This is a genomic window from Veillonella sp. R32 (assembly GCF_010093125.1).
Lineage (GTDB): Bacteria > Bacillota > Negativicutes > Veillonellales > Veillonellaceae > Veillonella_A.
In genome coordinates this window covers 57,672-115,342 of the sequence record NZ_NMZQ01000011.1, presented here as the reverse complement: position 1 = coordinate 115,342, position 57,671 = coordinate 57,672, and the positions used below count along the sequence as shown (strand labels likewise).

Here is a 57,671-nt window from a genome sequence, read left to right as displayed (position 1 = left end):
CGACAGCTTGTGTACTACTAATTTTTAGTGTCAAGATTTCTGCGCCCATAAACAACGCCTCCTTTAAGCAATACGAAAGTCCCATTCTTATGGTTAAAATGGGCGTTTCATAATACCGTTGCGTTGTATTGGATATAGAGTATTAAACCGTGAAGTATGAATACGTTAAGCAAAGCGTATTATGAAACAAAAATATGAGAACTTAGTAAAGTTAGTATCCATTAGAGGGGTACTTTCTTACACGTAATTCTGGAACTGACTTCATTATACTATGTTGTTGCTTAAAAATACAATAGCTTTACGAATATTTTCTATGTATACAAAAATCATGTATACCACTATAGAGTTGTAGATTGTGGTTTTATACTGTCTTTGATATTTTTGGGAAAATAAAAATATATTCTATATCTTGTGTATTCATTGCATTTAAAGTGACTGTTTATACGCATAATTTCAGAAATATTTCATAAAAATAAACATTTTAGAATACATATGTAATTTAAGAAAAGACTGATTGTAGTGCTAGATTAGAAAAAAGTACGGTGAAGCAAATGAATTATGTTAAGGCATCTAAGTATTGTACTAATTCTAAGAGGTATTCGGTGCCGGCCATTAAATCATCGAGGTTAATGGCTTCAGCGGGATTATGACTAATACCTTTAGCACAAGGAATGAAAATCATACCAACTTCTGTATAATCGCCCCAGTTCATCGCATCATGACCTGCGCCACTAGGTAAGGTCATGTAGTTATAATGATGACTTTGAGCAACAGTTTCCATGGCGTTTAACATGGTGGCATGAATCATGAGGGGTTTTTCATTAGCGATGAGGTTAGTTTCAATAGGGATTTGACGAGTGGCACTGATTTCTTTAATGGCTTCTAAAATAGCGTTGGTTGCTTCCTCTTTGGCCGTTTCTGAAATGCTACGAATATCCAGGCCTAAGGAGACTTCGCCAGGAATCACATTCATTACGCCTGGTGTAGCCTCAATTACACCAATAGTAGCCACTACCGGCACTGGGCCAGAGGCCTTGGCGATGCGTTCGGTAGCTAAAATAATATCAGCGGCCGCACAAAGACCATCGTGACGATGGTTCATAGGGGTAGCGCCACTGTGACCAGCGGTGCCATGTACTTGTAATTTATAGCGAGTAGGGGCAGCAATACCTGTGACTATGCCAATTTGATGATTGGTAGCTTCCAATACAAGGCCTTGTTCGATATGGAGTTCCAGAAAGGCTTTTAAAGGCTTAGGGTATGAGCCACTTGGTACGGCTTCGGGGTTAAAGCCTCGTTGTTGTAATACTTCATATAGGCTAAGTCCTTGTTTATCTTTTAATTGATGAAGCCGCTCTTTCGTGAGTTGGCCGCGCATGGCTTGGCTTCCTAAGGTAGCCGAACCAAAGCGACTGGATTCTTCGCACATGAAAAGGGCAATATCGATAGGTGTTTGTAACCGTATATTAGCTTCTTTTAAAGCCGTGACGACTTCGATGGCTGCGACAATCCCGGCGAGACCATCATAATGACCGCCTTGGGGGACGCTATCGGTGTGAGAGCCAAGCATGATGGCGGGTGCCTCTGGTTGTAGACCTTCATAGCGCCCTACTACATTGCCAAAATTATCATAATGTAATGTAAGGCCCAGTTCTTGTAAACAGTTAATGAGATAAGCTCGTCCTTGCCAATCTTGCTCGGTGAAGGCTACGCGATTAATACCAGGTACAGCTGGAATTGTGCTGAGGGCATACATCTGATCTAGGTGTTGTTGTAGTCGGGCTTTGTGTATCATAGGAGCTCCTTTGAGTTTAATAATAAGTATATATGGCAAGATAATGTATATAAAAAAGCAGTATTTAATTCGTAATAGATAATGTCGAACCTAGGGGATGGATTGGTTTGTGTCTAAAGGGCACACCGATGCAGGCCTGTCAAAGGTACGGCGTTAGCGAAATTAAATACTGCTTTTATTATTTATATTTTTTACGATAGGAATGAGGTGTCTCTGAGGTAGCCTCTTTGAATACTTTACAGAAATAACTAGGCCGATTGTAACCTAGATTACGGGCAATCGATTCAATAGAAGAATCAGAGCCACGTAACATGAGTTTAGCTTGATCTAATTTGCGCTCATTAATGTATTGCACTAAGGATAAGCCTACTTCTTGTTTGAAAATCTTCGAGAGATAGGACTCACTTAGGTATACATGATTGGCAATATCCCGCAAGGATGGATTATGGCATAAATTTTTATCAATATAGGTTAAAGCGCGTTTAATTTCTGGGCGGTAATTCGTTTTCATTTGCTGACAACTGCTACAATTGGTGCTTTGTAGTTCAGGTAAATCTAGACTCATATTGAGGATGTCAGGGAAATGATGGCCTGCCATGAGATTTAATACTTTGGTAGCGCTAGTTACTTCCTCCGAGGAGTAGGTTGGCAATTGACGATAGTAACTTTTTAAGGTGCTATCGTTATGCCATTCGCTACGGGCAGAGATTAACGGCATTTGTGAATCCGTTACGATAGTTTGCCCCGCAACGATGTAGCCTAAGAGATGACCGTTGTGAATGATAGGCACGGAAATATCAATTAGGCCTGCATGGCAGCGATAGGCTGATGGACAACGTCCTTTAGAGGCTTCCAGGCCACCATAGGCATCGCAGTAGGCGCAAAGGCGCGACAAGGTTGGATGACTGCGAATATATTTACAAAAATTGCTGAAATTGTATTTACTAGACAGTACGCGGCCTCGTAAATCTACATATACGGCAGCTAAGTCCGTAATGTTGGTGAAATCGCGCATGATTTCATTAATCATGGTTGATTCGGTCTTAAAATTATTGGTTGGCATCGTTGCCACCCCCTTTTTCTGTTGTATGGGCGTACAAAGAAAATAAAAGATTAAGAAGTGGTAATACTTAAAATGATAAAAAATCATGATAGATACAGAACTTACTATAATTTTATGACTCTTAATTATATTAATTATAACAAAAAATTGTTATTTGCAGAATAAAATAATAAAATTTGGCAAAAATGTGTTAAAAAATGGAATACTGTTATTTTGTATACTAAATTTACACAGAACCGCATTCATTGTGGTAAAAAAATAGGATTGCGCCAAAGATAGGAGATGAATTGTATGTCGCAAGAAGCATTAGGCATGGTTGAAACGAAAGGCCTCGTAGGAGCTATCGAAGCAGCTGATGCCATGGTAAAGGCCGCTAATGTAACATTAATTGGCACTGAAAAAATTGGGTCTGGTTTGGTAACAGTTATGGTACGTGGCGATGTTGGTGCTGTTAAAGCCTCTGTAGATGCAGGTGCTGCGGCAGCAGAACGAGTTGGCCAAGTCGTATCTACCCATGTAATTCCACGCCCTCATAGTGAAGTGGAACGCTTACTCTTAAAGGAAAAAGGTGATGCGTAATGAGTAATACGGACAAAATGGTAGACGAAATTCTAAAACGTGTATTAAGCAAAGCTGATACTTTATCAGCAACAGCAGACAAGCAAAGTGAAAGCAAAGGAGCGGAACAAGTTATGGCGAATAGTTGCAGTTTAACAGAATTTATCGGCACAGCTAAATTCGGTGACACAATTGGTTTAGTAATAGCAAATGTTGATCAGCAAGTTCTTGATGCAATGAAATTGACAAAAAAATATCGTTCAATTGGTGTTGTAGGTGCTCGTACTGGTGCAGGTCCACACATTATGGCAGCTGATGAAGCGGTAAAAGCAACCAACACAGAAATCGTAAGTATTGAATTAGCTCGTGACACTAAAGGTGGCGCTGGTCATGGTTCTTTGATTATCTTTGGTGGCGATGATGTTTCTGATGTAAAACGTGCTGTAGAAGTAACACTTAAAGAAGTGGAACGCACATTTGGCGATGTATATGGCAATGAAGCAGGTCATATTGAATTACAATATACAGCTCGTGCTAGTCATGCAATTAACACCGCTTTTGGCGCACCAGAAGGTAAAGCTTTTGGCCTTATCGTAGGCGCTCCTGCTGCTATTGGTGTAGTTATGGCTGATGCTGCTGTGAAAGCTGCTAATGTTGATGTAATTGGCTATGCATCCCCAGCTAATGGCACAAGCTTCTCCAACGAAGTAATTTTACAAATTTCTGGTGATTCTGGTGCTGTTCGTCAAGCCGTTATTACTGCTCGTGAAATCGGTAAAGAATTATTAGGTACCTTAGGTAGCGAACCTAAAAATGATGCCCCTTCTTATATCTAAACCTTATACAGAAAGGAAGCTTGAAATATGAGATCAAAACGTTTTGAAGTATTAAGTCAGCGCCCTGTTAATCAGGATGGATATGTAAAAGAGTGGGTAGAAGAAGGCTTTATAGCTATGGAATCCCCACAAGATCCAAAGCCTAGTATTCGTATTGAAAATGGTAAAATAGTTGAACTTGACGGCAAGCGTCGTGAAGATTTCGACTTAATTGATACATTTATTGCTAACTATGCAATTCGCTTAGAACGAGCTGAAGAAGTTATGGCTATGGATTCTCGTCAAATCGCTAATATGATTTTGACACCAACTGTGCCACGCAGTGAAATTGCTAGTTTAGCTAAATCTATGACACCAGCTAAAATGGTAGAAGTAGTAAGCCATTTCAATGTTGTTGAAATGATGCAATGTATGCAAAAAATGCGTGCTCGTCGCACTATGGCTAACCAAGCTCATGTAACGAATGTAAACGATAATCCTGTACAAATTGCAGCGGATGCGGCTGAAGGGGCTTTCCGTGGTTTTGCAGAAGAAGAAACTACAGTAGCTGTTGCTCGTTATGCACCATTAAATGCTATTAGTATTCTTGTTGGTTCCCAAGCAGGTCGCCCCGGCGTATTGACTCAATGCTCCTTGGAAGAAGCCACTGAATTAGAACTTGGTATGCGTGGTTTCACAGCTTATGCAGAAACTATTTCCGTATATGGTACAGAAGATGTATTTACTGATGGCGATGATACACCATGGTCTAAAGCGTTCTTAGCCTCTGCGTATGCTTCTCGTGGTTTAAAAATGCGTTTCACCTCTGGTACTGGTTCGGAAGTACAGATGGGCCAAGCGGAAGGTAAATCCATGTTATACCTTGAAACACGTTGTCTCTATATTACTAAAGGGGCTGGTGTACAAGGTATCCAAAATGGTTCTGTAAGTTGTATCGGTATTCCAGCAGCTGTACCATCTGGTATTCGTGCGGTTATTGCAGAAAACTTAATTGCTGCTATGCTCGATCTTGAATGTGCTTCTAGTAATGACCAAACATTCAGTCATTCCGACTTACGTCGTACAGCACGTACACTTATGCAGTTCTGCCCTGGTACAGACTTCATTTGCTCTGGTTATAGCTCTACACCAAACTATGACAACATGTTTGCTGGCTCTAACTGGGATGCAGAAGACTATGATGACTGGACAATTATTCAACGTGACCTCAAAGTTAACGGTGGTTTGAAACCAGTGCGTGAAGAAGAAGTGGTAGCAGTTCGTAATAAAGCGGCTCGTGCTCTTCAAGGCTTATTTGCTGAATTAGGGTTGCCAGCTATTACTGATGAAGAAGTAGAAGCAGCTACTTATGCTCATGGTTCTAAAGATATGCCAGAACGTGATAAAGTAGCCGATATTAAAGGGGCTGCTGATATTATGGCTCGTGGTGTAACAGGTATTGACTTTGTTAAAGGTCTTGCTAAACGCGGTTTTAATGATATCGCCCAAAGTGTACTTAATTTGTTAAAACAAAAAATTGCTGGTGACTATTTGCAGACGGCTGCTATTTTTGACGATAAATTCAATGTAAACTCCGCTATTAATAATCCAAATGATTATGCTGGCGTAGGCACTGGTTATCGTTTGGAAGGCGAAGATTGGGAAACCATCAAAAATATTCCAAATGCAATTGATCCACGAGATATATAAGGAGGAATCCACATGGCTGAAGTTAATGAGCAAGTTTTACGTGCACTCATCATGGAAGTGCTTAAAGAAATGGGCACTGCTAGCGAGCCTGTAACATTCTCTGGCTCCTCCGCAGCACCTGCTTCGCGTCCTAAAGAAGAAGATACTGATGATACTTGGATTCAAACAGGTGGTCCGGCTGAATCTCATACAGCCCCTGATGAAGTAGTTATCGCAGTAGGTCCTGCCTTTGGTCGTAGCCAACGGACTACGATTGTAGGGGTACCTCATCGCAATGTAATCCGTCAATTGGTAGCTGGTATTGAAGAAGAAGGTTTAAAAGCACGGGTTGTACGTGTATATCGTTCTTCTGACGTGGCGGCTGTAGCAGTTGAAGGGGATAAATTATCTGGTTCCGGTATTTGTATCGGCATTCAGTCTAAAGGAACGACAGTAATTCACCAACGTGATTTACAGCCCCTTTCCAACTTAGAATTATTCCCACAAGCTCCATTACTTACGGAAGAAGTATATCGCGCCATTGGTAAAAATGCGGCTAAATATGCTAAAGGGGAATCCCCAACACCAGTAGCGACCTTAAATGACCAGATGGCACGGCCTAAATATCAAGCCTTGTCAGCCCTATTACATATTAAAGAAACAAAACGGGTAGTTAAAGGTAAACCGGCTGATGAATGCCGCGTGAGCCTATAAGGAGGCCACTATGAGTACAGAAATGGAATCTATGATTCGTAAGATTTTAGAAGATATGCAAAAAGGAACGCCAGCACCAACTACAGCTAGCACAACGCACACATCTTCCAGTGAACGTGTGGCTACCGTAGCTGACTATCCAATTGCTAAAAAACATCCTGAATGGATTCGCGTAGGCGATAAAGGGCTGGATGATATTACCTTAGATAGTGTTATGAATGGCCAAGTATCTATGGAAGATATGCGTATTAGCCCAGAGATTTTGAAGGCACAAGGTCAAATTGCTAAAGCAGGCGGTCGTGACCAAATCGAATTCAACTTCTCCCGTGCTGCTGAAATGACAAAAGTAGGGGATAAACGCTTACTTGAAATGTACAATGCCCTTCGCCCTTATCGTTCTTCTAAACAAGAATTATTGGCGATGGCTGATGAATTAGAAAGAGAATATGGTGCTGTGATTTGTGCTGATTTCGTTCGTGAAGCAGCTGAAAATTATGAACGCCGTAAAAAATTAAAAGGTGATAACTAAGAGTTAGGAGTTAAGCATATGAAGCGAGTCGTTGGTATTGATATAGGAAATTCTACAACTGAATCAGCCTTAGCGGAAATTCACGAGTCTGGTGAGGTTCGTTTCCTAGGGTCGGCCATTGCTGATACGACTGGCATCAAGGGGACGAAGGATAATATTCAAGGTTTATTTGCTTCCCTTCGGCAATTAGTTGCTAAAACGGGCTTGTCCTTGCAGGACATCGATTTAATACGTATCAATGAAGCTACCCCGGTTATTGGCGATGTGGCGATGGAAACAATTACGGAGACTATTATTACTGAATCAACGATGATTGGTCATAATCCGAAAACCCCTGGTGGACTTGGTATTGGTGTGGGTCAGACGGCTCATATTTTACAACTGCTAGATAAACCTATGACTGAGGACTACATCGTAGTAGTACCGAAAGAAATAGATTTTCAGCTAGTCGCTGAATTGATTAACGTCTATGTAGTTAAAGGGTATCGCATTACAGGCGCTATATTACAAGCCGATGATGGCGTGCTCGTAGCTAATCGTTTACAACAACCTATTCCTATTATTGATGAAGTAGCCTTTGTAGATAAAGTACCACTTGGTATGTTAGCGGCTGTAGAAGTAGTTGAGCCAGGTAAAGTTATTTCCCAATTGTCTAATCCTTATGGCATTGCTACCGTGTTTAAACTGTCTGCTGAAGAGACCAAAAATATTGTACCTATAGCAAGAGCGCTTATTGGTAATCGGTCAGCCGTAGTAATTAAAACCCCGGCTGGGGATGTAAAAGAGCGGGTAATTCCCGCTGGCTCGGTGGTTGTTAGTGGTGATGGTCGCACTGTATCAGTGGATATATCGGCAGGGGCGGAACAGATTATGGCCACCCTTGGACAAGTATCGAAAATTGAAAATGTATGTGGCGAAGCTGGCACTAATGTAGGCGGTATGCTTGAAAAAGTACGTCAAACTATGGCTAATTTGACGAATAAATCACCGAATGAAGTGTTTATTGAAGATTTATTAGCTGTAGATACATCAGTACCAATTAATGTAAAAGGGGGGCTCGCTGGAGAGTTCTCCATGGAACAAGCCGTAGGCATTGCATCCATGGTAAAATCGGACCATTTACAAATGGAGATTATCGCTAAAGAAGTAGAACGAGAATTGCGCATTCCTGTTGAAATTGGTGGTCAAGAAGCGGAGTCGGCTATTCTGGGTGCACTAACAACACCAGGCACAGAAACACCGCTGGCGATTCTTGACTTAGGTGCCGGCTCAACGGATGCTTCCATTATGGGGCCTGATGGCAAAGTAAAAGCCATTCACTTAGCTGGTGCCGGTAATATGGTAACTATGTTAATTAATTCAGAGCTTGGCTTAGAAGATATTCATTTAGCGGAAAGTATAAAAAAATTCCCTCTTGCCAAAGTAATCAGTGTGTATCACATTCGTCATGAAGATGGCAATGTGCAGTTCTTTACGGATCCATTACCCGCCTCTTTATTTGCCAAAACTGTGATTGTAACAGATGAAGGTCTTGTTCCGATTGAAGGGGACGTGTCTATGGAAAAAATAAAGATTGTGCGACAGACGGCTAAAGAACGTGTATTTGTAACTAATTCCTTACGTGCCCTTCGCGCTGTAAGTCCAACGCACAATGTACGAGATATTCCATTTGTAGTTATTGTAGGTGGTTCTGCATTAGACTTTGAAGTACCACAACTAGTAACCGATGCCTTATCTCATTACAATTTAGTGGCTGGACGAGGCAATGTACGGGGCACAGAAGGAGCTCGTAACGCAGTAGCTACAGGACTTATCTTAGCCTATGCGAAGGAACGGAGGCGATAAATATGGAACTTGTCATTACGGCAAAGCCAACCATTATGATTTATTACCACCGTGGTGTAGGGATGGATCAATTTCAAGATGTCTTATATGGCATTGAAGAAGAAGGGATTCCCTATACTTTAGAAGAACGAGCTACTAGTAGCGAAGTGCTTACTATGGCTGATGAAGCATCACATGTATCTGCTTTGTCAGTAGGCTTAGGTTGCACAGCGGATACTTTGGTATTGAGTTATAAAAATTTGCCACCGGAACAGTTTATGTATCGGTTGCAATCGTATAAAAATGAGCGGCAAGCCATGCGGGCGTTGGGGGCCAATGCAGCTCGCTTAGTTAAGGGAAATCCCTTTAAGTCCGACCCCAGATTGGAGGTGGTATTTTGAAAGACGCATTAGGACTCGTAGAAGTAGCTGGTTTAGCAACGGCGATTCATGTAGCGGATGCCATGGTAAAGTCAGCTAATGTAACTATTATTGATATAGAAAAAGCGAAAGGTAACGGTTGGATGACCGTGAAAGTTCGTGGTGATGTAGGCGCAGTACAGGCAGCCGTTCAAGCTGGGGCAGCGCAAGCAGAACAATTTGGTCATTTAATAGCACAGAAAGTGATTCCAAGACCGGCTGAAGGCTTGGATACGTGGTTGTTAGCGAGTGGTGGCAATGCTGTATTGCAAGGCCTTGCTGAAGAAACTACAGCTGTTGAGGCCAAGGCAGCTAAAACAGATATGCCAGCGAAGTCAGAAACTGTTACCAAACTCGATGAAACAAAGAGTGCTCTCTTAGAAGTGTTTAAGCCAGGTAGTACGGAGAGTCAAGCGAACACTGGGGCTAAGGCACCAAGTAGTGCGGCTAAAGGAAGTCCTAAAAAACGACCTAGTATAAGCCTTAGGTATATACAAAGGTACAATGTTTTAAAGGAGGATTTACAATGAATAATGCATTAGGCATGGTAGAAACAAAAGGTTTAGTAGGCGCTATTGAAGCGGCTGACGCAATGGTAAAAGCAGCGAATGTAACGTTAACTGGCTATGAAAAAATCGGTTCTGGCTTAGTAACTGTAATGGTTCGCGGTGATGTAGGGGCTGTTAAAGCAGCCGTTGATGCTGGTTGTGCAGCAGCTAGCAAAGTGGGCGAAGTGGTATCCACTCATGTAATCCCTCGTCCTCATGGTGATGTTGAAAATATTTTAGTCAAATAATAGCGAAAAAAGGATGTAATTATGGATAGAGATGCTTTAAAAGCGCTCATTCGTCAAGTTATCCAAGAAGCACAAACACCTGTCATTCCCATTGGTATATCTAATCGACATATCCATTTAAGTCAAGCTGATTATGATCATTTATTTCCGCATGTAACATTGAAGCGAAAAAAAGATTTGAAACAGCCAGGCGAGTTTGCTTCCGAACAAATGGTAACCTTAGTGGGACCTAAGAATGAAATCACTAAGGTTCGCCTTTTGGGGCCATTGCGCAAAGAGTCACAAGTAGAAATTTCTATGACCGATGCTCGTACGCTAGGTGTGAATCCACCTATTGTCTTGTCTGGTCATTTAGAAACGGCTGTGCCTATAACGCTCAAAACAGAGCATGCGCAATTGACTTTACCTTGTTGTATTGTGGCGAAACGTCACATTCATGTAAAGGCGGAGGATGCACCTAAACTTGGCGTTACCAATGGTGAATCGGTGGCTGTGCGAGTGCGGACTGATCAACGAACAACGGTGTTTGAAGATGTGATTATTCGCGTATCTCCTAACTATGTAACCGAGATGCATTTGGATACGGATGAGGCGAATGCCGCACAAGTAGGCAATGACACGACAGCAACTATTATTAGGTAGGAGGCAAGTATGCGCAGCATAGACGAAGTAAACGAATTATTGGCAGCTTTTAATCAATGCGTAGCGACTGGGGCTACACGGACAATTTCGGACAAAGAAGCACCTACCTTACGGGTGGGCGTTGACCTAGGAATCTCGTCCATCGTTATTGCCGTTGTAGATGAAGATGGTTTGCCAGTATACGGTGCTTTGGAATATGCAAAAGCAGTACGGGATGGGTTAATAGTAGATTACATTGGCGCCGTGACGATTACTAGACGCTTAAAGGCACAAGCGGAAGCCGCGTTAGGCTGTACACTTACGCGAGCAGCGGCAGCGGTGCCACCAGGCACATTAGGCAAGAATAAAGACGTAGTAGGCCATGTGCTAGAAGGGGCTGACTTTACCGTATCCGCTATCTATGATGAACCAACGGCGGCGGCCAAGGTATTAGGCCTAGTGAATGGGGCCGTTGTTGATGTAGGTGGTGGTACTACAGGCATTACGATTATTAAACGGAGCAAAGTTAGCTATACTGTGGATGAACCGACTGGGGGCTCTCATATGACCTTGGTGTTAAGTGGGAGTTATGGACTTTCTCAAGATGAAGCAGAGGCATTAAAGCGTGATGCTTCACGGGAGCGGGAAGTGTATCCGTTAGTACGACCAGTGGTTGAAAAGATGGCTACTATTTCCGCTGATGCATTAGTGGCCGGTAAATATCGTAAGAATGGCCCCGTATATGTAGTCGGTGGTGCTACTAATTTCACCGAATTTGCTGATACGTTTAAAAAAGTGCTTGGTCGTGAGGTAATTAAGCCTCTATATCCGGAATTTGTAACGCCTTTGGGAATTGCGTTAGGCAGTTTTTAAAGGCTCTGAACAGAGGTATTTATGGACGATATTATTGCAGTAGTACTCAAACGCTTGCAGGCGCGAATGGAAAGCCAAGCCATAGTAGACTTGGCTGACGAAAGCCAGCTCGTTGAAACTACCTTACTCCGTCATCAGTACATTGAGGTGCGAGGTGTAACGCAGGCTCATTTAGATGCTTTACAACGGCGTGAAGCAAGTCCGTGGTTACGTTGGTTAGATCAGGCTATTGCTTATGGCTGTGATCTAACACTCGTTACAACGATGACAGCCAATCAACAATGGGACCCGGTCATGGTGCTTATGTGGCCCTTGCGTTTCACTGATAAACAAGGACGGCTCGTATATAGTTTCAAAGAGCGCATAATCAGTGCGTCAGCGATTCGTACCTGCAAGACAAAGTCCGTTATTCTTAAATTTCGTGGACAACGATTCACCGCCTTAGGGTTTGACGAATTGCGGTCCCGCCAGCTGGAATGTGTAGAAGGGACGAAACGATATGCAGACTGGTAGAGTAATAGGCAGTATTGTATCAACACAAAAGCATGATTCCTTAGTGGGATTAAAACTTATGATTGTACAATACGTAGATGGCAACCAAGAACCGTTACCTTCCTATGAAGTGGCGGCCGATACGGTTAGCGCGGGGATTGGTGAATATGTATTATTAACACGAGGCTCGTCAGCACGTCATGTGTTTGGAGATGGGCAAAATAGCAATAGTGCTGTGGATTGCGCTATTGTAGGTATTATTGATAGTTTTGATAAATGAGGAGGCGGCCATGGCCATTTACACAAAAACGGGCGACAAAGGTACGACAGGACTCTTTGACGGCACGCGTGTAGCTAAAAACTCAGAACGAGTAAATACCTATGGTACGCTTGATGAGTTGAATGCGCACTTAAGTGTGTGTGAAAAACTGGTCCGTTATCCAGAAACCAAAACTATTTTACATCGGTTGCAAGGCTTGCTCTTCCAGCTTTGTGCGGAAGTGGCGACAGTGGACCAAGTTAAATTGAAACAATATAGCACCCTTGTAAGCGAGGCGGACATCAAAGAACTGGAAACAATCATTGATAGCTATACGCAAGCCTTACCACCGCTTAGAAGTTTTATTTATCAAGGTAATAATTTAGCGGCTGCAGAATTGCATGTAGCCCGTACAGTATGTCGTAGAGCGGAGCGTATGCTCAATGGTATGCGACAAGGCGAGCCGGTTAGACCAACCGCGTTAGCCTTTGTTAATCGGTTATCGGATTGCATTTATACTTTGGCTCGCATGGAAGATTTTATCTTTCATGTAGATGAAATCGTGACTAAAGTAGTGGCTAAGTTGGAACACTTACCGGCGTCGGTAACCACTGAGGAAACGGCTAGTAAAGCCGTACAAACAGCAAGGACTACGAAAGGCGTAACCGTAACTAACTTTGGGGAGGCCAGTGCCTTAGATAGTCAACAAGAGGCGCATGTATTGCGTCGTATGGCACAACAATTATTAGAAGGGGCTACGGCGAAGAGCGAAGCTATGGGGGTACCTGTAGTAATAGCAGTAGTAGATCGTCATGGCAACCCTGTATTAACGTATCGTATGGTAGATGCTTTGTTAGTAAGTACTGATATTGCCGAAGGCAAAGCGTATACAGCAGTAGCACTTAAATGTAAGACTGAACAACTAAATGAAGTAACTCAGCCGGGAGCTGAGTTATATCAAATAGAATCTATGGTTACACGCCCCTTAGTAACATTTGGTGGTGGGTTTCCCTTGACAGTGGCAGGGCGAATTATAGGCGGTCTCGGTATTAGTGGCGGGACAGTGGCTGAAGATATTGCTATTGGAAAGTATGCCATGGATTACATGGAGGCTAATTATGGAAAATAGACAAGAATTAGAACGCATGATTCGCTCAATGGTAATGAGCATGATGAACGGCACCGATACAGGTGCTGCTGTTAGTGAAGGGGCGTTACCTGACGAACCAGGTGTTTTTACAACGGTAAATGCAGCGGTAGCAGCGGCGAAACAAGCGCAAATTCAATTTGAAGAATGTACCTTAGCAACGCGTAGCAAAGCGATTGAAGCGATTCGTCAAGGTATGCGTCCGCTAGTAAATAAATTGGCACAAATGACCTATGAAGAAACGGGTATGGGTCGTGTGGCCGATAAAATTATTAAACTAAATTTAACAATTGATAAAACGCCAGGTGTAGAAGATTTAAAGACAGAATGTGAAACGGGCGATAATGGCATGACTTTGTATGAATTATCTCCTTATGGCGTTATTGGTGCTGTTACGCCAAGTACTAATCCTAGTGAAACTTTGATTTGTAATGCTATCGGTATGTTGGCTGCGGGAAATGCGATTTTCTTTAGTGTTCATCCTGGGGCTAAGAAATTATCTCGTTGGTTAGTGAGCCAGTTAAATCGCATTGTAGCTGAGGCGATTGGCATTAATAATTTGATTGTTACCATTGCGGAACCTTCTATTGAAGCGGCTCAAGAAATGATGGTACATCCAGATATTTCATTACTTGTAGTAACTGGTGGCCCTGGGGTAGTGCATCAAGCATTATGCAGTGGTAAGAAGGTTATTGGCGCTGGTGCTGGTAATCCACCGGCTTTTGTTGATGAAACTGCAGATATTCGTAAGGCGGCTCAAGATATTGTTATGGGCGCTAGCTTCGATAATAATATTCTCTGTATTGCTGAAAAAAGCGTAGTAGCCATTCGCTCCATCGTTGACCAGTTGATTAGTGAAATGAAATTAGCTGGGGCCGTGCTTATTGAGAAGGAAGAAGAGATTCAAAAGCTACTCGATATTACATTACAAAAGAATCAGACCCCAAGCCGTAAATATGTAGGCCGTAATGCAGGGGTTATCTTGCGTGACGCTGGCATCGAAGTGGATGGGGATCCTCGCCTCATTATTATGAAAACTGACAAACATCATCCATTTGCTACGATTGAAATGTTGATGCCAATTTTACCAATCGTAACGGTAGATAGTTTTGAAGATGGTTTGGCTACTGCTTTATTTTTAGAAGCTGGCTTACATCATACGGCTACCATGCATTCCTTGAATATGGAACGTCTTAATAAAATGGCACGGGTTATGAAAACCTCTATTTTTGTTAAAAATGGTCCTTCTTTTGCGGGCCTTGGCTATAATGGGGAAGGTACGACGACCTTTACGATTGCCACACCAACTGGGGAAGCGACTACTTCCGCTCGTCATTTTGCACGGCGCCGTCGTTGTTGCTTAACTACGGGTTTCCAAATCCGCTAGGAGGTGCCCTCATGAATAAATGGACATTTCCCACTAATATTTATGCTGGTGCTGATTCATTATTGCGGTTAAGCCATTTTCAACAAGAAAAAATACTTATTGTCTGTGATCCTTTTTTAGAAGGGACCGATAGTTTAGAACAAGTATTAAATTTGATGCGGCCTCATAATACGATAACTTTATATACGGATGTAGTGCCTGACCCACCGATTGGTCAGGTTGTAAAGGGTGTAGAAGTGGTACAGCAACTACAGCCATCCGTAGTAATTGCTATTGGCGGTGGTTCGGCTATCGATTTGACGAAAGCTATTTTATACTTTGCTCGTAAAATGGGCTATCAAGGGGTGCGTTATTTTACCGTAGTGCCAACTACCAGTGGCACAGGTTCTGAAGTTACTTCATTTGCTGTGATTACAGACCCTCAATCACAGACCAAATATCCTATCGTCGATGATAGTTTATTACCACAAGAAGCTATTTTAACGCCTTTATTTGTTAAAACGGCACCGCCGAAAGTAACGGCTTATAGCGGTATGGATGTGTTAGTCCACGCCATTGAAGCTATAGTAGCGACTGGTTCGAATCATTTTACTGATGCATTAGCAGAAAAAGCGTTGGCTTTAGTATTTACCTATTTACCTAAATGTTTTGCCCCTACGGCAACCGAAGAGGATCGAATGGCTATGCATGAAGCCTCTTGTATGGCGGGGCTAGCCTTCAATCAAGCCGGTTTAGGGATTACCCATGCCTTAGCTCATCAATTAGGAGGCCAATTTCACATTCCGCATGGCTTAGCCAATACTATGCTCGTAGCCCGCGTAGTTATGTTTAATGCATTTCATGATGAAAAGGCGTATGCAAAATATGTACAGCTAGCAAAGAAGCTCGGCTTTGTTGAGCCTAGTACAGAGGCAAGAGAGGCTTTAGTGGCGTTAGTAAAAGCCATTTTAAATTTAGCTCGGTCCTTAGAGTGTCCGCTCAATATTACAGCAGCGGCCTCTGTTTCAGCACAAGAAGCAAGACAAAAAGTATCAACTATGGCGGCTAAAGCGTTACAGGATATGACGTATCAAACCAATCCATATGCCGCTTCACAAGATGATTTAGAAAATCTATTATTGATGATTATGTAAGGAGCCGCTTATGGATACAACACAAATCCTAATTAGTGAATTTATTGGTACGGCTGTATTAATGGCGTTTGGCAGTGGTACAAATGCTTCTGTTTTATTGAAAAATACATTGGCAAAGGCTTTTAACCCCAATTGGATGACAATTATGTTTGGTTGGGCCTTTGGGGTTGCTTTTGCCGTATATATTGGTTTGGCGCTAGGTGGGCCAGCCCATTTAAATCCAGCTTTGACAGTGGCGTTAGCTGCTGGTGGTATGTTTCCTTGGGAGCAAGTGATTCCTGTTAGTTTAGCACAAATAGCAGGTGCTTTTGTAGGCTCTGCCTTGGTTATGCTACATTACTATCCTCACTTTAAACAAACGAAAGAGGATGAAGGTAATGTGGTAGGTATTTTTGCTACAGCGCCGACGAGTGATAATCGTATACTTAATGTAATTTCTGAAATTATTGCGACTTTTATGTTTATGTTGGCTATTTTGTGTTTAGGCAAAATGGGCGACGGCTTATTCCCCTTTATTGTAGGTGTTTTAGTAGCGGCTATAGGTCTATCCTTTGGTTCGACTACGGGCTTTGCCTTAAATCCGGCTCGTGATTTTGGGCCTCGCTTAGCCTATACGGTGTTACCAGTGCCTAATCGGGGCGCTACAAATTGGGCCTATGCTTGGGTACCTATTATTGGGCCTATTGTGGGAGCTAGTGCTGCTGTTGGGTTATTTTTACTAGTTGCACCAAAGTAGTATTAACCTAAGGTAATCAACAGTTTTATAACGACAGATGGTTCTGTAGTATGACCTCCCAAATGCAGTAGCTAATAGCTATGCCTGTATTACAGACCATCGCAGTTATAGCTGTGTTGATAGCCCGTGAAGGGTGGAAAGGATTTAGTATGGATTTTTTAGAAGCAGTTGAAAATAAACAACGCATTATTCAAGAATTTGTGCCTGGTAAACAGGTTACTATTGCCCATATTATTGCCAATCCTAAGCCGGAGTTATTCCGTAAAATGGGCTTGGAAGAAAAGCAACGTAGTGCCATTGGTATTTTGACTATTACCCCAGGGGAAGGGACAATCATTGCTGCAGATATTGCGACTAAAGCGGCCGGTATTGAATTAGGGTTTGTGGATCGTTTTTCAGGCGCCTTATTGATTACCGGTGATGTATCTAGCGTAGAATCGGCTATGAAAGGTGTTATAGATGGGTTAGATAAGATTTTAGGTTTTTTCCCTACTAAAATTACACGCACCTAAGGGTTTCACATAGTCGATAAGGAAAGATATCTTTAGTAGTTGTTTAAAATAGGGAATAACCACATATAAATACTAAGGGGCGGTGTTTTTTATAAGAATTGTACTTTTTTATAGGTATTCGTGGTGGTTGTGTAGTATAATAAATAGGTAACCTATGCACCCATGGGTAGACTTAGATTGTGAGGTAATGGAATGGAACAGTCTTTAAAAACGGTAATCATGGTAGGCCGTACTGAAGTAGGCAAGACAACCTTGGCCAATACTTTGATGTATGGTAGCCCGGAAGCCTTAAAAACACAATCAATTGGTCGCATTGGGTCGATTATAGATACACCTGGTGAATTTGTAGAAAATCCCATTTATTATCGAGCTATTTTATTAAGTGCCTATGATGCGGATATGGTGTTATTTTTGAATGAAGCGAATGAGTCGGAAAGTATTTTTCCGCCTAACTTTGCAGCCTTATTTAATCGTGAAGTTATCGGGGTAGTTACTAAAATAGATTTAGGTGGCGATGTAGCAAGAGCGCGTAAGAATTTAGAAGCGGCCGGGGTAAAGACTATTTTTGAGATTTCGGTGCATGATGCTGATTCAGTGCAGCGCTTGCGAGACTACATTGCTCGTGATATAGAGGCTTAGAGTGTATACATACTCTAGGCTATAAGTGGTGTAGCACACGAATTACGTACGATTTTTAAGCTTGGACATTAGTAGTGAATATGGTGGTAACGAATGAATTTTAAGCAAAACTTAGCAAGTGTATTAGCTGGTGCCTACAAGTTGGATTATCGTTGGCTCCACATTAAACAAGATGAAATTTTTATTTATAAGGATGTAGCTGATGCGAGTGAAACGCCCTTAGCTTTACATTTTGATCCTAGCTTTAATCAGCAGGTCATAGACCTTTGTAAAGAAACCATAGGTTCTATTGCAGAGCCTATTTTGATTAATATAATTTTAGAAGCTCATTGTGCAGCCGAAGCGCATGAGATTTATTATGATGAAAGTTTATATGCTCAGAAATCAGTAGCTATTCGTCATAAACCGAATGAGTTAACCGCTATTTGCGAAACAGGGGAACGCTATTTATTGACCTTAAATGGCGTAGTTAAAACTAACCCTGGTGATTGGGTGATTCGCGGGGTAAATGGGGAAGAATATCCATGTGACCCTGAGATTTTTAAAATGTTATATGATGTAATGGATGATTCTACTAAATAGAATCTTGATTGTGGAAAGTTCAGGCACTGGTCGTAGAGACCGGTGCTTTTTTGATTCCTGATTCTATGGTAAATAGATAGGATATTTTGAAAAAGATAGTATACATGCGAGGTACTAGCCTTTAGGGAGCTTATTTTAGTTTGAAAAATTAATTATGCATATAAGAGATATGAAGAGCTAGATTAAGGCGCATTTTTTAAAATAGTTAATTGATTTTTCAGTTATATTAATATATAGTTAACTTAGCTAAGTTAATGCTAATTAAGAATGTTTATTATGCAAGGAGGTAATGTTATGAAAGGCTATGCAATGCTTAAAATCGGTGAATCTGGTTGGATTGAAAAAGATCGTCCCTTATGTGGCCCTTTAGATGCCATTTGTAAACCACTAGCGGTGGCTATCTGTACATCCGATGTTCATACCCTTTGGGAAGGGGCGATTGGTGAACGCCACAACATGATTCTCGGTCATGAATGCTGCGCTGAAGTTGTTGAAGTAGGCGAGTTAGTCAAAGACTTTAAACCAGGTGATCGTGTATTAGTACCAGCGATTACACCCGATTGGAACTCTTTAGAAGCACAGGCAGGCTATTCTATGCACTCAGGTGGCATGTTAGCAGGTTGGAAATTCTCTAACTTTAAAGATGGTGTATTTTCCGAATTTTTCCATGTGAATGATGCAGATGGCAATTTAGCGCTACTACCTCCAAGCATTAACTCCGTAGATGCTTGTATGCTATCTGATATGGTGCCAACTGGGTTCCATGGGGTGGAATTGGCAGACGTACAGTTTGGTGATACTGTACTCGTTATCGGTATTGGTCCAGTAGGTCTTATGGCGGTAGCTGGGGCAAACTTGCGTGGAGCTTCGCGTATTATTGCCGTAGGGACTCGTCCTAACTGTGTAGCTGCGGCGAAGGGCTATGGTGCTGTAGATTTTGTTAGCTATAAAAACGGCACAATTGAAGAACAAGTATTGGCTATGACCAATGGCCAAGGGGTTGATAAAGTAGTCATTGCTGGTGGTGGCGTAGAAACCTTTGAATCCGCCGTTAAATGCTTAAAACCAGGTGGTAAAATTGGCAATGTTAACTATTTAGGCAGTGGTACTTACATTACGATTCCACGCGTTGAATGGGGCGTAGGTATGGGCCATAAACAAATTAATGGTGGTTTAATGCCAGGTGGTCGTTTACGGATGGAAAAATTAGGCGCTTTAGTAGCGGCTGGTAAACTCGATGTAAGCCCATTAGCAACTCATGTATTTGAAGGTTGGGATCATTTGGAAGAAGCTTTATTTATGATGCGTGATAAACCAGCCGATTTAATTAAACCTGTTGTGAAATTAGCTGATTAATATGAAAATTTTAGTCATATCTGGATTTTTAGGGGCTGGCAAAACTACGTTTATTCAAGAATTGGTGAAACGAACAAAGCGTGATTTTGCCATTATGGAGAATGAATACGGCGCTATCGGGGTCGATGGGGATTTATTAGAACAAGCTGATACATCCATAAATATATGGGAAATGACCGAAGGCTGTATTTGTTGTACTCGCAAAGCGGATTTTGCTTCCTCCATTTTGACCATTGCCAATACGGTGGATCCTGAAATACTGCTAGTAGAACCAACGGGCGTAGGCGAATTGAGTAAAATCTTAGAGAATATTAAGCAAATCGAATATGAACGGATAGCCCTGTTGGCTCCGTTGACTATTGTTGATGGCAGTCACTTTGAGCAGGCTATGTCGAAATTCCCTGACCTTTGTAGGGATCAAATTCAGGCAGCTGGCACGGTGATTGTGTCAAAATTAGAAGGGGCTAGTGAAACTGAATTAGCGGATATACAGGTTCGCATTGAAACTATTAATGAGGAATGTGATATTAGTACCTTGCATTACACTAAGCAACCAGATAGTTGGTGGAACGCCTTATTAGAACGGCCTTTGTTAGGGGCTCTCTCAGATGGCAAGGCTGTAGGTCAGACCATAGGTCAACGTATGGTTGGTGAGATTCCATTAGATGATATTAAAGGTGTTGAACTAAGCGCTAATCCGGTGTCAAAGTCTTTGGCGACCGATGAAGTCACGAATGACGAGATAGCCGTAGATAGTGTGGCGTTGACCTCTATTTCATTACGTCATGAGCAGGAATTAGTCCTCTTTTTACAGGGGGTAACTGCGGGTGTATTTGGTGATATTGTGAGAGCCAAAGGCTTTTTACCTGTAGGGCATAGTTGGCTACAATTTAGTGTTGTTAATGGTACTTATTCGATTACAGGGTTTAATCCTCAATTAGAAAAGGACGAGCCAGAAGCAAAAGGTATTTTTATTGGTACGCATATAAAGCGTAGTTGGCTGCGCGCAGTATTGCAAAAAGCATTATATCGCAATCCAGATACGATTAAAGAAGCAGCTAAACAAAATAAATTGAAAATAGGCAAAATAAGTGGCACTAAACGAGTGTCGTAAGTAAGAACGATAATAGCCAAAGAATTCGTATGAAAGAAGCGCTCTTCCATGACTAGGTATGAGATAGTCATAGGAAGAGCGCTTACTTTATGTGTTTATTTTATAGATTTACTTTTCAGGTTTATGGACAAGCACTTTTTCCGTATCGATTTCATGAATTTTATGGAAGTATTCTTGTGCATATTCTAAATCTTCTGGTGTGTTAATATCGATGAAAATATCTGCTTCTAAGGTGTTTTCTTTCAATGGTAATTGAAGTAATGGAACTTCTTTGTAGAAAGAATGGAGCAGTTTTTCGCCAGCGGCGATTTTTTCTTTCATGATTGGCAAGAGTTGACGATTATAAATAGCATGCAAGCAAATGTCTTTACCGTTGAGCATAGGTACCACTACTTGGGCAATCCCTTGACTTTCTACCATGCGGTCTAACACAACGAGTGATAAGAATGGCATATCTACGCCAATAACGAAGAGATTTTCGGCATCACAATGTTCAAAAGCCGTTGCTACGGCGCCTAAGGTGTTGTGACCAGGATAATTATCTTCTACTACATTGGCATCTTTCAAAGGCTCAAAACGGTCGAAGAGGGTCTTATTATCAGTTACAATAATGGGATCCTTTTCAAAGGAAAATGCTAGCATGGTATAAATCGTTTCAATTAAAGTTTGATCACCAAATTTGGCGAATACCTTATTATAACCCATGCGAGAACTGTTATGACCAGCTAAGATGACTGGTTGTAAAGCTGCTAATCTTTCATACATAATAATAACCCCCTTTATATTGTGTCTCTATATTAATAATATCATAATTGCATAATCAAAATAAAGAAAAATCATGATAAAATTATGAACTATTGTATAAATTTTGCATAATAGTAGGCACTGTCAGGGGGTTATATGAGAATAAGGTATACTCGAAATATGAAGTTGAAAATCACTTTTATTAGTGAGAAAATTAGGCGTTGTTAGAATTTTTGAAACGTAGTATAAAGGTAGTTCCTTCGCCTGGTTCACTTTTTACCGATACGGAACCACTGTGGATTTCCATAATATGTTTTACTAAGGCTAAACCAAGACCGCTACCTTCGCGTTTACTATTGCGACTAGGATCGGCTTGATAAAAACGTTCAAAAATTCGGCTTTGTTTATCTTTAGGTATACCGACCCCTTCATCACTGACACTGACTACAGTAAAGCCATCTTTAGGGCACATGTGAACGGTAATGTGATTGTCGATGCCTTGGCTAAATTTAATGGCATTGTCGAATAAATTGATGAAGACCTCTTCGATTAGCTTGGATGAAATCTCTAAGGTAGGGCTATCGCCAGTCATAGCAAGGGTAATATTTTTGCCCTGTCTTTTGGTAGTTAATTGTTGCCACGCGGAATTCACGACTGAGCGAAGAGATGTTTTTTCAAAGGTTACGGCTGAAACGCCATCTTCAATACGAGATAGTTTTAAAATCGTATCGATGAGCTCTTGCATATGCCGTGCCGCTGTATGGATATGACCACCGAGGACCGTTGCTTCTTCCTTGTTTGGATACATCCCTTTGGCCAAAATTTCAGCATAGCCACTAATAGTAGTGAGCGGTGTCTTCAACTCATGAGATACATTGGAAGTAAATTCATGACGTCGCTGTTGCTCTAAGTAGCTTTGGGTAATGTCAGAAATGATGATGAGTAAGCGCCCTTTGTAGCGGTCATCTTCTGTAATGTGAAACACGATGCGGAAGTGCTGATTATCTTTGTGTAATAAGTATTCGCCACCTTGGTGTTTACGCATAGCATTAATTACATGTTTGCGCCAATCTACATCATCCGATAAGAGCAATAATGATTCACCATGTAGTTCTGCTTTATGATTTAAAAATTCTTTTAAATGTTCGTTGTAGGTAATAATGGTGCCATCTAATTCCGCTAATAATAAACCTTCCGCCATTTCTTCCATAATAGAGCGGAGAGTATTTTTTTCTGCTTGTAGGCGTACAATCATAGCTTCCAGTTCATTTTTTTGGAAGGATAGCCGTGATAGTAAAGGTGTGATTTCATTATAGGCCTCATCAATGACTGGTTTAGTATCACCATGAGAAGTCCAAGCTTTTACAATTTCTTCAATCGGATAAATAGCATCAGCCGTCCAGCGACGGGCCAAGAGATAGCAACCACCCGACATGAGTACAAAAAGGGCTAATAGGCCTGGGGCAGCGTCGAAGATGACTTTATATACGGTAGAGCCATTACGAGATACGCGCAATATAGAGTTGTCTGGTAGGCGCAAGGCTTCATAATAGCTGATGGAATGTAGGGTGGCGGAGTCGCGAATATCGCTACCTTCACCATTGAGAATAGCTTGGGCAATTTCCGGTCGTTGCAGGTGATTATCCATCGTTTCCGCATCGTGGGAGGAGTCGTAGAGGACTTTTCCTTCGTAGGAAATCCAAGTAATGCGTAACGTATTATTAGTGGCTTTAGTAATGGCTGCTAGGCGATCAGGGGTAAGCGTACCGGTGGAGGCAATAATTTTCCCTTCCGTGTAAAGAACGGTACGAAAATCATCTTTCCAATTGTTGTAAAACAGATAACTTAATATAACGGTACTTACTACAAGGCTAAGCATGCCAAGACCAAAGAGGGCTCGGAAGAACTTTTGTCTCATACGCTGGCCTCCCAGCGATAGCCGATGCCGCGCACTGTTTTTAGATGACGGCCCGCAGAACCTAAGTGCTGGCGCAATGTGACTACGTGCATATCCACGGTACGGGATTCCCCTTCATAGGAAAAGCCCCATACCACTTCCATAATGCGCTCACGGGAGAGGGCAATCCCTGTATTTTCCATAAAGTAGAGGAGCAGTTCGTACTCTTTTAAGGTCAAATTGATAGGCGTCCCTTCAAGGGTTACAATACGGCTATCTTTATCGAGCACTAAATTTTCACAAGTAAGAATTGATTTTTTAGGGGGTGCCACAGGTCGAGTACGGCGCAGTAACGCTTTAATGCGTGACACTAGCTCAACAACGCCAAAAGGTTTTGGAATATAGTCATCAGCACCGCCGTCAAGACCTTGGACAACGTCAATTTCCGAGGTTTTAGCAGTAATCATGATGATGGGTAAATCTTGTGTATCAGGGCGTTCTCTTAATTTGTGCAAGATAGACAGGCCATCTTCTCCTTCGAGCATAATATCGAGTAAGACAAGTTGAGGTCGGCGTTCTTCTAGGGCTGTCCAAAAAGGACCGCTTGACTCGAAGGTGCCGACCTCAAAGCCCTGCCCGTTTAACACATAGGAGATAAGACCGCGAATGCTATCTTCGTCTTCTACACAATAGATTAAAGGGTGGGTTTGTTTCATAGTAATCTCCTTGTAAGTAAAAAAAGGAACGAACTGCATTGAGTTCGTTCCGGGGGAGTCATTAACCGAAGCGACCGTTAATGTAGTCTGCCGTTTTTGGCTGTGCTGGTTCGGTAAAGATAGTCTTTGTTTTATTATATTCTATCAAATCTCCCATCAAGAAGAAAGCTGTTTTATCAGAAATACGGGCTGCTTGTTGCATATTGTGCGTTACGATGACGATAGTATAGTTTTCTTTCAGTTCTAGAGCTAGTTCTTCAATTTTAGCTGTAGAGATTGGATCAAGGGCACTGGTAGGTTCATCCATGAGGATTACATCTGGCCGAGTGGCTAAGGTACGGGCAATGCAAAGTCGTTGTTGTTGCCCACCAGATAAGCTAAGCGCACTCTTATGAAGGCGATCTTTTACTTCATTCCAAAGGGACGCTTGAGTTAAACTGGTTTCTACGATTTCATCAAGTTCGCTGGCTTTAGTGATGCCTTGCAAACGAGGACCAAAGGCTACATTATCGTATAGGCTTTGGGGGAATGGATTTGGTTGTTGGAACACCATGCCTACGCGGTGACGTAACACGATAGGTTCCATGTCAGCGTAAATATCTTCTCCTTCGAGTAAAATTTTACCTTTTACAGTAATGTCACCTTCTAAATCGTTCATGCGATTTAAGATGCGTAAGAAGGTTGATTTACCGCAACCGGAAGGGCCGATTAGAGCGGTGATTTCGTTCTTTTTAATGTCCATGTTGATATTTTTTAAAGCATGGAAGGAACCATAGAAGAAGTCTAAGTTTTCTACGGTAAAGGCATTGCCTAGCGCTTCATTAGCGATAGCGTTTACTTGTGTATTTACAAGCACTTGAGGGTTAGGCATTACTACTTCAGAAATTTCCATTATTTATTCTCTCCTAAGTTTTTACGATTAAGGTGACGGCTTAAGGCACGAGCACCGATACTAAATGTGAAGACAAGGGTTAACAATAAGAGGGCACTTAAATTAGCCATAGCTTCTGCATCAGAAGCTAGTGATTCACTACGGGAGGCCCAAATTTGTAAGGCTAAGGTTTCACCAGATCGGAATGGGTTAAAGGCGTTAGTTGGTGAAGTAATATCTGTGCTTGCCCAGTTAATATCGGTGCTCATACCGGCGGTAAACATAAGGGCAGCGGCTTCGCCAAATACACGCCCTGCCGCTAAGATAATCCCGGTAATAATAGCGGGAAAAGCAGCGGGTAATAATACACGGCTTATAGTCTGCCATTTAGTGGCGCCTAGACCATAGCTACCTTTGGCATAGGATGGCGGTAAGGCACGCAACGCATCTTCGGTGATGGTAGCTATGAGCGGTAAGGTTAAAATAGAAACTGTTAAAGCCCCTGCAAATAGATTCCACTGGGAACTGGTCATGATGATAAAGACAAGATAACCAAATAAGCCCAGTACGATGGATGGTAAGGAGGACAAGGTTTCAATGGAAATACGCATGATTCGTTGGGCTCTACCTTTGGTAGCATATTCGGCCATGTAGATGCCACCACCAATACCGAGTGGTACGCTAATGACTAAGGCTAAAAATACGAGGTAGACAGTGTTGAATAATTGATTGCCAATCCCGGTAGGGGAGAATGCTAAGAGTTCCAGTTTGAAGTCGCTTAGGGCATTCCACGCAATATGACCAACAAAGGCGAGTAATAGGAGTAAGACCGCACCAGCTAGACCATGAAGGGCTAAGGTGATGATTTTATCGGTGGATAAGGCCCGCTGGCGAGGAGCGGGGATGGCTTTACTTGCTCTCACTGAGGGCGCCTCCTTTAGATGTAATGTAACGAATTAGAAGAATAAAGAGTAGGGAAATTACAAAGAGTAATAAGGCCATGGTCCAAAGGGCCATGTTGTATTCACTGCCTTCCATAGTACCGCCCATATCAGCGGCAATGGCACTGGTTAAGTTCACCGTAGGATCGAGTAGTGAGGTAGGGAAGGCTTTCATTTTACCGATAACCATCGCTACTGCAAGGGCTTCCCCAAAGGCACGAGCTAGACCTAAGACAACTCCGGCTAAAATACCATGTTTAGCCACAGGAAGAACAATTTTGTAAATGACTTCCCAACGCGTAGCGCCTAGACCATAGGCACCTTGGCGATAGGTTTTAGGGACACTGTTAATAGCATTCATCGTTACAGAGGTAATCGTTGGAAAAATCATGAGTGCTAAAACGATGGAAGCAGCTAATACAGAAAAACCACTATGCGCATCGGTGTACTTTTGAATGAAAGGAACTAGAATAGTAAGGCCTAACCAACCATAGATGATTGAAGGAATTCCTACAAAAATTTCAATCACTGGTTGCCAAAATTTACGGCCTAAGCTAGGGGTGATTTCTGCCATGTAAATGGCAAGGGCAATACTGACTGGAGTTGCCATTAATAATGCAAGGGCACAGGTAATAAGAGAGCCGACAATATAAATGCCGGCTCCAACGTGGCCACCCCCGTCGAGCGTGTCGGCGGGTTGCCACTGCGTAGAAAATAGGAATTCTGAAAGACTGTGCCCGTAGATGGTAAAGGTCCCGGTACCGCGATAGAGCAAGAAAATCCCAATAGCTGCGGTTACGAGTAGTAAGAAGAGACCAGTACCTTTGATTACGTAACGCCAAATTTTATCGGCGCGAAGCGTGCTTTCAATGTTCATCTATTATTTCTCCGTTTTCACTTTAGAGGCTACACCGTAACCTTTGGATTCTAACACTTTACCGTATTCTTCAGACATAATGAAGTCTAAGTATGCTTTTTGTAAGGCGTCAGGTTGACCTTTAGTGTACATGTGTTCAAAGCCCCATACTTTGTAAGAACCGTTGTAACTATTTTCAAGAGTTGGTGCTACGCCATCGATGGAGATAGCAGCTACGCTTGAGTTATTTAATAGATAAGGTAAGGCTACATAACCGATGGCGCCTGGTGTGTTGGCAATGCTTTGGATAAGAGCACCAGAGTCATCTGTTTCAAGGGATTTGTTAGATGCTTCTTGGTTTTTGTCCAGTGCAAATTCAGAGAAGAGGGCACGGGTACCAGAAGTGGAAGGACGCGTTACTAATACTACATTTTCATCGGGACCACCTACATCTTTCCAGTTTGTTACTTTACCAGTGAAGATATCAATTAACTGTTGTTTAGTTAAATTTGGTACTGCTTTAGCCACATCTTTATTCGCTACGGCCGCTACCGTTACAATAGCCACTTTGTGATCAACGAGTTCAGCTGCTTTTTCTTTTGGTAATTTGCTTTCTGCAGGTACATCGGAGTTACCAATATTAACGGTACCGTCAGATACTTGTTTTAAACCAGTGCCAGAACCACCACCATTTAATACGATGGATACATCAGGGTGTTTCTTTTTAAATTCAGCCGCTGCATCTTTAGCAAGTGGGAGCAAGGCGGAAGAACCGGACGAAGTAATGGTTCCTTTTAAAGCTTGTTGTGAGTCAGCCGGTGCCGAACCGCTGTTACCGCATCCTGCTAAACCCAATGCTAACACGCTTGCCATAACCATTGCTGTAAGAGCTTTACTTTTGAATTTCATGATTGAATTGCCTCCTAATCGATGGACGTATTTACAATTTACTTTGTATACACAGTATACATAAGCTTTGTAAAGTTTATAGACAGCCCTTTGTAAAAGTTATGTAAAATTAAAAATTCGTGAGAATAGCTCTTGTCTAGCCTAGCTAGCTCCCTATATATAAGTTTTTTACAGTCCAATGAAATGAGGTGAAAATATATTTTACTGACGTTTTGACTTGATAAAAAATGACGATTTTGGGGCGTTTGTAAGAGATAATTTTAACAGTGCTATACATTGTATACATTACACAAACTTGTTTTAATTGCGTTATTAAATATTTTCCACTATAATTTACTACATCCTATATTCTATAGAGATAGAGTTTGGAGAAGGTAAACAGCTAAGGTGTAGCTATAAATTAGGCTGTTTAACGAGGTTGGGAATGTAGACTATTAGTGGTTAATAGCCTAACTCGAAAGGAGAGAGATGTATGCGCGTGGATATGAATAGTGATTTAGGTGAAAGTTATGGTGTTTATACGCTTGGTTTAGATCAAGAGGTATTGTCCCACGTAACTAGTGCCAATGTGGCCTGTGGCTGGCATGCGGGGGATCCTTTGATTATGGAACGGACCGTTCAGCTATGTAAAGCTAAGGGCGTTGCGGTAGGCGCCCATCCTAGTTACCCAGATTTATTGGGTTTTGGTCGTCGAAATATGACAATTACTGCTGATGAAGCAAAAGCGTATATGTTGTATCAAGTAGGGGCGCTGAAGGCCTTTTGTCAGGCTGCTGATGTGCCATTGCAACACGTAAAACTTCATGGTGCTTTTTATAATACTGCTTGCGTAGATCCTAAATTAGCCAGTGCTGTATTAGATGGGATTGAAGCATTAGGTTATGGTGTAGCTATTATGGCTCTTAGTGGTAGTGTTATGGTACAGCAAGCCAAAGAACGTCAGATTCCTGTCATTCAAGAAGTGTTTGCTGATCGTGGCTATACGGCGAAAGGCACGTTAGTTCCACGAAGTGAGCCCGGCGCTTTTGTAAGAGATCCTCAAGAAGCATTAGTTCGCATTTTACAAATGGTTAACGAAGGAACGGTAGTGGCTAATACGGGTGAAACAATACCTATTGTGGCGGATTCTATTTGTGTTCACGGTGATAATCCAGAAGCAGTGGCCTTTACTAAGGCTTTGCGGGAAGGCCTCGTGGGGGCTGGTTTAGAAGTGACTAATTTTGGCGGAGGTCGTTTATGAAATCAACACCAGAAAAGAAGAAGAGTGTATCAGTTTTAATTGGGGCGGCCTTTTTGATGGCTACATCGGCTATTGGTCCCGGCTTTATGACACAAACGGCGGCTTTTACCGCGCAGTTTAGAGCTGATTTCGCGTTTGTAATTTTAGCGTCCGTTATTTTAGCGTATGTAGCGCAGCTTAATGTATGGACGATTATTGCTGTGTCTAAATTGCGGGGCCAAGATATTGCCAATCGCGTATTACCAGGACTTGGATATTTTGTAGCCTTTTTAGTAGCTTTAGGCGGTTTGGCATTTAATATTGGTAATATTGGTGGTGCCGCGCTAGGAATTAATGTTATGTTTGGGGTCGATACAACCTTTGCGGCTATTATTTCGGCCGTCCTTGGAGTGATTGTATTCGTGTCGCACAAAGCAACCAAAGCTATGGATGCAGTGACTAAATATTTAGGCCTTTTAATGTTATTGCTTATTGGCTATGTAGCTGTTATATCAGCGCCACCAGTAGGGATGGCGCTTAAGCATAGTGTAGTGCCTAACAATTATGAATGGTTAGCCACCATCACTTTGCTAGGTGGTACAGTAGGTGGTTATATTACTTTTTCTGGTGGCCATCGTTTAATTGATGCCGGTATTGTGGGCGAAGAAAATTTACCAGAAGTGCGTCGTTCGGCCACGCTGGGTATGGGTGTGACGACTTTAGTGCGTGTATTGTTTTTCTTAGCCGTATTAGGTGTTGTTGTGCAAGGTAAAACCTTAGATCCTACGAATCCAGCAGCGGATGCCTTTTTACTGTCCGCTGGTAATGTGGGGTACCGTATTTTTGGGCTCGTCTTTTTCTGTGCAGCCATTACGTCTGTAGTAGGGGCCGCTTATACGTCGGTGTCCTTTTTAAAGACTTTATTTAAACCCATTGCAGCTCATGAAAATCTATGGATTATTGGCTTTATCGTAGCGTCTGCTATTATTTTGGTAATTTTAGGCAAACCAGCCATGTTACTCATTGTTGCTGGTTCCTTGAATGGACTTATTTTACCAATTACGTTAGCCGTTATGTTATTGGCTGCTCGTCGCAAAGATATTATGGGTGATTTTAAACCATCGCCTATTTTATATTGGAGTGGCTGGGCGGTAGTAGTTATTTCAGCCTATATTGGCTATGTATCCTTGCAAGGGATTGGTAAATTATTAGGTTAATAGACTTGTATTTATATGGTACGAGTATACAAAGGAGGCCTTTAGCATGACGTCTGAGGCAACAGCGTTGCGATTTGCTCCGGTAGGAGATAAAGCGGTAACTGCTATCTTTGGTGATACGATTCAGCCAGCTGTGAATCGGCGGATTCGGCACGCCTTAGTAGCTTTGCAACCGTATGTAGGCACGGTTATTGAAGAAATGGTACCTACTTACAGTTCTATTTTAGTTATTTATAATCCGTTGGTTATGGATTATAGGACTATATGTGAAACGATTGCTGATGCGGCTAGCACTGTGAGTGGTGAAGATGGTGACGCCAAGGTGCGGGTAGTAGAAATACCTACTGTGTATGGCGGTGAATATGGTCTAGATATGGACTTTGTTTGTAGCCATGCAGGCTTAAGCGAAACAGAAGTAATTTCGTTACACAGTGGCACGGATTATTTAGTGTATATGTTAGGTTTTATGCCTGGTTTTACCTACTTAGGGGGCATGGATGAGCGGCTGGCTACGCCTCGGTTAACTACGCCACGAACGTTGATCCCGGCCGGTTCAGTCGGGATTGCTGGCTCACAAACAGGCATGTATCCTTCTGATTCGCCAGGGGGCTGGCAAATTATTGGTCGAACTCCGGTGTGTTTATATGATGGTAGCCGGGCGGAGCCTACTTTATTACAGGCTGGTGATTATGTGCGGTATGTACCTGTTTCAGAAGCAGACTATAAGGCTATCCAACAGCAGGGGGCTACTTATGAAGTGACTTCATTTTATTGTAAGGAGAGTGAACTCCATGGCCAAAGATAACGATACATTTATTAATGGAGCCGCTCATGCATATCATTTAATTGGCAATCCCCATAGCGGAGTGTTGCCTATTGCTTTATGGCAGATTGAGCAAGCGGGCTTCTTAACCACTATTCAAGATGGGGGCCGACGAGGCTATCAACAGTATGGCATGCCCGTAGCGGGGGCTATGGATTTAGAAAGTTATGAATTAGGGCAACGCTTAGTAGGCAACCCACTACAGGTTGGGGCTTTAGAATGCACTGTTATGGGCCCTACTTTTACCGTGCAAGAACCTTGTGTAGTGGCATTTACAGGCGCTTTGATGCATCCTACTATTAATGATATACCGGCGCCTATGAATGAAGCCTTGCGGTTGCAAACGGGTGATGTGGTGGCTTGCCAATTTGCTACTAGCGGGTTGCGCATGTATATTTCCGTGCGTGGTGGTTTGCAGGTACCTATTATTAATGATAGTGTGGCCACTCATGTGAAATCAAAATTGGGTGGTTATGGGGGTCGCCGCTTGCAAGCCGGTGATGTGTTGGTGCTTGGCGATGAACGATTACAAGCAACCCATTTGAATCGGTGGGCGTTGCCAAACTACACCGTACCCGCTACTTATGAACCCCCTATGGTGCGGCGTACGAAACAGGCTGTTCGTATTGTATTAGGCCCTCAGGCTGATCGATTTACGGAAGATAGTTTTACTACATTAACTGCTGAAGGGTATGAAATTACCCCCGCCTCTGATCGGATGGGGTATCGTTTAGCCGGTCAGGCTTTAACCCATATAAGCGGGGCGGATATTATTTCTGATGGGGCTGTATTTGGCTCCATTCAAGTGCCTGCTGATGGTCAACCTATTATTTTAATGGCTGAACGGCAAACTACCGGTGGCTATACCAAAGTGGCTACCGTAATTACGCCGGACTTACCTATTTTGGCGCAAATGGGACCGGGTGAAATCATTCACTTTGAAATTGTTACTATTGAAGAAGCACAAGCGATTTATAAGGCGTACATGGAGCAGTTTATTTAGTGCGTAAATTGCATTAGGAGTGGGCGCTGTTTATTATTAGTACGTGTGGTATATCATGAGTGAGTGCAGATTATTATGGGTGAGTGCAGACTATTATGAGTGAGTGCAGACTATTATGAGTGAGTATAACATATCTTTTAGAGGGCTTCTTTTGATTATGCTTGAAAAGAGTTACCTTGAGGTATACAATAAAGGGTAGTAATTTTAATTGAGGTGACTTATGAGACCCACTCACTTAGAAATAGATACGGCCATTATTCGTGAAAACTTGCGCCGTATTAAAGATAGTTTGCCAGAATGGAGTACGAGTACAGCGGTTATTAAAGCGAATGGTTATGGCCATGGGAGCGTCATGGTTGGCCGTATTGCCGTTGAAGAAGGCTATGAATCTTTAGCCGTAGCGTTTCCAGAAGAAGCCTTGCCTTTGCGTGCTGCGGGCATAACAGTACCTATCTATTTGTTAGGCATTACATTGCCACAATCTTTTGACTTAATCGTAGAAGGCAATTCGCGGCCTGCTATATGTGAATCGACTGATTTAGAAGCCTTAGAAGCATGTGCAGCGCGTCATGAAACGATTATTGAATGCTGTATTGCTGTAGATACAGGTATGCATCGAATTGGTGTACATCCTGACAGAGCCCTTGATTTTATGCAAGAAGTAGAGTCATATCCACATCTGCGGGTAGATGGATTCTTTTCCCATATGGCAAGTGCTGATGCCGCCGATAAAACAAGCGCTCATAAACAGACCGAATTATTCCGTCATATGGTGGAAATGATTCGGGCCCATCGCTCAGAACCCTTCCGCTTTTCTATGGCCAATAGTGCCGGTTTATTAGCTGTAAAAGATAGCTTGTTTACGGATGCAAGGCCAGGTATTATTCAATATGGAATTATGCCTTCCTTGGATGTGCCTAATCGCTTAGGGTTACGTCCGGCTCTAAGTTTGCATAGCAAAGTGGTTCATGTACAACATTTAAAAGCGGGTGAACGGATTGGTTATGGTGGCACCTATACAACTAATCGGTTGACTACAGTAGCGACCATTCCCGTAGGCTATGCTGATGGTTATCCACGTAGTTTGTCTAATCGAGGGGCTGTATTAATTCATGGACATCGTTGTCCCATTGTGGGCCGTGTGTGCATGGATCAATTAATGGTAGCTATGCCAGAAGGTGTGCCTGTACATCCTGGTGATGAAGTAGTATTGATTGGTACGCAGGGCGATGAAAGTATTACGGTTCTTGAAATTGCTACCTTGGTGGGAACTATACCGTATGAAATCTTCTGTGATTTTTCAGAACGCGTACCAAGAATTTATGTATAATTGCATGCACGCCAGGTAATCCTCGCGACGTATCGCAGGCTGAAATCGAAGATATTTATTGGTCTATTTTATAGGACGCATAGCCTTTAGCATAGCGTTTAGTTTGTATTGGCTAGTCTATATCGTTTTAAATACGAAAGTGACAACTTTACAATTAATTAAAGTGGTAACAGTAGCTTCTTGCTGTTGCCACTCTTTTTATTTATAAAAGGACTTTATCACTATTGTTTAATAGGTTTTTATTGAGCTTTGGTTTGCATATAAATTATGAATAATGCCGTATATAAGTAAGTTATAACGTTATTTAAATGTCGTAAAAATCAATATATCATAAAAATTAATATTTAAATTCAACTTTTGCAATTTTACAGAAAAAGTTTATAAAGATATAATAAGCCACTGTAGCAAGGTTATTAATCATTTATATAAGGAGATGCTAAGCGCTATGGAGGCTGGAAAAGAAAAGCTATGGACTTTGCCGTTTGTGTTAGATACGGTCATTAATTTATTGGTATTTTTAATTTATTATTTGTTGATTGTTATCATTGCTGTGGTGGCTAAAGATTCGTTACACGCTACTTCAAGTCAAGCGGGGCTAGCTGTAGGAATTTATATTATAGGTACGGTAGTGGCCCGTATATTTGCAGGCCGCTTTGTAAGTACTTTGGGGGGCCGTAAAGTATTATATGTAGGCCTTGGAATTTATTTGATTTCCACTATTTTGTATTTTTATATTCCTAATTTAGTTGTATTAGATACGATCCGTTTTATAAATGGCTTTGCCTATGGGATTACGTCTACGGCTACCAGTACGATTGTAGCAAGTGTTATTCCAAAGTCGCGTCGTGGTGAAGGGATTAACTATTATGGCTTGAGTACTAGTTTGGCCGCTGCGATTGGGCCTTTCTTGGGGATTTTCTTGTTGTCAATTACTAATTTTGATATGATTATTGCCCTCTGTGTTTGCTTGGTTATACTTTGTGTCATCGGCGCGTTCTTGATGAAATATGAAGAACCTAAACTTAGCGAAGCTTTAATTAAAGAAGAATCGGGTCGTCGTATTTCTGATTATTTAGAACCACGAGTTAATTCGATTACTTTAATTTCAATATTAGTTGGTTTTGCTTATTCGGGCATTTTAGGATTTATGGCGTCTTATACTCGTGAAATTAATATGGTGCAAGCGGGGACTTGGTTCTTTGTGGTGTATGCAGTAATTATTACATTGACTCGTCCATCTTTAGGCCTTATATTTGACCGTAAAGGTGAAAACTATGTGTTGTATCCTTGTTTTATTTCCTTGGCCATTGGGATTTTATTATTAGCTTTTGCTGATGCAAGTTGGATGATTTTATTGTCTGCTTTATTTGTAGGCCTTGGTTATGGCACCTATATGTCAAATGGACAAGCAGTAGTTGTTAAAATGGTACCATTCCATCGTATTGGGATTGCTACTTCTACGTACTTTATTGCACTTGATATTGGCTTAGGATTTGGACCTTATGTATTGGGGGGCGTTAAAGAACTTATTGGTTTTACTAACATGTTCTTGTTGACTGCCGCCATTGCGATTGTAGCCTTTATTTGTTATCACTTCTTATATGGTCGTTTGATTGGTACACCGAATGATCCTGCTTTAAAAGCGCAGAAAGAAGAAATGGAAATTCGCAATGAAAAAGGTGAATTTGTGCCAGATCATAGTGTAGCTTCGGCGCACTAATCGTTGTATGTATAAAAACAGTCTGAAAGCCCTAAATAGGTAAGCTAATTCAGACTGTTTTTTACTTTTTATATTATGTTAAAAACTTTTCAGAACTTAATAAATTACCTATTTACTTTATGGTATAGTGGGTATATACTAGGGCAAGTATGTAATTCGTTATGTATGGGAGGATACGATTAACATGTCGGTTAAACAAGCTGAAGGGTTAATGTTATTTGTAACATTTGCGTGGAGTTCGTCGTACTTGTTAATGAAGATTGCGCTTGGTGGGGTGGAGCCGTTTAATCTGATTGCCTTGCGTTTTGGCATTGCGTTCATATGCGTAGGCATTGTATTTTTTAAATTGTTTAAGAAGTGTACTTGGCCTATATTTTGTAAAGGTGTTGGTCTAGGCGCTTTGGTGTGGATTTCTTTATTTGGTACGGTCACAGGGGTTAAATTAACAACTGCATCGGCGGCGGCTTTTTTAGGGACTACTACTGTCGTATTGGTGCCTATTATTGAAGGCTTGTGGCGTAAAAAGTGGCCACCTAAATTAACCATCTTGAGTATTGGGTTAGCCTTTTTCGGTTTAATCCTATTTACTATTAAAGAGGGGTTTTCCTTGGATGTAGGCGCATTATATTGCCTATGGGGAACCTTAGGGTATGCTAGTTATATCATCATTTTAGGTAATATAGCTAAAGGTAAAGATGGCATTCTAATTAGTATGATTCAATTTGGTGCTATTGCTGTTTTAAGTACCTTGAGTTCTTTAGTTTTTGAAACACTTCGTTTACCGCAAACTAAGGAACAATGGGGCGCTGTATTGGTGTTAGCTGTTGTGTGTAGCGCTTTTTGTTTCTTAATGCAAATGATAGCACAACGTTATATTTCACCATCTAAAATAGGGCTAATTTACTCTATGGAACCGGTGTTCGCTGCTGTATTGGCATATGTTTTCTTACATGAAGTGTTAGGTACACAGGAATATATAGGTGCTATTTTTATTATGATCGCTATTGTACTTAAAAATATTGTATATCGTAGTAAATATGCTTTATTACAGCGTAAACGAAAACAGTGGACAAGACGGCGAGTAGCGAAGTAAAAGAGAAATAGAAGAGCGACATAAAAAAGTAGGCGCCAAGAGGACACGTAATTTGCGTTTCTCTTTAGCGCCTCAAAATAAATTATAGAATCAATAAAAAGAAGCCATAGCGCGCTTGCGCTATGGCTTTCATAGTTTTAGTTAATTATCAGCTGCTGTAGAGTTAATAGTTAGCTTGTTTTGAATTTATGGAGCGGCCGATGGGAGTCGAACCCACCTCTACGGCTTGGGAAGCCGTCGTTCTACCGATGAACTACGGCCGCAATTTCTAGTACTTGTTCATTTTATCAAGTTTAGAAAGTTTTGTAAATAGGGTAATCTTTACGAATTTAGACGATTAATATACTCAATCTTATCTGGCATAAAGAGAACTCGCGCTACACCATAGGCATAGGCAGATAACTCATAAGGTTGATACAGCATAGCGATGGCTCCATTGCCTAAGAGAATATAATTATCATTATGTATTTCTATATCAGGTAAGCCAAATAACTGATTAGGTAAGAGGCGATTTTTAAAATTTTGACTATAAACAGGTAGTAGTGAGGACCCTACAAATTCTTTTAATTGCTGATTGCTGGCTAGTTTTACATAATTGTAGGCAGGGATGCGCTCTCCAGTATGCTTGTTAAATACCAGGCCTTGTTGGGTATAATAACCGTGGGCTGCTTGATCGTTATACCAGCCTTGTTCTACCCATAAAGATAATACATCTTCGTCTTCGTAGGTGACTTCATAACGCATGGCGACTTGATACATTTTTTCTTGGTAGTACATGTTTTGCATGCGCCCTACATAAGAGGCAATTAATTGGTTCATCGATTCTTGGGCTTGTTCGTTAGCTACATAAATTAGGGGATACTGTAATGTTAAATTTGTATCTGTTTGTGTCTTTTCTATGACTTGGCCTTGGGTGGTAATGGTGAAACAACAGAAGGCAAAGGCGAGAGCGAGTAGTTTTTTCATAGTAACCTCCTAGATGATGTAAGTGATGATTTAGATAGTTTATTAACTCTATTGTAACGTGTGAAATAGAAATTGCCAATCCTTTTGAAAGTGTACTATAATAAAGCTTGAAATAGGCAGTTTCAGGAGGTTTTAGTATGACACTGTTAGATGAAATTTTAAAAGCAAACGAAGCCTATGTGGCTGATATTGTAAAAGAATATGGCGAAGGAGGCATGCCTGCTAATAAGGCACCGCAACGCCACATTGCGATTTTAACATGTATGGATACCCGTCTAGTGGATTTATTAGAACGGACTATGGGGATTGATCGCGGTGATGCCAATGTAATTCGTGTAGCTGGTAATTGCATTACGGATGTATTTAGTGATGTTGTGCGTAGCTTAATTGTCAGTATTTACGAATTAGGAGCTAAAGAGATTTTTATTGTTGGTCATGAAGACTGCGGTATGGAGAAAACCTGCCCTGATGAATTATCTAAACGCATGATTGAGCGCGGTATTTCAGCCGAAGCGATTACGATGATTCGTTGTGAAATGGAACGCTGGGCTAATCATTTCTGTCATTCGGAACAGAATGTAGTGAAAGCGGTGGCACAACTTCGTCAGAACCCGTTGATTCCGGAAGATGTTAAAATTCATGGATTAATGTTAAATCCGTATACAAGTAAATTGACTGTTGTTGTAGATGGTAATAAAGAAAATGTAGAGCTTGACTCTATGCCAGTTTGTACCTGCTGCTAAATGTAAAACCGTTATCTTATTCACAAGTGTGTATATAAGATAGCGGTTTTACTATGTCTAATATTTAGAAAAATAACTTTAGTGTAAGGTAACTATATACGTTATACTTGTAATAAATGTATATCATTCATTTATGAAGTAAACGGAAGCGGTAAATACCTGTGTAGGAGGTCTTAGTTTGCAAATAGAAAAAAATACTAAAATACTAATTACCCTTATGATTGCCTCTTTTTTGACACCTTTTTGCGGGAGCTCACTTAATTTGTCGATGCCAGATATTGGGCGTGCATTTCAAGTGGGAACGTCAGAATTGAGTTGGGTAGTGGAAATCTTTTTGATGACTTGTGCTATTTTTACGGTGCCTATGGGACAGTTGGGAAATCGTATTGGTAAGAAAAAAGTGTTTTTTATGGGAACGGTGTTATTTTCTATCAGTTCCCTTTTGGTGTATTTTGTTATAACGATTCAGTGGCTAATGGTCCTTCGTTGTATTCAAGGCATTGCATCGGCTATGCTCTTTTCTACTGGTACGGCTATAGTAGCGCTCGTATATCCTCCTGAACGTAGGGGATGGGCTATGGGGATGGTGGTCTCCGTGGTTTACATTGGTTTAGCGATTGGGCCTGTTATTGGGGGCTTTTTAAATTATCGCTTTGGCTGGCAAAGCATTTTTTATTTTATTGGTGCCTTAGGGGCCATTGCGTCAATTATGACGATTCTGTTTATGAAAGAAGATTGGATTAACCGTGAGCAAGGTCATTTAGGAAGTGTCAGTATCTTTTTGTATGCCGCATCGCTTATTGCTGGTCTTTATGGTTTGTCTGAAATTGTAACAACCTGGTGGGGTAAATATTTGTTGGCTGTAGGTATTGTATTTACTGTTTTATTTGCAGTACATGAAGCTAAGGTGCCTAAACCATTGTTGCCAGTGCGGATTTTCTTGGAAAATAAGACCTTTTCCTTTTCTAGCTTAGCGGCTATGTTAAATTATAGTGCTACGTTTGCTGTAGGATTTTTGCTATCTTTATATTTGCAGATGATTATGGGCTATGATTCGGAAACTGCTGGTTGGTTTTTGTTAGTGCAATCCATTGTTATGGCTTTATTGTCGCCCGCTATGGGAGCCTTATCGGATCGTTATGGTTCAGCTATATTAGCATCGTCGGGTATGGGCGTTATCGCAGTGGGCTTATTAGTTGTATGGCGATCTATGAATATGGGTTCTATGTTACTTATTGTGCTCGGTTTAGTTGTTGTAGGGATAGGCTTTTCGATGTTTTCTGCGCCTAATAATAATGCTATTATGAGCTCTGTGCCACCGGCTTATTTTGGAATGGCCAGCTCTGTGATTAGTACCGTTCGTTTGTTAGGACAAGTGCTTAGTATGGCCATTGTAGCTTCAATTTTATCTCGTACAACGAATGCTGCTACTAGTAGTATGGACCCAGCGACTTTATTACCTAATATTCAATATGCATTATTGGTGTTTATGGCATTTTGCATCATTGGTATAATTCCTTCGATGATTCGGAATAAATAATATATGCGCTATTGTAGTATATGGTATAATGACTAGGACTGAATTACTTTTTATTGTGTAATATAAGAGAGAAATAAAAGGAGTGGCTATAGATGTCTTGGTCAGTTGAAATTTATTCGGAATTGCCTGAAACGGCACGGGCGATTCGTCAAGCTGTATTTGTAGAGGAACAAGGCTTTGAAGATGAGTTTGATGCTATTGATGCAGAAGCTGCTCATTTGGTAGGTTTTGTGGATGGCAAGCCTGTTTGTACTTGTCGGTTTTTCCGTGAAACGGAAAATTCACCAGTGTTTATTATAGGACGTGTAGCTGTTAATAAAGATTATAGAGGGCAACAATTGGGCTCTAAACTTTTATTAGCCGCTGAAGATTTTATTCGAGTTATGGGTGGTTTAAAAAATAAATTAGCGGCTCAAGTGAGAGCAAAAGGGTTTTATGAATCTTTGGGCTATACTGCTGAGGGGGCTGAATTTGATGAAGAAGGCTGTCCTCATGTATGGATGGTAAAATAACATAAAGTAGTAATGCGTAAAGCTGGCGATGTAAGGTCGCCAGCTTTTTTTTGTCGTTTAAGAGGAGATAGTAATTAAATACTCATTTATTTGTTGAATGTTGTTATTATTAATTGTGATGAAATGAAAAAGCGTACTAATCTATGAATTTAATATACATTTGTCTTTTAAGAATGCAACTAAAGTTGATTAATTTAGTTAAGATAAGAATAGGGAATATATAGATAATACAAGGATATATATGATGTTGGATTTGTAAAATAACTAGCTAATTAGTGTGAATATATTGGTAATATTAATGACGTATTATTATAGATAAGTTATCGTATTTTTGGAATATAACTTATATGAAGTTATTGTGAGTTGATATTGAGTTTCAGGTAGTTGTCCGCATACATTAAACAGTTTGTTAAACGTTTTCATTTAAAACATTCGATTTATCGTAAAAATAACTGATGGAATCTTACTTAAAAAATTGCAAAATCAAACTCTGAAGATGATGTGTTATTGCCTATTGATTCAACGTTTATGCGGGTTTTGCTTTGGTGTTTAGTGTACTAATTATATGTTTAAATGAAATATAACTACAATGGTATTGATTTTTATGAATTCTGGTAGTACAATAAAAATGATAATAGAACTTTCATGAAATAACCATGTTTTTATATAGGGCTAATTCGAGAATTTTGGCCTTAAATTATTAATCTTTTATAAAGTTTTGATAGTAAATTAACTAATATCTAAAATTTATGGTTGTAGAATGTGAGTTTTGTATATTGTGTTGTGTATTTTAGTTTTAGGGGGTTTTTAATAACTAAATAGGCTAGAGATTATGGTTGTATCTAAGATTGGGTCGTAGGATAGGAGTAGGTATAATGAATAAGATCTATAAAGTTATTTGGAGTAAAACAAAAGGTTGTTACGTAGTAGCTTCAGAATTTGCTAAACGTGAAGGCAAAGCAGCTAGTTCTCATCTAGGTGTGGTACGTGCCACATTTGCCACCTTTTTTGTAGCAAGCTTATTAACGGGTAGTGTGTTGGCTGCATCTACGGTTATGACTCGAGATCCAAATAATAATTTATTGATTGGTGCAAATGCTAATGCAGCTTCAGAGAACTCTATTGTTGTTGGTGACGATATTACTGTGGGGGAAAAAGCAGATGATTCTGTAGTAGTAGGTGGCTCGTACACAGAAAATGGTGTTAAAACCGATACTACAGTGACTGCCTTGAATTCGGTTGTTGTAGGTTTAGGTAACACTGTTAATGGATATACCAAAGATATCAATAACATCAACAAGGATACCAATGTTTTCAATACAGTAATTGGTACAGGGAATGTTATTGAAGGGCAGAATGTAGCAAATAAAGGACAAGTATTTAAAAATGTAGCTATTGGTTATAAAAATAGAGTGGCTACGTAAAATTCTGTTGCCATCGGTGCTGAAGCAGAAGTAACAGGCGTTTCATCGGTAGCTATTGGTGATAAAGCAAAGGCATTAAGTGGCAATACATTAGCTATTGGACAAGGGGCTAATGCAAATGATCAGCGGTCTACAGCAATCGGTGTGGGCGCTACAACAGAACAACGTGATAGTATTGCCATTAATGCGGTAACAAAAGGCACATATAGTATTGCCATTGGTTCTACTTCCTCTACAGGGGGTGGCGCAGATAATGCTATTGCCATTGGTAGACAAGCGACAGTTGGTGACGCACTTTCAGATTCTATAGCAATAGGACGCCAAGCGACTGCTACTGGTAATGCTTCTAAAGCGGTTGTTATTGGTTCAGATGCTAGTGCGACTGTTGCAGGTGGTGTAGCGCTAGGGGATCGTTCTATAGCTAATGTAACGAATGGTAAAAAAGGTTATGATCCGTCTACAAATGCACAAAGCACATTAACTGATAGAACTTGGAATAGCACGTATGCAGCTGTGTCTGTAGGCAATGATAGTGCAACACGTCAAATTGTGAATGTAGCAGCTGGTACGAATGATACGGATGCTGTGAACGTAGCTCAATTAAAGGCCGTTACATTAAATACTACAGCTGATGTGAAAACGGCTAGTAATACCGGCAAAGGTAAAGTAAACTTAGCAACTCAGACTTTAAATATTGCTGGTGGTGCTACGGGTACTGCTACTACGACTAAAAATATTAAAACGTCGTTAACTAGCGATCCTACGAAAATTCAAATTGATTTAGTAAAGGATGTTAATCTAGGCTCTAATGGTTCTTTAACAACTGGCAATACAGTTGTTAATAATAGTGGGGTAAAGGTTGCTAATGGCTCTCAATCTACAACATTAACTGATGGTGGATTGACGATTACTAATGGCCCAACAATTTCTACATCTGGCATTGATATGGGCAATGATCAAATTACTAAATTGGCCAGTGGTTCCGATGGTACTGCCAATGGACAGCCAACGTATAATATATTGACAAATGCTGCTAATATCGGTGATGTGAAGAATATTACTGAAGGTGCTAAAACTGAAGTTATCAATAACTTGACTGCAAAAGGCATGAATTTTGCTGGTAATACTGGTACAGTTCATCGCGATTTAGGTCAAACGTTAAATGTTGTTGGCGGTCAAAATGATACAACTCAATTAGTAGATGGTCCTAATATCGGTGTTGTTGCTTCCGGTACAGGCAATAATGCAGGCTTAACCATTAAATTGGCAAAAGACTTAAAGGGCTTGAATACGGTAACGGCTGGTTCGGCTGTAATAGGTAACCAGAGTGGTACAGTAATCAATTCGAACGGCAGCCAATCACAAGCTCCAACTGGTAGCTATGTAACTGGTTTAAGCAATACATCTTGGGATGTGAAAAATCCATCGTATGTATCTGGCCGTGCGGCTACAGAAGATCAATTGAAGGCTGTAACTGATGCACTTGGTAATCAAGTAGCCAGCAAAGGTGACGTTCGTTTAGTTAAAAATCCTAATGCCACTGATGGCGCATATAAAGTAACAGATAATAAGGTAACCTTAACTGTTCAGGACCCTAATGATGTAGCTAATACTAAGCAAGATGTTGTAATTGACGATGTAGCATCAGCTACTGATTTAGAAAACTTAAGTGACCGTACAGTTAAATATGATTTGAACGGCAACACAGTTAATAAAGACAAAGTCACTCTTGAAGGTACCAATGGTACTCAAATTCAAAACTTAGCAAGTGGTGCTACTGGTAAAGATGAAAACAATAAGCCAGTGTATGGTAGCGATACTAACGCAGCTAACATTGGCGACGTGAAATCTATTGCGGACCAAAAGATTGACGGCGCTAAAACTGAAATCACTAATAATTTAACGGCTAAAGGCTTGAACTTCTCTGATGATAAAGGTACAGAAGTGCATCGCAACCTTGGCGAAACCTTACAAATTGCTGGCGATGGCAAGAATATTGCCACTGTGGCAGATCCAACAACTGGTAAAATTACAGTTGGTTTAACTAATGACCTTACTATTGGTGGCCCTGCTGGTGCAGACGGTAAAGATGGTAAAGACGGTGCTATTGGCGTTAAAGGTGCAGATGGCAAGTCTGGCGTAACCATTAATGGTAAAGACGGTTCCATCGGCTTAACTGGCCCTGCTGGTAAAGACGGCGAACCAGGTAAAACAATTACTATTAAAGGTATTGACGGTCAACCAGGCGTAGATGGTAAAGATGGCATTACTCGTATTGTTGTAGATAACCGTGAAGTTGCAACCCTCGATGACGGCATGGTTTATACTGGTGATACTGGCCGTGCAGCTGTTAAATTGAACAAGACTGTAAATATTGCAGGTGGTGAAACAGATGCATCTAAATTGGCTACAGGCAATAATATTGGTGTTGTAGCTAAACAAGATGGTGAAAATGGTAAGTTAGAACTTCAACTAGCAAAAGACATCAATCTTGGTAAAGATGGCTCTGTAACTACAGGCGATACAGTACTTAATAATAACGGCTTAACTATTACTAATGGTCCATCTGTAACTAATTCAGGTATTAAAGCTGGAGACCAGCAAATTACTAATGTAGCAAGTGGTGCTACAGGTACAGATGAAAATAATAAACCAGTATATGGTAATGACACTAACGCAGCTAACATTGGTGACGTGAAGAACATTACTAATACAGCGAACGAAGAAGTGGTTAATAAAGGCTTAAACTTCTCCGCTGATTCTGGTGATGAAGTTCATCGTAATCTTGGTCAAACCTTAGCTATTGGTGGTGACCAACAGAATATTACGACAAGCACTGATCCAGATAATGGCAAAATTACCATTTCCTTAAAAGACGATATTATGGTAGGTCAGCCAGGTAAGGATGGCCAACCAGGTAAAGATGGTTCTATCGGTGCTAAAGGTGCAGATGGTTCTAGTGTAGTTCTTAATGGTAAAGATGGTTCTATTGGTTTAACTGGCCCTGCTGGTAAAGACGGCGAACCAGGCAAAACAATTACTATTAAAGGTATTGATGGTCAACCAGGCGTAGATGGTAAAGATGGCATCACTCGTATTGTTGTAGATAACCGTGAAGTAGCAACTCTTGATGATGGCATGGTTTACACTGGTGATACAGGCCGTGCTGCTGTTAAGTTAAATAAAACTGTAAATATTGCTGGTGGTGAAACAGATGCATCTAAATTGGCTACAGGTAAGAATATTGGTGTTGTAGCTAAACAAGATGGTGAAAATGGTAAGTTAGAACTTCAACTAGCAAAAGACATCAACCTTGGTAAAGATGGCTCTGTAACTACAGGCGATACAGTACTTAATAATAATGGATTAACTATTACTAATGGTCCATCTGTAACTAATATAGGTATTAACGCTGGAGAAAAACAAATTACTAAGGTAGCCAGTGGTTCTGATGGCGTAGATGCAAAAGGCAATAAAACATACAATACAGATACCAACGCAGCTAATATTGGCGACGTGAAGAACATTACTAATACAGCGAACGAAGAAGTGGTTAATAAAGGCTTAAACTTCTCCGCTGATTCTGGTGATGAAGTTCATCGTAATCTTGGTCAAACCTTAGCTATTGGTGGTGACCAACAGAATATTACGACAAGCACTGATCCAGATAATGGCAAAATTACCATTTCCTTAAAAGACGATATTATGGTAGGTCAGCCAGGTAAGGATGGCCAACCAGGTAAAGATGGTTCTATCGGTGCTAAAGGGGCCGATGGTTCTAGCGTAGTTCTTAATGGTAAAGACGGTTCTATTGGTTTAACTGGCCCTGCTGGTAAAGATGGCGAACCAGGTAAAACCATTACTATTAAAGGTATTGATGGTCAACCAGGCGTAGATGGTAAAGATGGCATTACTCGTATTGTTGTAGATAACCGTGAAGTAGCAACACTCGATGACGGCATGGTTTACACTGGTGACACTGGCCGTGCAGCTGTTAAATTGAACAAGACTGTAAATATTGCTGGCGGTGAAACAGATGCATCTAAATTGGCTACAGGCAATAATATTGGTGTTGTAGCTAAGCAAGATGGTGAAAATGCTAAGTTGGAACTTCAACTTGCTAAAAACATCAATCTTGGTGCAGATGGCTCTGTAACTACAGGTGATACTGTTGTGAATAACGACGGTGTAACAATCAGTAGAACTACTCCAGGTGAAGCTGGTGCAGACGATACTAATAGCAAAACAACTATCGGCGCTGATCAAATCGTTGTAAATGGTCAAGATGGCAAAGATGGTGTACCTGGTACTGGTATCGTAATCGGTAACCAAGACGTAACTCCAGTTATTATTGGTGAAGATGGTACAACTACAGCAGGTAAACCTGAATCTGGTAACTTTGTAACAGGTCTTGAAAATACAACTTGGAATCCTGCTGAAAATGGCATCGTTCCAGACCGTGCAGCTACTGAAGGTCAAGTAAAAGAAGCGGTTGATGGTGTTACATCTGATGTAACAACTAAGGGCTTAAACTTCTCCGCTGATTCTGGTGATAAAGTTCATCGTAATCTTGGTGAAACCTTAGCTATTGGTGGTGACCAACAGAATATTGCGACAAGCACTGATCCAGATAATGGCAAAATTACCATTTCCTTAAAAGACGATATTATGGTAGGCCAACCAGGTAAGGATGGCCAGCCAGGTAAAGATGGTTCTATCGGTGCTAAAGGGGCCGATGGTTCTAGCGTAGTTCTTAATGGTAAAGATGGTTCTATTGGTTTAACTGGCCCTGCTGGTAAAGACGGCGAACCTGGCAAAACAATTACTATTAAAGGTATTGATGGTCAACCAGGCGTAGATGGTAAAGATGGCATTACGCGTATTGTTGTAGATAATCGTGAAGTAGCAACTCTTGATGACGGCATGCTTTACACTGGTGACACTGGCCGTGCTGCTGTTAAATTGAACAAGACTGTAAACATTGCTGGTGGCGAAACAGATGCATCTAAATTGGCTACAGGTAAGAATATTGGTGTTGTAGCTAGTCAAGATGGTGAAAATGGTAAGTTGGAACTTCAACTCGCTAAAAACATCAATCTTGGTAAAGATGGCTCTGTAACTACAGGTGATACTGTTGTAAATAATGATGGTGTAACAATCAGTAGAACTACTCCAGGTGAAGCTGGTGCAGACGATACTAATAGCAAAACGACTATCGGCGCTGATCAAATCGTTGTAAATGGTCAAGATGGCAAAGATGGTGCACCTGGTACTGGCATCGTAATTGGTAACCAAGACGTAACTCCAGTTATTGTTGGTGAAGATGGTACAACTACAGAAGGTAAACCTGAATCTGGTAATTTTGTAACAGGTCTTGAAAATACAACTTGGAATCCTGCTGAAAATGGCATCGTTCCAGACCGTGCAGCTACTGAAGGTCAAGTAAAAGAAGCGGTTGATAGTGTTACATCTGATGTAACAACTAAAGGCTTAAACTTCTCCGACGATCAAGGTACAGAAGTACATCGCGACCTTGGTGAAACCTTACAAATCGCTGGTGATGGTCAAAATATTGCCACTGTAGCAGATCCAACAACCGGTAAAATTACAGTTGGTTTAACTAATGACTTATCCATTGGTGGCCCGGGTAAAGACGGTAAAGATGGCGTTGATGGTACAATCGGTGTTAATGGTGCAGATGGTAAATCTGGCGTAGGCATTGATGGCAAAGACGGCATTAGCGTTAAAGGTGCTGATGGCAAAGACGGCGTAACGATTTTTGCTCAAAACGGCAAAGATGGTAAAGACGGCTCTGAAGGTCACATCGGTTTAACTGGTGCTCCTGGCAAAGATGGGGAAAACACGTATGCAGACATTCATGTAATTGAAGGTCAACCAGGCGTTAATGGTGTTGATGGTAAAGATGGCTTAACTCGCATTGTTTACGAAGACAAAGGCGGCACAACTCATGAAGTAGCCACCCTTGATGATGGCATGGTTTACACTGGTGACACTGGCCGTGCAGCTGTTAAATTGAACAAAACAGTTAATCTTGTTGGTGGTCAAACAGATGTAGCTCAATTAGCTGATGGTCCAAACATTGGTATCGTAGCAAGTCAAGATGGCGACAATGGTAAATTGACCGTTAAATTGGCTAAAGATATTAACCTTGGTGAAGATGGTTCTGTAACTACTGGTGATACTGTTATGAATAATGATGGTGTAACCGTAGGTGGCACTGATACAAATACTAAAGTAACAACTGGTGGTGTGACTGTAACAGGCCCTAACAGCTCTACATCTCTTACCGATAATGGCTTAACTATTAACAATGGCCCATCAGTAACTGCTGATGGTATCAATGCAGGAAATAAACAAATTACTGACCTTGCTAGTGGTGGCGATAAGAATGCAGATGGTTCTTACGTGACAGATGAAAATGGTAAGCAGGTTTATTCCGATGCAGTAAATACTAATGGTGCTAATATTGGCGACGTTAAGAATATTGCAGACCAAAAGGTTGATGGTGCTAAGACTGAGATTACTAATAATTTAACAACTAAAGGCTTAAACTTCTCTGATGATCAAGGTACAGAAGTACATCGTGACCTTGGCGAAACATTACAAATCGCTGGTGATGGCCAAAACATTGCCACTGTAGCAGATCCAACAACAGGTACAATTACAGTTGGTTTAACTAATGACTTATCCATTGGTGGCCCTGGTAAAGACGGTAAAGATGGCGTTGATGGTACAATCGGTGTTAACGGTGCAGATGGAAAATCTGGCGTAGGCATTGATGGCAAAGACGGCATTAGCGTTAAAGGTGCTGATGGTAAAGACGGCGTAACGATTTTTGCTCAAAACGGTAAAGATGGTAAAGACGGCTCTGAAGGTCACATCGGTTTAACTGGCGCTCCTGGTAAAGATGGGGAAAGCACGTATGCAGACATTCATGTAATTGAAGGTCAACCAGGTGTTGATGGTACGCCAGGCAAAGATGGCTTAACTCGCATCGTTTATGAAGATAAGGCCGGTAAACCTCATGAAGTGGCCACTCTTGATGATGGCATGAAATATGCTGGTGATGATGGCAAAGCTGATAATGCTAAAGTACTCAATAAGAAGTTAAACGAACAATTAGACATTGTTGGTGGTGCTACTGGTACCTTGAGCGATAATAATATTGGCGTTAATAATGTAAATGGCCAATTAAAAGTTCAATTAGCTAATAATGTACAACTTGGTGGCTATGGCAAAGATAATGGTAAGATTACCATTGCTGGTAAAGATGGTGGCGGAGTAATCATTAATGGTGAAGATCGCTCCATTACTTTCCGTGATGCTACTAATGGAGACCGTGCTCCAATTGATGTAACTGTTGTTCAAGCAACTAAAGATGATGAATTAGGCGTTGGTAATCGCGATGCTAATCATACACGTTTATCCGTAGGTGGCAATGGCGGTACTGACTATGTAGCATACTTATCTGATGGGACCGATTATCATGGTGATGTTGGTGAAGCTGCAGTAGGGTTAAATAGCATTGTATCCTTAAAAGGTGGCGTAACTGAGGAATCCTTATTGACCGATGAAACTATTGGCAATATCGGTGTAGTTGCTGAAGAAGAACATAGTGAAGCTGGCAGCACCGCTAAATTATCTCTTCGTTTAGCAAAAGACTTAAAAGGTCTTAACAGTGCAGAATTTGGTAATATCCACATTGGTAACCAAGCAGTAACACCTGAAAAAGCTGATGGTACAAAACTTGCTGAAGAAACAGGGAGCTTTGTCACTGGCTTAGGTAACACTGAATGGAAACCAAACGAAAAAGGTATTGTAAGAGATCGTGCCGCTACAGAAGGTCAATTGCAAGATGTAGCTGACTCCATTACTAAAGGTACTGGAGAAAATGCAACTGGCGGTTTCGGCTTAGCTGACCAAAATGGCTTGGAAGTAAAACAAGATCTTGGCAAGACAATTGCTATTAAAGGAGGCGCTACTGAAGGTACAGGTAAATCTAACATTACAACAACCATTAAAGATGGCGCTCTTGAAGTAAGTCTTAACAAGGACATTAAACTTGGTCAAGATGGATCCATTGCAGCTGGTAATACAACTATCGATAAAGATGGTGTAGATACTAATAAAGTAACGACTGATGAAATTGCAATCAAAGACTCTGGCATTAGCATTACTAAAGATGGCATCAAAGCTGGGGATAAACAAATTACTAATGTAGGTAGTGGTGCTACTGGTGTAGACGCTAACAAGAAACCAGTATATGACAACGATACTAATGGTGCTAATATTGGCGATGTGAAGAATATTGCTGAAAATATTGCCAATGAAGCCGCTGAAGGTGTTCGTGCTAAATCTGGTAAGAACATTACTGTTAAAGAAGACAACACGGTTAACCTTAATGACAAAGTGGTAATGGGTAATATTGATGCCAATGGTAATGGTAAAGTTACCATTGATGCCACTGGCCAAGGTAATATTGTAGTAGGCGATAAAGGTCAAGTTAAGATTGACGGCAGCGGTAATGGTTCCATTAAAGTAGGTGATAAAAACAGTATTGTAATCGGTATGCAAACCGTTGAAACTACAGCGCCTAATACTGGGGTTGTAAAAGATGAAGGCGAATTTGGCAATTTCATTACCGGCCTTGACAATAAGGATTGGAATCCAGCTGAAAAAGGCATCGTATCTGGTCGTGCCGCTACGGAAGATCAATTAAAAGCAGTAGATGATAAGATTCCTGGTGGTCGTATATTTGCTGGTGACACGGGCGCAGCTACGGTAGGCTTAGGTGAAAGCTTAGCTGTTACTGGTGGCGTAACCGATGCATCTAAACTTAGCGACAATAATATTGGCGTTGTAGCTGATGGTAAAGGTTTACAAGTTAAATTGGCTAAAGATTTAACTGGTTTAACAAGCATTACGACTGGTGATACGACGAATAATACCGTAGTCAATGGCGATGGCTTAACCATTTCTAATGGTCCAACGATTACACGTGATACTGTTGATGTAGCTGGTAATAAGATTACTAATGTAGCTGATGGCTTAGTGGCTGAAGGTTCGAAAGAAGCTATAAATGGTGGCCAGTTATTCTTACGTGATCAAGCTATTAGTGGATTAGGTAACTCTATCAACAAACTTGGTAATCGAATTAATCGTGTAGGTGCTGGGGCAGCGGCTCTTGCAGCCTTACATCCACTTGATTTTGATCCTGATGAAAAATAGGATTTCGCAGCTGGTTATGGTAACTATCGTGGCGCTAACGCAGCAGCTATTGGTGCTTACTATCGTCCTAATGAAGACACTATGTTCAGCATCGGCGGTAGCATTGGTGGTGGTGAAAATATGATTAATGCAGGCGTAAGTATTAAATTAGGCCAAGGCAATCATGTATCCACTAGCCGCGTAGCTATGGCTAAGGAATTGAAAGATCTTCGTAAAGAAGTGGAACAATTGCGTAGTGCTCTTGTTGATGTAGCCGCTGGTAACAAACTTGATCCAACTAAGACTAAATTATTCCCTGATGTTCCTAAGAATCATTGGGCTTATGAAGAATTAGCTGTATTAGCTGGTAATGGTTTGGTTGAAGGGTATCCAGATGGAAACTTCAGTGGTGATCGCATGATGACTCGCTATGAATTTGCAATGATTGTATATCGTCAAATGCAAAAAGGCGCGGAAATCAGTGATCGACTCTTCAGCGAATTTGAACCAGAATTAGAACGTATTCGTGTTGATGTGGTAGCTAAAGATAAAGATGGCAACCCAACGATTGAACGTGTACGCGTGATTCCTGGTCGTGGTTAAGATACTAAACAGATAGAGTAAACAATTCCTATAACCCTCTATAATCGTCTCTAACCTAAAAAGGACTATAACTTACACCGTAAGGTTGTAAGTTATAGTCCTTTTGTTATAGGGGTAAATAAGATTCGATTTTAATGATTGTTTATTTTTTCTTTTTATCAGGTACATAGACCTGTAAGAAGCCCGGTAATACTTCTAAATCCACCGGCATGAGGGGTCCTTTGTTACCATCCATGTTAGTTGGTAATTCAATATCATCTAAGAGTGAAATCTTAGCTTTGCGAACTTTTAGAATAGTTACATATTTGGAGGTGTAAATGGAGCCTCGTAAGATAAGTGGTAAAATGCGAAGTACATCCATGATAAAGTATTCTTTGAAGATGATAATGCGCATATAACCATCATCCACAGAGGCTAAGGGCATAAACTTTTCAAAACTAGACACCACATTAGTTAATAAGGCAATTACTAATGGGGAGCGTGTTTTGAAATCGTGATCTTCTGTTTTGATGTGAAAACTATAGTCTTTGGTTGTGAAAAGAGCTTGACCACCTTTAACAAAGTAAGCCAGTGGGCCTAATAATTGTTTTTCTTTAGGTGTTACTTCCTCCACTACTTTAGGAATGACACCGGCTGCAATATTGTTACAAAAGTATTGATTATTACAGCGTCCAATATCTACATGCCGTATTTTACTGTATTTTAAAGCACGTATAGCGGCGAGAGGCTCTAAGGGAATATCAAGAGCCCTTGACATATCGTTAACGGTGCCTACGGGGACAAAACCGAATTTAGCGGTGCCGCCACCTTGGGCAATGCCATTAACTGTTTCATTAATGGTACCATCGCCACCCATGCAAAATACGGAGTGGTATCCATTTTCTGTAGCTTCTTTAGCAAAGCGAGTAGCATCGCCTGCTTTGGTAGTGAATTTTACTTCCATATGTTCAAAGAGGGTGCTTAATTGCCATTGTAATTCCATGGCATATTGTGTTGCACGACCTCCACCCGAAACGGGATTGATAATAATTAAACAGCGACTCATGTATATATTCTCCCGTGTGTATTTTAGTTGACGCATTCCATCTAATATTTATATAATTAGAGTAAAATAGTCTGTAGAATTTTATAAGTTTATGAAGCGTTTGCTTTCTAATACGAATGTATAAAATTATAATATATATTATCTATATATTATCTATATATTATAGTATACTAAAGATTGGCTGTCATTAGAAAGAGTGACATGTAAGATATATATACTTTTATTTTATACCTAAGGTTAGTAGTGCTTTTATCTTAAGGTTAGTTATCCTACTATCATTGAAAGTTGAGGTCCCCTATGGCGAAGCAAGAAGAATATCATCTTAATGCGATTGACTCGATTGGCCGCTTACCATTGAGTGAGCAAGTGTATGTAACATTGAAGCAAGCTATTTTAACAGGTGCATTGAAGCCCCAAGTGAAATTGAATGAAGTAAAAATTGCTGAACAATTAAATGTAAGTGCTACGCCTGTGCGTGAAGCGTTCCGTAAGTTGGCAAAGGATAATTTAGTTGTTATTAAGCCTTGGAAAGGGGTAACCGTAAAAGGGTATACGCCTGAAGAAATTATTGGTATGTATCAATGTCGTGAAGTCATGGAAGGTTTAGGGGCTCGACTTTGTGCTGAAGTTTGCACAGATGACCAGATAGAAGAATTGCAAAGTCTTTGTGATGCGGGCGCGGCTACTACAGATGCGGAAGAACGAGTTCAAATTAATAGTCGCTTTCATACACTGATTTCCTTCTTCTCCCAGAATGAACGGGTTATGGATTATTTAGGCGAGTTCCGTGAAATGGTAAATCGTGATATGTATATTAGTACTATGGACCAAGCACGTACGGATTCTTGTAATCAAGAGCATGCGGACATTATGGCTGCAATTCGCAAGCATGATCCAGAGGCGGCCGAACAGGCTATGCGTAATCACATTCGTAATGCGTTTGTATTTAAAAAAGCTCATGCAGATTTACGAGCTAAAAAATTTGGCTTGTAAGAGGCTCATTGTGTAAATGAGGGAGCAAGAATGGAGTTAGAAATGAGTACTTTCTAAGAAAAGTGTGTGCTGAATAGACATAATGGTGGCAATTTGCATGAAAAATTGCAAATTTTGCATAAGACCTGTTTACATTTTTCTTACAGTTTGCTATAATCATTTCAGGATGTGACCACAGAGTCATATCTCGGGGCACCCCCCAAAGCCCCTAAACATTTGAATGTGATTCAAATGTTCTCTCTCTCTTTTTTCTCAAGCACAAAAGCCTCGGCAGCAGCCGAGGCTTTTGTGCGTTTTAAATATTATGTTAGACATATTTATAGTCATACTTTGAATGTACATGACGGAAGAACAACTATCTCTTGTGCAAGATTGGTAGGAGGATGGAATGAAACGAGTTGCTGTAGCGGAGGCTGTAGGCCAAGTATTGGCTCATGATATTGCGCGGATTGTCATTGGTGAAGTAAAGGATACTCCTTTTCGTCGTGGTCATGTCATTGCTACGGAAGATATAGAGGCTTTGTTAAAGTTAGGCAAAGAACATGTTTTTATAGAGGAACCTGGTGATGCACTTGCGTTTAAGCATAAACTACATGAAGAAGACGTGGCCCTAGGTTTGTATGAATTATGTGCTAATGATAGTTTATATGCCTCTGATATTAGGGAGGGCAAAATTGAAGCTTTTGCTGCTTGGGATGGTATGCTTAGCATTGATGTAAGTCGTTTGCAGGCGATTAATAGTATTGGTGAGCTTACTATTGTGACAAAATTTACGCACCAAGCGGTGAAAAAAGGCGATAAAGTAGCCGGTATGCGTTGTATTCCTTTATGGCTTGATACGGTACAATTGGAGCAAGCTAGATCGATTTGGCAAGGCGTACCTTTGATGCGAATTAAGCCTTTTGTGCGCCAAAAGGTAGGGATTGTTACAACCGGTTCGGAGGTGGCTACAGGGCGCATTAAAGATGCGTTTCGCCCAATTATTGAAGAACGAATAGCACCGTTTGGTATGTCTGTTATAGCACAAGAAATAGTGACGGATGATACGGAACAAATTGTAAAGGCCATCGAGACGGTTAAATCAGCTGGCGCGGATATTATATTTTGTACCGGTGGCATGAGTGTGGATCCTGATGATTTGACACCAGGGGCTATTGCCCGCAGTGCGGCGCAAGTGGTTACTTATGGGCTACCTGTGTTACCTGGTTCCATGGTGTGCATTGCCTATATGGCTGATGGTACGCCTTTAGTAGGCTTACCTGGTGGTGTGTTATTTAGCAAACCTACAGCTTTTGATGTTCTGTTGCCTCGGTTAGCGGCGGACGATCCGATTACCAAGGCTGATTGCGTGGCTTTAGGCCATGGTGGCTTACAATGAACGGTTTGACAGTGTTTCTTAGGTAGCGTACAATGAAGGGTGAGTTATTTTATAGTAATGCGAGGTGAGATAGAAGATGTTTAGCACATCATTGCAGGTGCGATTTTACGAAACAGACATGATGTCGGTAGCACATCATACCAATCACTTACGATGGTTTGAGCTAGGCCGTGTAGAATTTTTCAGAGCCTGTGGCATTACCTTATGGGATATGATGAATGACGGAATTGTGTTCCCAATTACGAAAGTGGCCTGTGAATACAAAGAACCGGCTCGCTTTGATGATATATTGACAGTAGAAGTGACGGTAGCTAAGATTACGCGTGCTCAGTGTGTGTTCACGTATCGTATTGTTCGTGAAGCTGATGGGGCGTTAATTGCTACTGGTGAAACGCAAAATGTATTTACTGATAAAGCTACAGGTAAGGTAGTCCGTTTGAGTGACACTTATTATGAGCCTATGATGCGTACCATGAAGGAGAGACAAAGCGTATGAATAGACTAGGACCAGCTGAGGCTAACACATTGCCAATCGGCGTATTTGATTCTGGTGTAGGTGGCTTGACAGTATTGTCTGTTTTGCGGACAATGTTTCCTCATGAGGATTTTATTTATGTTGGTGATAGCGCCAATAATCCGGTAGGTAACCGGCCTAAAGCTGAAATAAGTCAGATTGCTATGAATATCGGTCATTTTTTAGCAACTGTGCCAGTTAAAATGGCAGTCGTTGCTTGTAACACATTCTCTGTGGTGGCCTTAGAAGAACTACAAGAGACCTTTGATTTCCCCGTAATTGGAGTTAGCAAAGGCGTGCGGACCGCTATTGATATGAGTCAGGCTCGTTCGATTGCTATTATGGCTACTAAGGCGACGATAGAAAGTCATAAACATAAAGAAGAAGCCCATGAGTTGGATGGGTCAGTGGCTGTATGGGAGCAGGCTTGTCCTGATTTAGCCCATTTAATCGAGCAAGGTCATTTGCGTGATGAAGTGATTCACGCGTCCACCAATGCCTATTTAACACCTATCATAGCCAGTGGTGCGGATACAGTAGTACTCGGCTGTACTCACTTTCCGTTTTTGACTGAGTTGATGCAAGGGTTGGCAGGGCCGACTATGCAATTTATTGACCCATCTTATGAAACGGCACAAGAAGTAAAAGATGTGTTGACGGCACAGCAATTGGTGAACCCGCAAACGCAAGCGGGCACGTTAGATATTTGTTTTACGAAGGATTTGCCGTTAGCAAAACGGATGATTTCGTTATTGATTCCGCCAGAAGAATTTACCCTTCGGCATATTAGTTTATAAGGGAGTGGCACATGGATATGTATTTTTACACCTTAATCAACATAATCGTAACGATTATATTTATTGTGGCTGTGCTTTTTGTAGCATTCCGCATTTTTGCTTGGAAGCAAGGGGACGAGCACATCGTTATGTTACCTAAAAAGCGGACCCCATTTGAAGTAGAAGATATTAGCTTTAATCAAGTGACGCTGGTATCGGATATTCCTTTTGTCAATAAAGGCCGTCAAAATGGGACTATCATGGATTTGTATCCTCGTCATTTATTACCACAAGAACAATTTGATGCGGTACAAATTAATTCTTGGACTACCGATGTAGCGGATGAACGCCATGATGGGTATTGGAAGTCAGTTATCATTGAGCCTCGTAAAGGTGGTACAGTTCGTTTACGATTAATTTTAACCGCCAAAACAGGCAATATTCGCAAAGACCTAGCAGGGTTCCCTGACATGAATATCGATATTGTTTATCAGGTTGTAGGCCGTAGTGATTGGCATATTTCTAAAAATCGTTTAATTTTAACCGCTGAAGAATTACAGCAAGCTATGCGGCAGTAGGAGGAGATAACCATGGCAAATTTAGAATTAGTACCGGTTCATACTCGTATACTGACCCATCGAGATGATATTGTAGAAGCAATTATGCACTATGCTGGTGATAATATAGGGCCAGAAGATATTGTATGTGTGGCAGAGTCTGTAGTGGCTATTACGCAAGGTCGTTTAACCCGACCAGAAGATTTGCGTCCTACTTGGCAAGCCCGTTTATTATGCCGTTTTGTACCGCCTGAAGGCTCTATGAGTTCTGTATATGGTATGCAGTCCGCTATGGAACTCGATGGCAAGTGGAAAGTGTTTGGTGCCTTTATTTTGGGTGCTATTGCTAAAGTATTCCGCAAAGATGGGGTGTTTTATCAGATTTCACGGGCTGCAGCCTTAACTGATGACGTTACTGGCACGATGCCACCGTTTGATAAACATATTGTATATGGTCCAAAAGATGCTGATAAGGTAGCTGAACGCATTGTACAGCGCACTGGTAGTTATGGCGCTGTAGTGGCGGATGTAAATGACTTAAAACGAGCTGCTGTATTGGGCCACAGTCGTGGTATGGACCCTAAGCGTATTGCTCGTATTTTGATTGACAATCCGTTTGGTAATGATGATCAAATGACGCCAATCGTTATTATTAAGAATTTTGCCTCCATTTCGGAACGGCAATAATAGAGGAGGCCTAAGGGCCTCTTTTTGTTTTTGTAAATGTTTAGGCAAGAGTATTAATAATCTATGACTAAACTACGATTAAGATATGAAAGGAGAATACTATGTTACTAGGTCTGGATGTAGGTGGTACTTTTACAGATGCCATTGTCATAGACAACGGTCATATTGTACAAAGTCATAAGTGCCGTACGACGAAGCCTAATTTGATGGACGGGATTGAAGCGGCGTTGGCCGGTGTGGCACAGGCGATTGAACCAAGTAAAGTAACGAGAATTACCTTGTCAACTACGATTGTGACAAATGCGCTAGTTAT

The 57,671-nt window shown here is 41.1% G+C and carries 54 protein-coding genes, 1 tRNA gene and 2 pseudogenes (2 of these 57 cut by a window edge); 44 read left to right on the top strand and 13 right to left on the bottom strand.

The window, feature by feature from the left end; translation table 11 throughout:
- The 3 genes from VER_RS03405 to VER_RS03395 all read right to left on the bottom strand — a co-directional run.
- Positions 1–49, bottom strand: the 5' end (the start) of a protein-coding gene (locus tag VER_RS03405; protein ID WP_162099471.1) for a sodium/glutamate symporter. It extends 1,202 nt beyond the left edge of the window; 49 of the gene's 1,251 nt are visible here — the first part of the coding sequence; it begins with the start codon at positions 47–49; the stop codon falls past the left edge of the window.
- A gap of 507 nt (positions 50–556) precedes the next feature.
- The gene (locus tag VER_RS03400) at positions 557–1,795 is read right to left on the bottom strand and encodes a M20 family metallo-hydrolase (RefSeq protein ID WP_162099470.1); all 1,239 of its coding nucleotides are present in this window, start codon (positions 1,793–1,795) and stop codon (positions 557–559) included.
- A gap of 178 nt (positions 1,796–1,973) precedes the next feature.
- Positions 1,974–2,858 carry a PocR ligand-binding domain-containing protein gene (locus tag VER_RS03395; protein WP_162099469.1) on the bottom strand — a complete coding sequence of 295 codons (885 nt, stop codon included), beginning with the start codon at positions 2,856–2,858 and terminating at the stop codon, positions 1,974–1,976.
- Positions 2,859–3,149: 291 nt separating this feature from the next.
- On the opposite strand from VER_RS03395, the gene VER_RS03390 reads away from it, so the two are divergent.
- The 22 genes from VER_RS03390 to VER_RS10300 all read left to right on the top strand — a co-directional run bounded on the left by VER_RS03390 (position 3,150) and on the right by VER_RS10300 (position 21,053).
- Positions 3,150–3,437 (top strand): BMC domain-containing protein, encoded by a 288-nt coding sequence (locus VER_RS03390; protein ID WP_162099468.1) that lies wholly within the window; start codon positions 3,150–3,152, stop codon positions 3,435–3,437.
- Positions 3,437–4,252 carry a propanediol utilization microcompartment protein PduB gene (gene pduB, locus VER_RS03385; RefSeq protein ID WP_162099467.1) on the top strand — a complete coding sequence of 272 codons (816 nt, stop codon included), beginning with the start codon at positions 3,437–3,439 and terminating at the stop codon, positions 4,250–4,252. Before VER_RS03390 ends, pduB begins: the two co-directional genes overlap by 1 nt.
- A 27-nt stretch (positions 4,253–4,279) precedes the next feature.
- Positions 4,280–5,941, top strand: a complete 1,662-nt coding sequence (locus tag VER_RS03380) for a propanediol/glycerol family dehydratase large subunit (RefSeq protein WP_162099466.1) — start codon at positions 4,280–4,282, stop codon at positions 5,939–5,941.
- A gap of 12 nt (positions 5,942–5,953) precedes the next feature.
- Positions 5,954–6,634 carry a propanediol/glycerol family dehydratase medium subunit gene (locus tag VER_RS03375; RefSeq protein WP_162099465.1) on the top strand — a complete coding sequence of 227 codons (681 nt, stop codon included), beginning with the start codon at positions 5,954–5,956 and terminating at the stop codon, positions 6,632–6,634.
- Between the two features lie 10 nt (positions 6,635–6,644).
- On the top strand, positions 6,645–7,163 hold the full coding sequence (locus VER_RS03370; RefSeq protein WP_162099464.1) for a diol dehydratase small subunit: 519 nt from the start codon (positions 6,645–6,647) through the stop codon (positions 7,161–7,163).
- An 18-nt stretch (positions 7,164–7,181) separates the two neighbouring features.
- Positions 7,182–9,008, top strand: coding sequence for a diol dehydratase reactivase subunit alpha (locus tag VER_RS03365; RefSeq protein WP_162099463.1), 1,827 nt, complete (start codon positions 7,182–7,184; stop codon positions 9,006–9,008).
- Between the two features lie 2 nt (positions 9,009–9,010).
- Positions 9,011–9,388 (top strand): glycerol dehydratase reactivase beta/small subunit family protein, encoded by a 378-nt coding sequence (locus VER_RS03360; protein ID WP_162099462.1) that lies wholly within the window; start codon positions 9,011–9,013, stop codon positions 9,386–9,388.
- A complete protein-coding gene (locus VER_RS10475) occupies positions 9,385–9,936 on the top strand; it encodes a BMC domain-containing protein (protein WP_162099461.1) in 552 nt (183 codons plus the stop codon). The genes VER_RS03360 and VER_RS10475 overlap by 4 nt, the downstream gene beginning before the upstream one ends.
- Entirely contained in the window at positions 9,933–10,202 is a 270-nt protein-coding gene (pduA, locus tag VER_RS03350) for a propanediol utilization microcompartment protein PduA (protein WP_162099460.1), read from the top strand. The genes VER_RS10475 and pduA overlap by 4 nt, the downstream gene beginning before the upstream one ends.
- A 21-nt stretch (positions 10,203–10,223) precedes the next feature.
- Positions 10,224–10,844 (top strand): phosphate propanoyltransferase, encoded by a 621-nt coding sequence (gene pduL / locus VER_RS03345; protein WP_202922116.1) that lies wholly within the window; start codon positions 10,224–10,226, stop codon positions 10,842–10,844.
- Positions 10,845–10,853: 9 nt separating this feature from the next.
- Positions 10,854–11,696 (top strand): ethanolamine utilization protein EutJ, encoded by an 843-nt coding sequence (eutJ, locus tag VER_RS03340; protein ID WP_162099459.1) that lies wholly within the window; start codon positions 10,854–10,856, stop codon positions 11,694–11,696.
- A 21-nt stretch (positions 11,697–11,717) separates the two neighbouring features.
- The gene (pduM, locus tag VER_RS03335) at positions 11,718–12,209 is read left to right on the top strand and encodes a PduM family microcompartment protein (protein WP_162099458.1); all 492 of its coding nucleotides are present in this window, start codon (positions 11,718–11,720) and stop codon (positions 12,207–12,209) included.
- The gene (locus tag VER_RS03330; protein ID WP_162099457.1) at positions 12,196–12,468 is read left to right on the top strand and encodes a EutN/CcmL family microcompartment protein; all 273 of its coding nucleotides are present in this window, start codon (positions 12,196–12,198) and stop codon (positions 12,466–12,468) included. The genes pduM and VER_RS03330 overlap by 14 nt, the downstream gene beginning before the upstream one ends.
- Before the next feature lie 10 nt (positions 12,469–12,478).
- Complete coding sequence (locus VER_RS03325) at positions 12,479–13,576, top strand: cob(I)yrinic acid a,c-diamide adenosyltransferase (protein ID WP_162099456.1); 1,098 nt, start codon at positions 12,479–12,481, stop codon at positions 13,574–13,576.
- Entirely contained in the window at positions 13,566–14,981 is a 1,416-nt protein-coding gene (locus VER_RS03320; protein ID WP_162099455.1) for an aldehyde dehydrogenase family protein, read from the top strand. Before VER_RS03325 ends, VER_RS03320 begins: the two co-directional genes overlap by 11 nt.
- Before the next feature lie 11 nt (positions 14,982–14,992).
- Complete coding sequence (locus VER_RS03315) at positions 14,993–16,114, top strand: 1-propanol dehydrogenase PduQ (protein ID WP_162099454.1); 1,122 nt, start codon at positions 14,993–14,995, stop codon at positions 16,112–16,114.
- Between the two features lie 10 nt (positions 16,115–16,124).
- Positions 16,125–16,850, top strand: coding sequence for an MIP/aquaporin family protein (locus VER_RS03310; protein WP_162099453.1), 726 nt, complete (start codon positions 16,125–16,127; stop codon positions 16,848–16,850).
- A gap of 149 nt (positions 16,851–16,999) precedes the next feature.
- The gene (gene eutS, locus VER_RS03305) at positions 17,000–17,362 is read left to right on the top strand and encodes an ethanolamine utilization microcompartment protein EutS (RefSeq protein ID WP_115310717.1); all 363 of its coding nucleotides are present in this window, start codon (positions 17,000–17,002) and stop codon (positions 17,360–17,362) included.
- A 192-nt stretch (positions 17,363–17,554) separates the two neighbouring features.
- The gene (locus VER_RS03300; protein ID WP_162099452.1) at positions 17,555–18,001 is read left to right on the top strand and encodes a EutP/PduV family microcompartment system protein; all 447 of its coding nucleotides are present in this window, start codon (positions 17,555–17,557) and stop codon (positions 17,999–18,001) included.
- A gap of 93 nt (positions 18,002–18,094) precedes the next feature.
- Positions 18,095–18,583, top strand: coding sequence for a hypothetical protein (locus VER_RS10305; protein ID WP_202922115.1), 489 nt, complete (start codon positions 18,095–18,097; stop codon positions 18,581–18,583).
- 294 nt (positions 18,584–18,877) lie between these two features.
- On the top strand, positions 18,878–19,939 hold the full coding sequence (locus tag VER_RS03290; protein WP_162099451.1) for an NAD(P)-dependent alcohol dehydrogenase: 1,062 nt from the start codon (positions 18,878–18,880) through the stop codon (positions 19,937–19,939).
- Between the two features lies 1 nt (position 19,940).
- Positions 19,941–21,053 (top strand): GTP-binding protein, encoded by a 1,113-nt coding sequence (locus tag VER_RS10300; protein ID WP_202922114.1) that lies wholly within the window; start codon positions 19,941–19,943, stop codon positions 21,051–21,053.
- A 108-nt stretch (positions 21,054–21,161) separates the two neighbouring features.
- On the opposite strand, the gene VER_RS03275 is transcribed toward VER_RS10300, so the two are convergent.
- The 7 genes from VER_RS03275 to VER_RS03245 all read right to left on the bottom strand — a co-directional run bounded on the left by VER_RS03275 (position 21,162) and on the right by VER_RS03245 (position 27,987).
- Positions 21,162–21,818: a molybdenum cofactor guanylyltransferase gene (locus VER_RS03275; RefSeq protein ID WP_162099450.1), complete on the bottom strand. Its 657-nt coding sequence runs from the start codon at positions 21,816–21,818 to the stop codon at positions 21,162–21,164.
- Between the two features lie 193 nt (positions 21,819–22,011).
- Positions 22,012–23,715, bottom strand: coding sequence for a cell wall metabolism sensor histidine kinase WalK (locus VER_RS03270; RefSeq protein ID WP_162099449.1), 1,704 nt, complete (start codon positions 23,713–23,715; stop codon positions 22,012–22,014).
- Entirely contained in the window at positions 23,712–24,410 is a 699-nt protein-coding gene (locus tag VER_RS03265; RefSeq protein WP_162099448.1) for a response regulator, read from the bottom strand. Before VER_RS03265 ends, VER_RS03270 begins: the two co-directional genes overlap by 4 nt.
- Positions 24,411–24,471: 61 nt before the next feature.
- On the bottom strand, positions 24,472–25,302 hold the full coding sequence (gene pstB, locus VER_RS03260; protein WP_238390125.1) for a phosphate ABC transporter ATP-binding protein PstB: 831 nt from the start codon (positions 25,300–25,302) through the stop codon (positions 24,472–24,474).
- Positions 25,302–26,204, bottom strand: coding sequence for a phosphate ABC transporter permease PstA (gene pstA / locus VER_RS03255; protein ID WP_162099447.1), 903 nt, complete (start codon positions 26,202–26,204; stop codon positions 25,302–25,304). The genes pstB and pstA overlap by 1 nt, the downstream gene beginning before the upstream one ends.
- Entirely contained in the window at positions 26,191–27,099 is a 909-nt protein-coding gene (gene pstC, locus VER_RS03250) for a phosphate ABC transporter permease subunit PstC (protein WP_162099446.1), read from the bottom strand. Before pstC ends, pstA begins: the two co-directional genes overlap by 14 nt.
- Positions 27,100–27,102: 3 nt before the next feature.
- Complete coding sequence (locus VER_RS03245) at positions 27,103–27,987, bottom strand: phosphate ABC transporter substrate-binding protein (protein WP_162099445.1); 885 nt, start codon at positions 27,985–27,987, stop codon at positions 27,103–27,105.
- Between the two features lie 472 nt (positions 27,988–28,459).
- On the opposite strand from VER_RS03245, the gene VER_RS03240 reads away from it, so the two are divergent.
- From VER_RS03240 to VER_RS03210, 7 genes are all read left to right on the top strand, one after another.
- Complete coding sequence (locus VER_RS03240) at positions 28,460–29,227, top strand: LamB/YcsF family protein (RefSeq protein ID WP_162099444.1); 768 nt, start codon at positions 28,460–28,462, stop codon at positions 29,225–29,227.
- On the top strand, positions 29,224–30,423 hold the full coding sequence (locus VER_RS03235; protein ID WP_162099443.1) for an NRAMP family divalent metal transporter: 1,200 nt from the start codon (positions 29,224–29,226) through the stop codon (positions 30,421–30,423). The genes VER_RS03240 and VER_RS03235 overlap by 4 nt, the downstream gene beginning before the upstream one ends.
- A 46-nt stretch (positions 30,424–30,469) precedes the next feature.
- On the top strand, positions 30,470–31,228 hold the full coding sequence (gene pxpB / locus VER_RS03230; RefSeq protein ID WP_162099442.1) for a 5-oxoprolinase subunit PxpB: 759 nt from the start codon (positions 30,470–30,472) through the stop codon (positions 31,226–31,228).
- A complete protein-coding gene (locus tag VER_RS03225; RefSeq protein ID WP_162099441.1) occupies positions 31,215–32,249 on the top strand; it encodes a biotin-dependent carboxyltransferase family protein in 1,035 nt (344 codons plus the stop codon). The genes pxpB and VER_RS03225 overlap by 14 nt, the downstream gene beginning before the upstream one ends.
- Before the next feature lie 220 nt (positions 32,250–32,469).
- A complete protein-coding gene (alr, locus tag VER_RS03220; protein WP_162099440.1) occupies positions 32,470–33,579 on the top strand; it encodes an alanine racemase in 1,110 nt (369 codons plus the stop codon).
- A 445-nt stretch (positions 33,580–34,024) separates the two neighbouring features.
- A complete protein-coding gene (locus VER_RS03215; RefSeq protein ID WP_162099439.1) occupies positions 34,025–35,299 on the top strand; it encodes an MFS transporter in 1,275 nt (424 codons plus the stop codon).
- Positions 35,300–35,483: 184 nt separating this feature from the next.
- Complete coding sequence (locus VER_RS03210) at positions 35,484–36,392, top strand: DMT family transporter (protein WP_162099438.1); 909 nt, start codon at positions 35,484–35,486, stop codon at positions 36,390–36,392.
- 189 nt (positions 36,393–36,581) lie between these two features.
- On the opposite strand, the gene VER_RS03205 is transcribed toward VER_RS03210, so the two are convergent.
- Positions 36,582–36,655, bottom strand: a tRNA-Gly gene (locus VER_RS03205).
- Between the two features lie 58 nt (positions 36,656–36,713).
- Positions 36,714–37,358, bottom strand: coding sequence for a hypothetical protein (locus VER_RS03200; RefSeq protein WP_162099437.1), 645 nt, complete (start codon positions 37,356–37,358; stop codon positions 36,714–36,716).
- A gap of 137 nt (positions 37,359–37,495) precedes the next feature.
- Between VER_RS03200 and VER_RS03195 the strand changes: the two genes are divergently transcribed.
- From VER_RS03195 to VER_RS03170, 8 genes and pseudogenes are all read left to right on the top strand, one after another.
- Positions 37,496–38,101, top strand: coding sequence for a carbonic anhydrase (locus VER_RS03195; protein ID WP_162099436.1), 606 nt, complete (start codon positions 37,496–37,498; stop codon positions 38,099–38,101).
- 217 nt (positions 38,102–38,318) lie between these two features.
- Positions 38,319–39,641 carry an MFS transporter gene (locus tag VER_RS03190; RefSeq protein ID WP_162099511.1) on the top strand — a complete coding sequence of 441 codons (1,323 nt, stop codon included), beginning with the start codon at positions 38,319–38,321 and terminating at the stop codon, positions 39,639–39,641.
- A 92-nt stretch (positions 39,642–39,733) separates the two neighbouring features.
- The gene (locus tag VER_RS03185; protein ID WP_162099435.1) at positions 39,734–40,153 is read left to right on the top strand and encodes a GNAT family N-acetyltransferase; all 420 of its coding nucleotides are present in this window, start codon (positions 39,734–39,736) and stop codon (positions 40,151–40,153) included.
- Positions 40,154–41,028: 875 nt separating this feature from the next.
- The gene (locus tag VER_RS03180; RefSeq protein WP_162099434.1) at positions 41,029–41,577 is read left to right on the top strand and encodes an ESPR domain-containing protein; all 549 of its coding nucleotides are present in this window, start codon (positions 41,029–41,031) and stop codon (positions 41,575–41,577) included.
- A gap of 6 nt (positions 41,578–41,583) precedes the next feature.
- Positions 41,584–42,228: pseudogene (locus VER_RS10515) on the top strand (hypothetical protein); the annotation flags it as partial.
- 294 nt (positions 42,229–42,522) lie between these two features.
- On the top strand, positions 42,523–50,826 hold the full coding sequence (locus VER_RS03175; protein WP_370456466.1) for a hypothetical protein: 8,304 nt from the start codon (positions 42,523–42,525) through the stop codon (positions 50,824–50,826).
- Positions 50,827–50,841: 15 nt separating this feature from the next.
- A pseudogene (locus VER_RS10440) lies at positions 50,842–50,961 on the top strand (YadA-like family protein); the annotation flags it as partial.
- Positions 50,947–51,408, top strand: a complete 462-nt coding sequence (locus tag VER_RS03170; protein ID WP_370456465.1) for an S-layer homology domain-containing protein — start codon at positions 50,947–50,949, stop codon at positions 51,406–51,408. The pseudogene VER_RS10440 and the gene VER_RS03170, both read left to right, overlap by 15 nt.
- A 142-nt stretch (positions 51,409–51,550) precedes the next feature.
- Here the strand turns inward: VER_RS03170 and VER_RS03165 are convergent, their stop codons facing one another.
- Complete coding sequence (locus VER_RS03165; RefSeq protein ID WP_162099433.1) at positions 51,551–52,453, bottom strand: diacylglycerol kinase family protein; 903 nt, start codon at positions 52,451–52,453, stop codon at positions 51,551–51,553.
- A 297-nt stretch (positions 52,454–52,750) separates the two neighbouring features.
- Between VER_RS03165 and VER_RS03160 the strand changes: the two genes are divergently transcribed.
- The 7 genes from VER_RS03160 to VER_RS03130 form a co-directional block, all read left to right on the top strand.
- Positions 52,751–53,446 carry a GntR family transcriptional regulator gene (locus VER_RS03160; protein ID WP_162099432.1) on the top strand — a complete coding sequence of 232 codons (696 nt, stop codon included), beginning with the start codon at positions 52,751–52,753 and terminating at the stop codon, positions 53,444–53,446.
- Between the two features lie 388 nt (positions 53,447–53,834).
- The gene (locus VER_RS03155; protein ID WP_162099431.1) at positions 53,835–54,824 is read left to right on the top strand and encodes a molybdopterin-binding protein; all 990 of its coding nucleotides are present in this window, start codon (positions 53,835–53,837) and stop codon (positions 54,822–54,824) included.
- A 76-nt stretch (positions 54,825–54,900) separates the two neighbouring features.
- Positions 54,901–55,320, top strand: coding sequence for a thioesterase family protein (locus VER_RS03150; RefSeq protein ID WP_162099430.1), 420 nt, complete (start codon positions 54,901–54,903; stop codon positions 55,318–55,320).
- Positions 55,317–56,135, top strand: a complete 819-nt coding sequence (gene murI / locus VER_RS03145) for a glutamate racemase (protein ID WP_162099429.1) — start codon at positions 55,317–55,319, stop codon at positions 56,133–56,135. The genes VER_RS03150 and murI overlap by 4 nt, the downstream gene beginning before the upstream one ends.
- A 17-nt stretch (positions 56,136–56,152) precedes the next feature.
- Positions 56,153–56,692: a hypothetical protein gene (locus tag VER_RS03140; protein WP_162099510.1), complete on the top strand. Its 540-nt coding sequence runs from the start codon at positions 56,153–56,155 to the stop codon at positions 56,690–56,692.
- A 12-nt stretch (positions 56,693–56,704) separates the two neighbouring features.
- Entirely contained in the window at positions 56,705–57,358 is a 654-nt protein-coding gene (locus tag VER_RS03135; protein ID WP_162099428.1) for a coenzyme F420-0:L-glutamate ligase, read from the top strand.
- A 101-nt stretch (positions 57,359–57,459) separates the two neighbouring features.
- A protein-coding gene (locus tag VER_RS03130; protein WP_162099427.1) for a hydantoinase/oxoprolinase family protein crosses the window boundary here: on the top strand, positions 57,460–57,671 show its beginning. 1,507 nt of this gene lie beyond the right edge of the window; 212 of the gene's 1,719 nt are visible here — the first part of the coding sequence; its start codon is at positions 57,460–57,462; the stop codon falls past the right edge of the window.

Bases quoted from the DNA above. Each gene is read 5' to 3' on its own strand.
- VER_RS03400 (WP_162099470.1), bottom strand. From the start codon at position 1,795: ATGATACACAAAGCCCGACTACAACAACACCTAGATCAGATGTATGCC.
- VER_RS03190 (WP_162099511.1), top strand. From the start codon at position 38,319: ATGATTGCCTCTTTTTTGACACCTTTTTGCGGGAGCTCACTTAATTTG.
- VER_RS03170 (WP_370456465.1), top strand. From the start codon at position 50,947: ATGATTAATGCAGGCGTAAGTATTAAATTAGGCCAAGGCAATCATGTA.
- VER_RS03315 (WP_162099454.1), top strand. From the start codon at position 14,993: ATGAATAAATGGACATTTCCCACTAATATTTATGCTGGTGCTGATTCA.
- pstB (WP_238390125.1), bottom strand. From the start codon at position 25,302: ATGGAAATTTCTGAAGTAGTAATGCCTAACCCTCAAGTGCTTGTAAAT.
- VER_RS03370 (WP_162099464.1), top strand. From the start codon at position 6,645: ATGAGTACAGAAATGGAATCTATGATTCGTAAGATTTTAGAAGATATG.
- VER_RS03225 (WP_162099441.1), top strand. From the start codon at position 31,215: ATGGCCAAAGATAACGATACATTTATTAATGGAGCCGCTCATGCATAT.
- VER_RS03140 (WP_162099510.1), top strand. From the start codon at position 56,153: ATGTATTTTTACACCTTAATCAACATAATCGTAACGATTATATTTATT.
- VER_RS03275 (WP_162099450.1), bottom strand. From the start codon at position 21,818: ATGTATGAAAGATTAGCAGCTTTACAACCAGTCATCTTAGCTGGTCAT.
- VER_RS03265 (WP_162099448.1), bottom strand. From the start codon at position 24,410: ATGAAACAAACCCACCCTTTAATCTATTGTGTAGAAGACGAAGATAGC.
- VER_RS10305 (WP_202922115.1), top strand. From the start codon at position 18,095: ATGAATTTTAAGCAAAACTTAGCAAGTGTATTAGCTGGTGCCTACAAG.
- pxpB (WP_162099442.1), top strand. From the start codon at position 30,470: ATGACGTCTGAGGCAACAGCGTTGCGATTTGCTCCGGTAGGAGATAAA.
- VER_RS03380 (WP_162099466.1), top strand. From the start codon at position 4,280: ATGAGATCAAAACGTTTTGAAGTATTAAGTCAGCGCCCTGTTAATCAG.
- VER_RS03375 (WP_162099465.1), top strand. From the start codon at position 5,954: ATGGCTGAAGTTAATGAGCAAGTTTTACGTGCACTCATCATGGAAGTG.
- VER_RS10300 (WP_202922114.1), top strand. From the start codon at position 19,941: ATGAAAATTTTAGTCATATCTGGATTTTTAGGGGCTGGCAAAACTACG.
- VER_RS03290 (WP_162099451.1), top strand. From the start codon at position 18,878: ATGAAAGGCTATGCAATGCTTAAAATCGGTGAATCTGGTTGGATTGAA.
- pduL (WP_202922116.1), top strand. From the start codon at position 10,224: ATGGATAGAGATGCTTTAAAAGCGCTCATTCGTCAAGTTATCCAAGAA.
- VER_RS03310 (WP_162099453.1), top strand. From the start codon at position 16,125: ATGGATACAACACAAATCCTAATTAGTGAATTTATTGGTACGGCTGTA.
- VER_RS03210 (WP_162099438.1), top strand. From the start codon at position 35,484: ATGTCGGTTAAACAAGCTGAAGGGTTAATGTTATTTGTAACATTTGCG.
- pduB (WP_162099467.1), top strand. From the start codon at position 3,437: ATGAGTAATACGGACAAAATGGTAGACGAAATTCTAAAACGTGTATTA.
- VER_RS03245 (WP_162099445.1), bottom strand. From the start codon at position 27,987: ATGAAATTCAAAAGTAAAGCTCTTACAGCAATGGTTATGGCAAGCGTG.
- VER_RS03195 (WP_162099436.1), top strand. From the start codon at position 37,496: ATGACACTGTTAGATGAAATTTTAAAAGCAAACGAAGCCTATGTGGCT.
- VER_RS03165 (WP_162099433.1), bottom strand. From the start codon at position 52,453: ATGAGTCGCTGTTTAATTATTATCAATCCCGTTTCGGGTGGAGGTCGT.
- VER_RS03200 (WP_162099437.1), bottom strand. From the start codon at position 37,358: ATGAAAAAACTACTCGCTCTCGCCTTTGCCTTCTGTTGTTTCACCATT.
- VER_RS03395 (WP_162099469.1), bottom strand. From the start codon at position 2,858: ATGCCAACCAATAATTTTAAGACCGAATCAACCATGATTAATGAAATC.
- VER_RS03180 (WP_162099434.1), top strand. From the start codon at position 41,029: ATGAATAAGATCTATAAAGTTATTTGGAGTAAAACAAAAGGTTGTTAC.
- VER_RS03330 (WP_162099457.1), top strand. From the start codon at position 12,196: ATGCAGACTGGTAGAGTAATAGGCAGTATTGTATCAACACAAAAGCAT.
- VER_RS03240 (WP_162099444.1), top strand. From the start codon at position 28,460: ATGCGCGTGGATATGAATAGTGATTTAGGTGAAAGTTATGGTGTTTAT.
- VER_RS03155 (WP_162099431.1), top strand. From the start codon at position 53,835: ATGAAACGAGTTGCTGTAGCGGAGGCTGTAGGCCAAGTATTGGCTCAT.
- eutJ (WP_162099459.1), top strand. From the start codon at position 10,854: ATGCGCAGCATAGACGAAGTAAACGAATTATTGGCAGCTTTTAATCAA.
- VER_RS03300 (WP_162099452.1), top strand. From the start codon at position 17,555: ATGGAACAGTCTTTAAAAACGGTAATCATGGTAGGCCGTACTGAAGTA.
- VER_RS03270 (WP_162099449.1), bottom strand. From the start codon at position 23,715: ATGAGACAAAAGTTCTTCCGAGCCCTCTTTGGTCTTGGCATGCTTAGC.
- VER_RS03150 (WP_162099430.1), top strand. From the start codon at position 54,901: ATGTTTAGCACATCATTGCAGGTGCGATTTTACGAAACAGACATGATG.
- alr (WP_162099440.1), top strand. From the start codon at position 32,470: ATGAGACCCACTCACTTAGAAATAGATACGGCCATTATTCGTGAAAAC.
- VER_RS03365 (WP_162099463.1), top strand. From the start codon at position 7,182: ATGAAGCGAGTCGTTGGTATTGATATAGGAAATTCTACAACTGAATCA.
- eutS (WP_115310717.1), top strand. From the start codon at position 17,000: ATGGATTTTTTAGAAGCAGTTGAAAATAAACAACGCATTATTCAAGAA.
- VER_RS03325 (WP_162099456.1), top strand. From the start codon at position 12,479: ATGGCCATTTACACAAAAACGGGCGACAAAGGTACGACAGGACTCTTT.
- VER_RS03360 (WP_162099462.1), top strand. From the start codon at position 9,011: ATGGAACTTGTCATTACGGCAAAGCCAACCATTATGATTTATTACCAC.
- murI (WP_162099429.1), top strand. From the start codon at position 55,317: ATGAATAGACTAGGACCAGCTGAGGCTAACACATTGCCAATCGGCGTA.
- VER_RS03185 (WP_162099435.1), top strand. From the start codon at position 39,734: ATGTCTTGGTCAGTTGAAATTTATTCGGAATTGCCTGAAACGGCACGG.
- VER_RS03320 (WP_162099455.1), top strand. From the start codon at position 13,566: ATGGAAAATAGACAAGAATTAGAACGCATGATTCGCTCAATGGTAATG.
- VER_RS03215 (WP_162099439.1), top strand. From the start codon at position 34,025: ATGGAGGCTGGAAAAGAAAAGCTATGGACTTTGCCGTTTGTGTTAGAT.
- pduA (WP_162099460.1), top strand. From the start codon at position 9,933: ATGAATAATGCATTAGGCATGGTAGAAACAAAAGGTTTAGTAGGCGCT.
- VER_RS03390 (WP_162099468.1), top strand. From the start codon at position 3,150: ATGTCGCAAGAAGCATTAGGCATGGTTGAAACGAAAGGCCTCGTAGGA.
- pduM (WP_162099458.1), top strand. From the start codon at position 11,718: ATGGACGATATTATTGCAGTAGTACTCAAACGCTTGCAGGCGCGAATG.
- VER_RS03175 (WP_370456466.1), top strand. From the start codon at position 42,523: ATGGGCAATGATCAAATTACTAAATTGGCCAGTGGTTCCGATGGTACT.
- VER_RS03160 (WP_162099432.1), top strand. From the start codon at position 52,751: ATGGCGAAGCAAGAAGAATATCATCTTAATGCGATTGACTCGATTGGC.
- VER_RS03135 (WP_162099428.1), top strand. From the start codon at position 56,705: ATGGCAAATTTAGAATTAGTACCGGTTCATACTCGTATACTGACCCAT.
- VER_RS03235 (WP_162099443.1), top strand. From the start codon at position 29,224: ATGAAATCAACACCAGAAAAGAAGAAGAGTGTATCAGTTTTAATTGGG.
- pstC (WP_162099446.1), bottom strand. From the start codon at position 27,099: ATGAACATTGAAAGCACGCTTCGCGCCGATAAAATTTGGCGTTACGTA.